We start from the raw sequence: 56,511 nt of genomic DNA on the forward strand, positions 1-56,511 counted from the left end.
CACTGGCATGATGAATTCGCTTCGCGAACCGGCTGCTCACCCCCGTAAACGGGGACAGGAGCGCTGCTTCTGCACGGCTTTCGCACTGCCGCAATGTCACGGAATGGATCCCGGCTCGCGGTCGCTATCGCTCCCTTGGCCGGGATGACGAATCGGAGGGGTTTGGGTGGCGGAGCGAGGGAGAGACTATTCCAGCACGGTCCAGACAGGCTGGTGGTCGGAGCCGTCGGCGTCGTTGTCGATCCAGCAGTCCTTCACATGCGGGGCGAGGCCCGCGGAGACGAAGCAGTAGTCGAGGCGCGAATGCTTGTCGGCTCCGGTGAGGTCCGTCCAACTGACGCTTTCTTCCGGCGGCGGTCCGGCAAGGCGCGAGGCATCGACCGGGTGGTGGGCAACGATGCGGCGGCCGAACAACGGATCGGGCGCGCCGGTCATTTCGGCATATTCCGGCTCGCCGGGGCGCATGTTGAAATCGCCCATGAGCGCGAAATCTTCCGGGCAGGGCGGCTCGGGAAAGCCGTATTCGCCGGCGCCGGTGATGGAGCCGCCTTCCTTCGGGTAGCCGAAGGCGCGCTCCTTGAGATAGCGGATCTGCGTGATGCGCTCGTCCATGTTCACATGGTCGAGGTGGACGCTGTAGAAGCGCAGTGGCCCAAGCGGCGTGACGATGAGGCCCTCGAGGGCGGCGCGCTGCAGGTTGGCCTTGTCGTAAGTGCGGCTGCGCGGCAAAAGCAGGTTGCGGCTGGACGCAATCGGCCAGCGCGACAACAGCATGTTGCCGAATTGGAAGCGGAGCGCCGGCTTGGGCGGATTGGGCGCCAGCGCGCCGAAGTCGATGTCCATCGCCGCGCCATAGACATGGTAGTGGTCTGGCAACAGCGCGGTGAGGCCGGCGACCATGTCGATGCCGCCATTGGTGGGATAGTTGCGGGTGACTTCCTGCAAGGCGATGATGTCGGCATCGGTAACGCTTGCGGCAATGCGCTCCAGCCCGACCTTGGCATCGCGGCCGACACCGAATTGCACGTTGTAAGTCACCAGCTTCATTGCGATATCTCCTGCTCACCGGCAGAATCGTTTTGTCTGCTCTCGCGCTTGCCCGCACCATAGGGTAGGGAAGGCCGGATAGCGAAGCGCAATACAGCAGAAGTGCGTAACGGAACGGCAAGTAGAGATGAAATTCCTCGATCAGGCCAAGGTCTACATACGCTCCGGCGACGGGGGCGCCGGTTCGGTGTCGTTCCGGCGCGAAAAGTTCATCGAGTTCGGCGGGCCGGATGGCGGCGACGGCGGCCGTGGCGGCGACGTGTGGGTGGAGGTCGTGGACGGCCTCAACACGCTGATCGACTATCGCTACCAGCAGCATTTCAAGGCCAAGACCGGCATACACGGCATGGGCCGCAACATGACCGGGGCCAAGGGCGCCGACGTGGTGCTGAAGGTGCCGGTGGGCACGCAGGTGATGGCCGAAGATAACGAGACGCTGATCTGCGACATGACGGTGGTTGGCCAGCGCTTCCTGCTCGCCAAGGGCGGCAATGGCGGCTTCGGCAACCAGCATTTCAAGACCTCGACCAACCAGGCGCCGCGCCGCGCCAACCCCGGCCTGCCGGGCGAGGAGATGAACATCTGGCTGCGGCTCAAGCTGATCGCGGACGCCGGGCTGGTGGGCCTGCCCAATGCCGGCAAATCGACATTCCTGGCGGCGGTGACGGCGGCCAAGCCGAAGATCGCCGACTATCCGTTCACGACGTTGCACCCTGGCCTTGGAGTGGCCCGCATCGACGCGCGCGAATTCGTCATTGCCGATATTCCGGGCCTGATCGAAGGCGCGCATGAAGGCGTCGGCATCGGCGACCGCTTTCTCGGCCATGTCGAGCGCACGCGGGTTCTGCTGCATCTGGTTTCGGCGCTGGAGGAAAGCCCTGCCAAGGCCTACAAGACCGTGCGCGCCGAGCTTGAGGCGTATGGCAACGGCCTTGACGACAAGCCGGAAATCCTGGCGCTCAGCCAAGTCGATATTCTTGATGCCGATCAGCGCAAGAAGAAGCTCGCCTCGCTGAAGCGGGCTGCGGGCAAGGCTCCGATGCTGTTGTCGGCTGCCACCGGCGAGGGGGTAGAGGCCGTGCTGCGCGCGCTGATTTCGGTGGTGGAAGATGCGCGGCAGAGCGTCTCCAGCGCCAAGGCGGTCGATGACCGATGGAAAGCCTGACGGCAATGGCGACGGGCTCGACTGCGCTTTCGCTGAAGAAATATCGCCGCATCGCGGTCAAGGTCGGCTCGGCCTTGCTGGTGGACCGCAGCAAGGGGCTGAAGCGCGACTGGCTGGCCTCGCTTGCCGACGATATCGGCGCGCTGACCGAGGGAGGCGCCGAGGTTCTGGTGGTGTCGTCGGGCGCGATTGCGCTTGGCCGCACCATATTGGGGCTTGGCCGCAAGGCGCTGAAACTGGAGGAGAGCCAGGCGGCGGCGGCGGTCGGGCAGATCGCGCTTGCCGGTGCATGGTCGGATGCGCTGGGAAGTCACGGACTGAAGTCCGGGCAGATTCTTTTGACGCTTGGCGATACCGAGGAGCGGCGGCGCTACCTCAATGCGCGCGCGACGATCTCGACGCTCTTGAAGATGAAGGCGGTGCCGGTCATCAACGAGAACGACACGGTGGCGACTTCCGAAATCCGCTACGGCGACAATGATCGGCTGGCGGCGCGTGTCGCCACCATGATGGGCGCGGACCTTCTGGTGTTGTTGTCCGACATTGACGGGCTTTATACGGCTCCGCCGGCACTGGACCCCAAGGCGACGTTCATTCCGCTGGTAGCGCGCATCACGCCCGACATCGAGGCGATGGCCGGGGCGGCGGCGTCGGAGCTTTCGCGCGGCGGCATGCGGACCAAGCTCGATGCCGGCAAGATCGCGACCGCTGCCGGGACGGCGATGATCATCACCGCCGGAACGCGGCAATCGCCGCTTATGGCGATTGAGCGCGGCGAGCGGGCGACGCTGTTCAAGCCGAGCAACCATCCGGTGAAGGGCTACAAGACGTGGATCGCGGGTCAGCTTGAGCCGGCGGGACGGCTGACCGTGGACGAGGGCGCGGTGAAGGCGCTCTTGTCGGGCAAGTCGCTGTTGCCGGCGGGCGTGAAGCTGGTGAGCGGCAACTTCGCGCGCGGCGACACGGTGGCGATCCTTTCGCCCGACAGCCGCGAGATCGCGCGCGGGCTGGTTGCATACGATGCCGCCGATGCCGTAAGGATCGCGGGATTGAAGACGGCCGAGATCGAGGCGGTGCTCGGCTACGAGGCGCGTTCGGCCATGATCCACCGCGACGACCTCGTGGTGAGCGACGTCGATGCGTAGGCGAAAGGATGAGACATGCTGAAGGCGCATGACCGATCCGGGGACGACACCATTGCCTTGATGGCCGAGATCGGCCGCAAGGCGCGCGCCGCCGCACGACCACTGGCGATTGCCAATGCCGAGCGCAAGCATGCCGCGCTGGTTGGCATGGCCGAGGCGATTGCGCGCCGCGAACAGGACATTCTCGACGCCAACGTCATCGACATGGCGAATGGCGAGGAGGCCGGCCTGTCGCCGGCGATGCTGGACCGGCTGAAGCTTTCGCCGGCGCGCATCCGCGCCATGGGCGACGGCATCCGCGCCATCGCAGACCTGCGCGATCCGGTGGGCGACGTGATCGCAGAATGGGATCGGCCGAACGGGCTGCACATCGAACGCGTGCGCACGCCGCTTGGCGTTGTCGGCGTGATCTATGAGAGCCGGCCGAACGTGACGGCGGATGCGGGCGCGCTTTGCCTCAAGGCCGGCAATCCGGTGATCCTGCGCGGCGGTTCGGATTCGCTGAATTCATCGCAGGCGATCCATGCCTGCTTGGTGGAAGGGCTGAAGGCGGCGGGTCTGCCGCAGGACGCGATCCAGCTCGTGCCGACGACCGACCGCGCCGCCGTCGGCGAGATGCTCAAGGGGCTTGCCGGCAATCTCGACGTGATCATTCCGCGCGGAGGGCGCAGCCTGGTCGAGCGCGTGCAGACGGAAGCGCGCGTGCCGGTGTTCGCGCATCTGGAAGGCATCTGCCATCTCTATATCGACAGGTCCGCCGATCTCGACATGGCGGTGAAGATTGCCGTGAACGCCAAGATGCGCCGGACGGGCATTTGCGGCGCGGCTGAGACGCTGCTGGTGGATCGGGCTGTCGCGGCCACGCACCTGAAGCCGGTGCTGGAGGCGCTGAAGGCGGCGGGCTGCGAGATACGGGCGGATGAAGAGGTGCTGGCTGCGTTCGGCGATGCGGTTCCGGCGAGCGATGCCGACTGGCGCACCGAATATCTCGACGCCATCATTTCGGTGAAGCTGGTGGACGGCATTGGCGGGGCGATCGAGCATATCGAGACGTTTTCCTCGCATCACACCGAGGCGATCGTGGCGGAGGATGCCAAGGCGGTCGAGCGCTTCTTCAACGAGATCGATTCGGCGATCCTTCTGCACAACGCCTCGACCCAGTTTGCTGATGGCGGCGAATTCGGCATGGGCGCGGAGATCGGCATCGCCACCGGCAAGATGCATGCGCGCGGGCCTGTTGGCGTCGAGCAACTGACATCGTTCAAGTATCGCGTGCGCGGCTCGGGGCAGGTGCGTCCGTGACCGATTGCCTGGGCGGAGCCTGAGGGGACGTGCCGTCGTCAGGCGCTGCCATCGCAAGGCCGTACCTGCGCATGCCGCATGTCGAGAAGGGCATGCAGGTCGGGCTGTTCGGCGGCTCGTTCAATCCGCCGCATGCCGGCCATGAGCTTGTTGCCGACATCGCGCTGAGACGGCTTTCGCTCGACCAGCTCTGGTGGATCGTGACGCCGGGCAATCCGCTCAAGAGCACGCGCGAACTGGCACCGCTTGCTGAGCGCATCCGGCTCTCGGAAAAAGTGGCGCACGATCCGCGCATCAAGGTGACGGCCTTCGAAGCGGCGTATCATGTGCGCTACACCGCCGACACGCTGGCGCTGGTGCACGCCAAGAACCCGGGCGTCGATTTCGTCTGGATCATGGGCGCGGACAGCCTGCGCGATTTCCACCATTGGGAGCGCTGGCGGCAGATCATGCTGACCTTTCCGATCGCGGTCATCGACAGGCCGGGGGCGACGCTGTCGTTTTTGTCGTCGGTGGCGGCAAAGACTTTCGATTATGCGCGTGTCGATGAACGCGATGCACCGCGGCTTGCGCGCATGAAAGCGCCGGCCTGGACGTTCGTGCATGGGCCCCGTTCGGTGCTGTCATCCACCGCGATCCGCAACGGCGCCAAGGCGTAGTTTCATCCGAGCCGTGTCGCTTTTAATGCCGCCTTTGGATCGGCGCACAGCCATGATGCGACGATGAGCAAGGACGTCAACCGACCCAGTGCCAATGACAATCCGGGGGATGTGCGGGAATCCGCACCGTTGATCGCCATTGCCAGCGTGATCCTGTCGATGTGGCTTGTCGCCATCGGCAACGGGCTGATGTTTGCCTATATCCCGGTGCGCCTCGGCGCGGAGGGCTTCGATCCGACCTGGGCCGGGCTGATCGTGACGGGGCTCTCGGCCGGCGGCCTTGCCGGCTGCATCTTTACCGGGCCGCTGGTGCGCCGCGTCGGCCATGCGCGCGCCTTCATGGTGTTGTCGGCGCTGATCGTGCTTTCCAACGCAAGCGTTGGCGCTGGCACCTATCCAGTGCTGTGGATCGGGGCGCGGGCGCTCTACGGATTTGCCATTTGCGGCCTGTTCATCGTGGCGCAGAGCTGGCTGAACGACGTCGTTGCAAATTCCATACGCGGCCGGGTGATGGCGATATTCTATGTCGCCTATACAGCCGGTCTCGGTGTCGGCTATTTCACGCTCGCCTTCATCGATCTCGAGGCTGCGGAGGCACCGCTGATCGGCATCGCCTTTACCGCGATTTCCATCCTGCCCGTTGGCTTGACAAGACTGGCGCAGCCGCCGCCACCGCTGGCTGCCTCGGTGGCCTTGAGAAAGGCGTGGCGCATCTCGCCCGTCGGGCTCGCGGCGATGCTGGCGGTTGGCGGCCTGTCGATGACGATCACAGGCTTTGCTCCGATCCACGCGACCGCCAAGGGTTACAGCCAGGCGGACGTGGCGCTCTTGCTGTCGTGCATGCCGCTCGGCACGCTGCTGCTGCAGATACCGTTCGGCTGGATCTCCGACCGCACCGACCGGCGCTACGTGCTGATCGGCGCTTCCGCATTGGCGGCGGTCAGTGGGCTCCTCGCGCTCGGTTTCGATGGCGGCGCACTTGCGTTGCTCATCGTCATCTACGTCATCTGGGACGGTGCGGCGGAATCGATCTATTCGCTGGGCAGTGCGCACGCCAACGACCGCGCCGGCAAGGACGATCTCGTTGCCTTGTCGAGTTCGCTGTTGTTTGCGTGGTCGCTGTCGGGCTTCATCGTTCCGGGCATCGTCACCGGCCTGTCGGCGGTGATCGGAACGCAAGCGTTCATCTATGTCGCCGTGGCCATTGCGGTAGCCTTCCTGGTGTTCGTGATCGGGCGCGTCGTCACGACACGGGCAGTGCCGGCGGAGGAGACCGGCAGCTTCGCGCCAATGACCGCACAGGCGCCGTTGCCGGTGGAGCTTGCCTTCCTGCCCGACGACGAGCCGCATCGACGTTGAAGCAGCAACCGGGCGATGAATAAAGCTTCCAATCGAGCGGTTGCTTTTTCGAATTCGCCAGCCTATATCGCCCTTCTTGGCTGCGCCCATCGTCTAGCGGTCAGGACGGCGCCCTCTCACGGCGCAAACCGGGGTTCGATTCCCCGTGGGCGTACCAGTTCTGTGCAAAACTGCGATTACCGGAAGCGGCAAAGCTCTTGCCGCGCCGATTGCTCGTTCACGGCTCGTCTTGTCCCCCGTGATTTGGATTACATCGTCATCCTCTCGATGCAATCGATGGCCGAACGCAAATAGATCTTGCGGGGCGTAACCTCGCCTGTGGTGAGATTAAGACGTTGGTCGAGCGCTATCAGCCGGGGTGGCCTGATGAAAATGCTGCGCGGTGCGCCGCGCGCCTTCGTGACCGAGTGCGACAAAGCCCCGGCGGCGTTTGGCCGAGCCAAGGCCATGACGGGGTCGAAACATTCGCCGCCTCGATATCCGTAGTTGCGACAAACAAAGATTTGGATGAGCCGCTCTAAATTGAGCGCCCGCCATCGATCGGCAGGCAAACGCCGGTAAGGAATGCAGAGGCAGGCGACGCCAGGAAATTGACAACGCCGGCAATGTCCGAAGCTTCGCCAAGCCGCCCAAGCGGTATGGTCGCTTCGATCTGGCGGCGGCGCGCCTGCGGATCGGCGCTGCCCAGAGTGTCCTTGGTCATTCCGGTGAGCGAGGCGACCGGCGCGACGGCGTTGACGCGCACGCCGTCGGGCGCAAGTTCGATCGCCAGCGCCCTAGTAAAGCTGATCATTGCTCCCTTGGTCGCTGCATAGACCGACTGCCCCCAGCGCGGGTGTTCGGCGGTTATGGAGGCAATGTTGACGATCGCTCCCTTGCGCTTGCGCAGCGCCGGTATGGCTTGTGTCGTCATCAGGTAGACGGATTTGAAGTTGACCGCGAGAACCAGGTCGAAATCTGCCTCGCCTATTTTCTCGACCGGAACCGGCGGATGCGTGATGCCGGCATTGTTGACCAGAACATCGATGCCGCCGGACCACTCGATTGTCGTATCGATCAGCCTTTGTGTGGAGCGCGCATCGGCCACGTCAGTGTATTGAAAGCGGGCTTTGCCACCTGCGGCCTCGATCTCTTCCGCCACGCGCTGGCCGCCGGCTTCGTTGATATCGGCCAGCATGACGGCGTCGCCTGCCGCCGCGAAACTCTTGGCGATCGCCTCGCCGAAGCCGGACGCAGCGCCCGTGACGATAATAGTGCGAGCCATGTTTCAGCGTCCCTGGAAGATCGGTTTGCGTTTCGTCATGAAGGCTTCGACGCCCTCGTCGTGATCTTTGGTCTGGAAGCTGAGCCGGACTTGCTGGCGTTCGGCATCCAGGCCGGCTGAAAGCGCCGTCTCATAGGCGGTGCGCACTGCCTGCTTCGCCAGGCGCGCTGCAACGGGTGCCTTGGCGGCGATGCGGGCGGCGATTTCGACGGCGCATTGCACGGCCTCGCCGGCCGGCACCAGATCGGACACCAGCCCCCAGCGCTCCGCAGTCACCGCGTCGATGGCTTCGCCGGTCAGGACCAGTCGCATCGCCTGAGCCTTGCTGAGGCTGCGCGGCAGACGTTGCGTGCCGCCATCGCCAGGCAACGAGCCGAGGTCGATCTCGGGTTGGGCGAAACGGGCCTTGGCTCCGGCAACCACAATATCGCACAGCATGACCAGCTCATGCCCGCCGCCGAAGGCAATGCCCTCAACCGCCGCAATCAGCGGCTTGTCGAACGCATCGATAGCCTTCCAGGCATTGAGCCGGCGCGGAGTGTAGATCGCATCGATCCCGGCAGCGGCCATTTCATGCACGTCCGCACCGGCAGAAAAGGCGCGCTCGTCACCAGTCAGCACGACCGCTCGAATTTCGTCGCTTGCAGAGCAGGCACGCAGTTCCGCCGCAAGCTCGACCAGAAGATCGCCGCTCAATGCATTCAGCCGGCTGGGCCGGTTGAGGCGGATCAGTCGCACGCCGCTCCTGGGCTCGCTCGTCTCGATCAATTCGGCTGTTGTCATTAGAATGAAAACGCTTTCATAAACTGGACCGATCTGTCACATTGAAAGTCTCAAGTCAACGATACGCTTGGATAATATACATAAAAACATATGGTTGTATGGTAGTTCCAAAAGCCACCGACTTGTTCAACATGTAAACGCTTGCAAAAATTGGAAACACAGTGACCCTTCTCGACGGCGTACGCATTGTCAGTTTCAATCATTTCCTGATGGGGCCGGTCGGCGTCCAGCACCTTGCTGACCTGGGCGCGGACGTTGTGGCGATCGAGCCGCTTGGCGGCGGTCAGCAACGGCACTGGGCGGCGGCAGGCAAGTGGATCGGCTCCGATACGCCGCTTTTTCTGGCCGGCGGCAGGAACAAGCGCAGTCTTGCGCTCGATCTCAAATCGCCTGCGGGCGCGGAGATTGCGCGGCGGCTTGTTGCCCAGGCAGATGTCGTGGTGGAGAACTACCGGCCCGGCGTCATGGATAAACTCGGTCTCGGCTACGAAGCTGTCCAAGCCCTCAATCCCAGGGTCGTCTACGCATCCGCCTCCGGATTCGGAGCCGATGGCCCTTATCGCGACCGCCCCGGCCAGGATCTCCTGATCCAGGCGATGAGCGGACTGGCCGCGATCACCGGGCGCGCTGGGCAAACAGCGCGCCCGGTGGGCGTTTCGGCGGTTGACCATCATGGGGCGGCGTTGCTGGCGCTCGGCGTTCTGGCCGCTCTTTATCGACGCGGCGTCACCGGAAAGGGCTGCCGGGTCGATGTCAGCCTGCTCAATGCGGCGATCGACCTGCAGCTTGAATCCTTCGTCACTTACCTGAACGGTCCGCGCCCGGAAGCGGGCATTGCAACGGAAGGCTCGCTGGGCGGCTGGTATTTTCCTGCACCCTACGGCATCTACCGCACTGCCGATGCGGATCTGGCGATTTCTCTCACCAGCCTCAAGGCGCTGGCCGAGGCAACCGGATCGGCGGACCTGGCAACCATCGACGATGCGGACGCGTGGACGGAGCGCAACCGCATCTGTTCTCTGCTGGAAGACGTGCTTGTCCAGCGGCCCGCTATCGAATGGGAAGCAATCTTTGCCAGGGCCGGCATCTGGCATGCACGGGTCGGAGACTACGAATCGGTGCTGGCGGACCCGCAAGTGCGCCACAACGGCTGCTTCTTCGATACACAAAGCGCCGCCGGCGAACCGATCACGTTGGTGGCTCATCCGGTCCGCTATGACGGGGCCGCGCCGGCATTGCGCCTGACGCCGCAACCGCTGGGCGCCCAGACCGCAGAAATCCTTGCCGAACTTGGTTATTCGGCGGCCGAGCGGGCGCGCTTCTTCGAAGATGGCGTTTGCAAAGGTCCGGCGTCCGCAGAGCCGCGCTGAGCCCTCGCTCTTGCAGGTTCGGGCGGGCGCCCGGTTGATTCACGCACGATGAAGGACGCCTTCAGGCGCGTGGAAGATGGGGCATCACGCCCCTCTATACGGGCCAACAGGTATTCGCCCACGCGCCGGCTTTGCTCGGCAAGCGGAAGCCGAACGGTGGTCAGCGAAGGCTGGGTGTGCTCGGCAATATCGAGATCGTCGAAGCCGATTACCGACAGCTGCCCCGGTACGTCGATGCCGAGGGTCCGGCACTCTGCCAGAGCGCCGAATGCCATCAGATCGTTGGTGCAGGCCACCGCCGTGACATGCGCGTTGCGCTCGACGAGACGACGCAGGCCCTGGCGCGCATCTGTCAGCGTCGATGGCACCTCGACGACATCCGGCTTGGGTAGGCCGTGGTCGCCAATGCAGTCCCGCGCGCCTGCAACGCGCGCTGCAAGACGCTCGTTGCCGGCAGTCTCCGCAGTCAACACGCCGATATTGGTGTGTCCGAGATTGATGAGGAAACGGGTCGCATCGTAAAATTCCTGGCGATTGTCGACGCCGATGCAGGGGTAGGAGGATTCGCCCGCATGTTGGAAGGCCGTAACGAACGGGAGTCCTGATCTTTCGAGGAGCTGCCATAGTTCGGGTGCGTGATCCTGGCCCACCAGGACCATGCCGTCGATGCCATGCTGCAGAAGCGCCCTGACTTCATGGTATTCGCGCGCCTTGTCGTATTCGGAGCTGGCAATGATCAGGTGGTAGCCGCTGCGATTGAGCGCCTGCTGCAAAATCTCCGCCGATTCGGCAAAAACCGCCGTGCGCAATGTCGGCACGATCAGGCCGATGGAGTGCGTCCGGTCCGAGGCAAGGGCTCGGGCCGCGCCATGGGCGACGTAGCTGAGTTCCTGAACGGCGCGGGCCACGCGTTCGCGAACCTCTTGCCGCACAAGTTCGGGCCGGTTGATGGCCCGCGAGGCGGTTGCTTCAGAAACTCCGGCGCGACGGGCAACGTCGGCAAGCCGCATCTTGCGCTTGGCGCTTCGGCGGGAGCGGTGGCGCTTCGGTTCGCCTTGCTGTGACTGCGTCATCGAGACTCCTTCCGCACCAGGCGAATCCAGTAACGCCCAGCGTAGCATCAAAGAAACACCATTGCCAAATGTATGAAAGCGTTTGCATTACAATATATATATGAAAAACAACTAGTTAGAAAATTCTGTGTGAAAATAGCACAGAAATCATGCAGATTTTACCCCTTTTCATACCAGACCTTCGTCGTATCCGAGCCAAAATCCATATCTGCCGCTTGACTCGCGGTTTGGCAAAAGGCTAGGTTTTCCGGCTTATCCAAGAAGTAGAGGCCGATCATCGGCGCACAATCAGGCGCGCCGTTGCTTTTCAGAAGAAAATGAAAGCGGTTTCATACAAATTGGGAGCGACACGCAACTGAGACATGTGGCTCGCACGGATTGATGGCTGTGCTGGTGGCGTGGATCGGACTTCTTGGGAGGAAATTTATGACACGAAAGTTAGGCGGGCTGCCTTTGGCCGGGAGCTTGTTGCTCGGCATGGCCGCGATCGGGGTTACCCCGGCGCAGGCGGAGGACACGCTCAAGGTCTGTTACATGAGCCATCCCGTCATCGAGGCGAATGTCGCCATGATGGAAAAGTGGGCCAAGGCAAGCGGCGTCGAGTTGGAAAAGAACCCGATGTCCTATTCGGTCTACCTGCCGAAAATGAGCCAGATGCTCAGCAGCGGCGGCGCCGACTGCGATATCTTCTGGCACAACGACGACTGGGGTCAGTTGTGGAAGCAGTGGGTCGAGCAGACTTCGGATGTCGCCGGCATGGACAAGATCCGCAAGGGTCCGATGCGCGCCTTCCCCAATGACGAAGGCCAGCCGACAGCGGTGCCGCTGGCGCATACGGTCGGGACCTTCTTCTACCGCACCGATCTGGTCGACGAAAAGGACGTGCCGAAGACCTGGGCAGACATGGTGGCGGTTGGTCACAAGCTGCAGGAAGAGGGCAAGACCAAGTGGGGTTATGTCGGCGGCATGACGCACCAGAACACCTGGTTCTCGATCTGGTGGTCGCTGTGGACGAACGGTTGCGACATCTTCAATCCGAAGTTCGAGCGCGACAACGCCGTTCTCGACAAGAGCGGCTGGGTGCCGACGCTGACGGAAGACTGCCACCGCGAGACCATCGAGTTCTGGTGGGACAATCTGCACAAGGACAAGATCAGCCCCGAGGCCATGATTTCCTATGGCCGCAACGAGGCAAACGCCATCTTCATGGCCGGCGAATCTGCCTTCACCTTTGCCGACTCCACTTTCTGGGGGCAGTTCAACGACCCTGAGAAGTCGAAGATCGCCGGCAAGGTCGGCATGGCGCTGTGGCCAATGGGACCGCGCCTCGACAACAATGTCGCCTGGGACACCATCTGGGCCTGGGGTATCCCGAAGGCCATCGATGCCAAGCAGAAGGACCTCGCCAAAAAGGCGCTCGGAGCAATGCTGCTCGACCACGAGGGCCAGATCGCGCAGTGGAAGAGCACGGGCGGACCGCCGCCAAACACCGACCTGTGGCCTGAACTGGCCGCGCAGGACCCGGTGTTCGCCAAGCTCAAGGCCGTGGTCTTCGACGTGAAGGACCAGGTCCTGTCGGCCTACTACTTCCCCAACTGGCCGGCAGTGCAAAAGGCCTATGCCGATATCTCGACCGAAGCCTTGAGTGGAAAGCGGGAAGACATACCTGCCGTGTTGGAGCGGGGCATGAAGACCTTGCACGACGCAGCCGTACAGCAGATCGCGAAGTAGCGTGATGCCGACGGTTGCCGCAGATCAACAAAGCGCGTCGCGGGGAGCAATCCCCGCGGCGCGACGCCGGAGCCGATTGATCGGCGAACGGCTCTCTTTCCAGATCGGCCTGATCCTGCCGTCCGTGCTTGTATTGTTGCTGTTCCAGGTCGTGCCGATCTTCATCGGCACGGATGCAAGTTTCCGCCGCTGGTCTCTTTACGACCCGGACAAGACCTGGGTCGGGCTCGAGCACTATCGTTATGTGCTCAGCGACACCAATTTCCTCTTCACGGTACTGCCCAACACGTTCCTGCTCATCGTCGCTTCGGTCGGCCTGTCGCTGGCACTGGGCATGGCGGTCGCGCTACTTCTGCATCGCGGTTTTGCCGCCCAGCGTCTGGTCCAGACCGTGGTGCTGCTGCCGCTTATGATTGGTCCCGTCATTGCCTCGACGATGATGCGCTGGACCTTCAACGACCAGTTCGGCGTGGTCAACGCATTCCTCGGCTGGCTGGGGCTCGGCCAGCCGGCCTGGCTTGCCGACCGCTGGTATGCGTTTGGCGTCATCGTCTTCACCGATGTCTGGATCTGGACGCCGTGGTTTGCCCTGTTGTTGCTTGCAGGGTTGAAGAGCCTTCCCAAGGAACCGTTCGAGGCGGCCGCACTCGACGCCGCGGGGCGCTGGCGCATCTTCACGCATATCACCGTGCCGATGCTGCGACCGGTCATCGGCGTCTGCGTCGTCATCCGGGCGATCGATTGCTTCCGCACCTTCGACCAGGTCTGGTTGCTGACCGGCGGCGGTCCGGCGCGCTCCACCGAAGTGTTCAGCATCTACGTGTTCATGGAAGCGTTCCAGAACCTGAATTTTGCCCGCGGCTCGGCGGCTGCCGTCATAGGCACGCTGATCATCATGGTGGCAGGGCTGGCGCTCTACGCACTCATCAACCGTTTCATGGATGTGTCCCGATGAGCCTCGCTTCCTCTGGCAGCACCTTGCCGCGACGCACCGGCCTGTTCGACATGCTGCGCCCCGGTGCGCGCGCAGCTTTCATGACGCTCGCTGTCTCAGCAGTACTTCTCCTGTTCCTGGCGCCGATCATCATCCTGGTGGTGACATCGCTGCGTCCGGGCTGGGGTGTCTACTACATCTATCGCGGCACCGAGTTCACGCTGGCCAACTATGTCGAGGTCTTCCAGCGCGGCGTGGTCATAGAAGCGTTTTTCAACTCGTTCCTGGTCGCGACGGCAGCTACGGTCCTGTCCCTCGGCGTCACCGTGACCAGTGGCTACATGCTGTCACGCTTCAAGGGCTGGCTGCCGAAAACCTGGTTCACATCGATCTATGTGTTCCGAACGGTACCCTACATTTCCTGGGTGCTACCCCTCTACGTGGTCAACGAGTCGCTTGGACTCTACGACACCTTCTTCGGCATCCTGGCGGCACACGTCGCAGTGCATGTGTGCTTCTTCTCGTGGATCATGAAAGGCTTTTTCGACGGAATCGATCCGTCGATGGAATATGCCGCGATGATCGACGGCTGCACGCGCTGGGGCGCTTTCCGCCGAGTGGCGTTGCCTGCCGCAGGTCCTGCAATCGCCGCGCTCGGCATCCTGTCCTGGCTGTGGACATGGAATGAATTCCTGTTCGCCCTCATCCTCACCGGCAACCGTACGCCGTTGCTGACCGTGACGATGGCGCAGTTCGTGACCGAACTCGGCACCGAGTGGAACCTGATGAGCGCGATGGCGGTGATGGCCATGATTCCGGCTGTCATCATTACGCTGTTCGCCCAGAAATACGTGATCCAGGGCTTGCGCATCTGAACGCGCCCCAATTCGGAGTTTTGATATGGCTGAAGTCGTTTTGCGCGACGTCTGCAAGCGCTACGGTAGCTACAACGCCGTCGAAAACGTCAACCTGACCATCCGCGACAAGGAATTTCTCGTGCTTGTCGGTCCGTCCGGCTGCGGCAAATCCACGACGCTGCGCATGATCGCAGGTCTCGAGGACATTTCCGACGGCACCATCGCCATCGGCGACCAGACGGTCAATGACCTGCCGCCGCGCGACCGCGACATTGCGATGGTGTTCCAGAACTACGCGCTCTACCAGCACATGACAGTCTACGACAATCTGGCCTTCGGCCTGCGCAATCGCAAGGTGCCCGAAGACACGATCAAGACGGAGATCGACCGCGCGGTCGACATCCTCGGCCTGCGTGACCTGCTCAAGCGAAAGCCGCGCGAATTGTCCGGCGGCCAGCAGCAGCGGGTTGCGCTCGGCCGTTGTATCGTTCGCAACGCCAAGGTTTTCCTGTTCGATGAACCGCTGTCTAATTTGGACGCGAAGCTGCGCGCGCACATGCGCCTTGAACTGAAGCGCCTGCATCGTCGCGTCGAGACCACCGCCGTTTACGTCACGCACGACCAGGTAGAGGCGATGACGCTGGGCGATCGTGTCGTTGTGATGAACAACAGCCGCATCGAGCAGGTCGGCACGCCATGGGAAATCTATTCGCGCCCGAGCACGCGCTTCGTGGCGAGCTTCATCGGCTCTCCGGCGATGAATTTTCTCGACGGCAAGGTGAAACGCAACGGGTCAGGCTACCATATCCACGCACCGGGCGGGGCAATCCATGTCCCAAATGAGAGCGCACGCGGGCTGGTCGGACACGATGGGCGCGACGTCATTGTCGGCCTGCGGCCGGAGCATATCCGCTTGCACGATTCCAAGACTGACAACGCTCTGCACGGTCGGGTCGAACTGACCGAGCAACTTGGTGCCGAGCAACTGGTCGAGGTCATTGCCGAAGGGGCGCGCATCATGGTTTCGCGCGTCGAGGCGGAGCGTGAGCTGAAGCCGGGCACTCCGGTCTATCTCACTGTAGAGCCCGGCCAACTGCGCTATTTCGACTGTGCGACAGAGCAAAGCTTGGTTTGAGCGGTCGCCGCCGTGGACGACCCTTGTTGGCGAGCGTGTCGTGGCAAGGGTGATGTCGGCCCAGTCCAGTCTCTAAAGCGCTTCCAAAAAGCCTGCGCCTGCTCTTAAACCCGGGGTGCCGCTCCAGTGCTGCCGCGCACGATGATGCGGATCGGAAGTTCCGTCTGGCGCAGATGCCGCTTCTGGGTGGCGGGAGCGAGGATATAGTTTGCGGCAAGGCTGCCCATCTCGCGGGCCGGCACCTCCAGCGTGGTCAGTTCCGGTGCGGTGAGTTCGGCAATCTCCAGATTATCGAAGCCGACGATGGACATGTCCTTCGGCACCACGATGCCTTGTTGGTGGCAATATTTGATGGCCCCGGTGGCAAGGATGTCGCTGCCGCAAAACACGGCGGTCGGTCGGTGCTGCATGTCCATCAGCGACCGCATCGCCTGCCTGCCGCTCTCGACCTTATATGCACCTTCGACTACCGGCACGGCCTCGGGATCGTGCCCCCGCGCTGCAACTTCGGCCAGAAAACCGTCGAGGCGCCCCTTCGCGCGGTCGTTGTTCGTGGTGATGCCTGCGATCATGCCGAGCCGGGTGTGGCCCAGATCCAGCAGGAAACGGGCCGCCGCCGCTCCAGCCTTTTCATTGTCGAAGCCAATGGCCGCGCCGGATTCGACAGCAGCCGAGGTATAGGTAAACACGTGGTCGACGCGCTTCTGGTTGAGCAAGGCCATTGTCTGTGCACTGTGCGTCGAACCAACCAGCACGATCGATTCAGCACCGCGCTCGACAAGCAAGCGTGCCTGCTCGAGTTCCAGGTCGAGGTCATAGTGCGACGTACTGATGATGACGGAGACACCGTTCTCCGCCAACCTCGCCTGCAGACCCTCGACCATGGTGGCGTAGATGGCATGATCCAACGTCGGGATGATCGCCCCCACCAACCGCGAGCGTGTGGAGCGCAGCGCCCGCGCTGAACCGTTCGGCACATAGCCAAGCTCCGCCGCCGCGCGCATGACCCGCTCGCGTTCGTCCTGGCCTACACGCGGATTTCCGTTGAGCACGCGCGAGGCAGTTGCCAGCGAACAATTGGCAAGACGGGCGACGTCGACCAGCTTGGCGCCACCGCCGTCCGCTCCCTGTGCCCGATCTACCAAGCAATGCTCTCCCGTTTGTGAAAACGTTTTATCATTTTTTCCTGATCTAGCACAAGCACATAGCCAATCGAAGCGAAAACTCGCTTGACTTGCAAGTTTTGATGTGAAAACGTTTTCTCAACAAGTTGCTCGGGAGGAGAATTGCGGATGCTGCTCAATGGCATCAAGGTTGTCAGTTTTTGCCATTTTCTGCAGGGTCCGGCCGCAGATCAGTATCTGGCCGACATGGGCGCGGATGTCATCAAGGTCGAGCCGCTCACCGGCGCCTACGAACGCCATTGGTCGGGTGCGGACGTCTATGTGGAAGGGGTCAGCGGCTTTTATCTTTGCGCCAACCGAAACAAGCGTTCCATCGCGATCGATCTCAAAAGCCCCGAAGGCAAGGCCGTTGCCCGGCGGCTGATAGCTTCGGCCGATGTCGTGTCTGAGAATTTCCGCCCCGGCGTGTTTTCGCGGTTGGGTTTCGATGAAGCGGCGCTGCGTGAGATCAACCCGGATCTGATCTTTGCTTCAGCCAGCGGCTACGGCTCGAGCGGGCCGATGGCGCAAAAACCCGGCCAGGACATTCTATGCCAGGCGCGCTCGGGCCTGATCAGTGCAACCGGGACGCCGGAAAACGGGCCGACGCCAGTCGGCGTTGCCGTGGTGGACCAGCATGGCGGTGCGCTGATGGCCATGGGCATCCTCGGCGCTTTGATACGCCGGTTGCGCGAAGGGCGTGGAACGCGCGTCGAATCCAGCCTCATCAACTCAGCGATAGACCTGCAGGGCGAGGCGCTGGTCAACTATTTCGCCGGCGGGATGACGCGCGAGGTTTTGAAGCGCGAACACAATCTGGCGACGTGGTTCCACGCCGCTCCCTACGGTGTCTATCCAACGCGCGATGGCCACGTCGTCATCTCGCTCTGCGAAGCAAGCGTGCTGGCCGAAGCCGTGGACAGCGACGAACTGCGCGCTGCCGCGACGGTCGACCGTTACAAGAACCGCGACGACTATGCCCGCATGCTCGACAGGGCAACCGCGGTCTTCACAACCGACGAACTCGCCCATCGGCTCGACGAACGCGGCATATGGTGGGCGCCAATCGCCTACTACGACGATCTTCTATCAGACCCGCAGCTTGCTCATATGAACGTGTTCCGGCGCATCGACGTGAGGGGCCGCACCATCCATCTCGTCAACCACCCCAACCGTTATGACGGCCAGGTGCCGGATGTTCGGGTTCTTGCACTCGAGATCGGCGAGCATACCCGCGAAATCATGGGCGAACTCGGCTACTCGAGCGCCGAAACCGAAGGCCTCATCGAAGCGGGTGCCGTAACTGCCTCGCGCGCCGAACAGACCAAAGTGACGGAGCCGTCATGACCTTGAGAGAGCCTCCTCCGCGCGCAAGCGAAAAGGCGCTGCCTTCAGACGCAGGTCTGGGCGAACGTGGCGTCGCCCTTGTTACGGGCGGGCGCCGCGGCATTGGCCGGGCGATCTGTCGCGAACTGGCCGCCAATGGCTTCGACGTGGCCGTCGTCGACATTGTCGATGACGACAATGGCCGCGAAACCGTCGAAATGGTCAAGCGGGCGGGGCGCAAGACGTTTTTTCGCCAGTGCGATATCTCCGATACCGGCTCCTACTCGGCCCTGCTCGATCAGGTTGAAGGGGAACTCGGTGCGATCAGTTGCCTCGTCAACAATGCCGGCATCCAGGTTCCGGTGCGCGGCGATCTGCTCGATGTGTCGGAAGAGATGTTCGACCACCTGATCAACATCAATTTGCGCGGAACCTTCTTCCTGACACAGGCCGTGGCGCGCCGAATGGTGGCGCAGACTGCGCCGGTTGCCGAACGCTCCATCATCACCATTACCTCCGCCAATGCAGGCCTCGTTTCGCCGGAAAAGGGGCCCTACTGCGTGTCAAAGGCCGGACTTTCGATGGCTTCGCAGCAGTTTGCATTGCGGCTCGCCGCCGAAGGTATTCGGGTCCACGAAATTCGTCCCGGCCTGATCCGCACCAGCATGACGGCAGATGTTTACGAGCGCTATTCGCCGCTGGTGGCGGCGGGCGACATCTGCCCCATGCGCCGTTGGGGTGAGCCGGAAGACATCGCCCGCGGCATAGCCACGCTTGCGACGGGCGCGATGCCGTTCAGCACCGGCGATATCTACAACATTGGCGGAGGGATGCAGATCCATCAGCTTTGACCGCTTGAAGGGCATTTCGCGCACTGGTTGAGAAAACGATTTCTCAACTTAATGAAAGAGGATCGGAATTCATGCTTCTGGAAGCAATCTCGAAGGGGTCCCACACCTTCGATCCGACGATGATCCTGCAGATGGCCGGCATCGCCAAGTCATTCCCGGGCGTGCGGGCGCTGGATGGCGTCAGTTTCTCGGTGCGGCGCGGCGAAGTGCATGCGCTGGTGGGCGAGAACGGCGCCGGCAAGTCCACGCTGATGAAAATCCTGTCCGGCGCCTATCAGGCCGACCAGGGCGTGATCACCTTCGACGGCAAGGCGGTCGCCTTTCCCACCCCTTCGCAAATGATCGGCCTTGGCATCGCGGTCATCTACCAGGAATTCGCACAGGCGCCGCATCTGACGGTTGCGGAAAACATCTTCCTGCACCGCTTGCCCCGAACCCGCCTGGGGCTCGTCGACTGGAAGAAGGCGGCGGCAGAGGCCAAGCGCTACATGGATCGCCTCGGCTTTTCGGTCGACCCGCTGGCGCGCATCGATCGCCTCAGCGTAGCCCAGAGGCAGATGGTCGAGATCGCGCGTGCGCTTTCGCGCAATGCCCGGCTGATCGTGCTTGACGAACCTTCGGCAGTTCTCGGCGACAACGAATTGCAGAAGCTTTTTTCCACCATCCGCAGCCTGCAGAAGGAAGGCGTGTCCTTCATCTACATTTCGCACCGGCTGAAAGAGGTGTTCGACATCAGCCAGACGGTCACCGTGCTTAGGGACGGCAAGGTGGTGAATTCCACCCCAACGCGCGAGATGACGACCGACGACCTAATCCGCTCAATGGTCGGACGCTCGATCGGCGACTACTTCCCCCCACGCAACCCCAAGTTCGGCAGTGACGTGCTGAAGATCAGCGGCATCAATCGCGGCAAGGTGTTGAAGGATATTTCGCTGAACCTGCGCGGCGGCGAGATCGTCGGCATCTGCGGCCTCGCCGGAGCCGGGCGCTCCGAACTGCTGCGCGCCATCATCGGCGCCGACGCAATCGACAGCGGCCGCATCGAATTGCGCGGCAAGGCGCTGACTATCGACACCCCGCGCAAGGCGATTGCGCTCGGCATCGGCTTTGCACCGGAAGACCGCAAGACGGACGGCCTGTTCCTCTCGCAGTCGGTGAGCTTCAACATAACCATCTCGCGCCTGCGCGACGTGCTGAGCGGCTTCTGGCTGAACCTCTCCCATGAGCGCAAGACGGCCCAGGATTTTGCCGCCAAGCTGCGGGTCAAGACGCCTAACGTCGATGCACGCGTCGGCAACCTGTCCGGCGGCAACCAGCAGAAATGCGTCATCGCCAAGCAACTCAACGCCAAGTGCGACGTGCTTCTGGTCGATGAACCAACGCGCGGTGTCGATGTCGGAGCAAAGCGCGAAATCTATGAATTGCTGGTCGATCTCACCGAGCGCAGCGGTCTCGCCATCCTCATGGTCTCGTCCGACCTGCCGGAGGTCATCGGCATGTGCGACCGCATCCTCGTCATGTGCGAGGGCCGCATCACGGCCGAACTCGCCAAGGCCGATGCGACCGAGGAAGAAATCATGAACCACGCCACGGTTCACTGAGGAGGAGTGATGCGCCAGCCCATTTCCTTCATTGCCCTTGACGTCGACCGCACGACGCTGACCGACGACTATCGGTTGCTGCCGGCAGTGATCGAGGCCGTTGCGCGGGCGGTGGAGGCGGATGTCCAGGTGGTCGCGGCGACGGCGCGTGCGCCAAACGCGCTGCGCGGCATTGCCGCCTCGCTCGGCCTCAAAGGCCCGAGCGTGTGCCTCAACGGCGCCTGGACCGGCACGATCCTGCCCGGCGAAGCGATGATGGAACACGGCGCGCCGATGAACTTCGCCAGGACCAAGGCACTGATCTCGCAGGCCGAGGCTGTCGGCCTCAATCCCTGCTGGTTCACGGAGACGGATTGGCACGCGCTGTCGCACGGCCACCTTGTCGAGCGAGAGGCACATGCCACTCAAACCAATCCGGTCCTGGCGTCATCGCTCGATGAACTGGCTCAGCCAATATTCAAGGTGCTTTGTCTCGAGACCGCAGGCACTGGTGATGCACTTGAGAAGCTGGCCGACAATTTTGCCGGCGATTTCAATTTCGTGCGCTCCGACAGGCATCTGGTCGAGATCACGTCTAGCGGCGTTTCCAAGCAGGGTGCGGTCGCGGCTCTTACCAAGCGCCTCGGCGTCGACCGGGAAAACGTCGCGGCAATCGGCGATTCGGAAAACGACCTCGACCTGATCCGCTGGGCGGGTTTCGGCATTGCCATGGGCAACGGCTCGGAAGCCGTGAAACGCGCCGCAGACTGGGTCACCTGGTCGAACGCCCATGCCGGCGCAGCCTTCGCCATAGACACAATCATCGCCGCCAACCGGGCGGCCGCCTGTTCTCCAGAGGTCTGACAATGAGCGACATCAGCACAATGGAATCGCGGTCGAACATGCAGAAACTCTCGGCGTCGATCTTCAAGGCCTCCGGGCTCCTGTGGGTATTCCTCGGCCTTTGCGTGGTCGCCGCGCTATTGTCGCCGGCCTTCCTCAACCCAGCCAACCTGATGAACGTTTTCCGTCAGGTAGCACTCTACGGCATCGTCAGCGTCGGCATGACCTTCGTCATCCTGACCAAGGGCATCGACCTGTCGGTCGGGTCGATCCTCGGCGTCTGCGCGGTTTCGACGGCTCTCCTGCTCAGCGGCGGCTGGTCGCCCTGGCTCGCAGTCGTCATTGCGCTGCTGATCGGCACCGGCCTTGGCGCGATCAACGGCATCGGCGTTGCCATCGGGCGCGTGCCGCCTTTCATCATGACGCTTGGCATGATGGTGATGGCGCGCGGCCTTGCGCTGACGCTTGCCAACGGCCAACCCATCGGGCTGAAAGACGCAGCGGCCAATTTCGCCTGGCTCGGTCGTGGCGCCATGCTGGGCATTCCGGTGCCGGTCTGGATCTTCGCCGTCGTGGCGGCCATCGCCATCTTCGTGCTGCGCTACACCCCGTTCGGACGCCAGATCTACGCCGTCGGTTCCAACGAGGAAGCCGCCCATCTATCCGGCATCAGCGTCAATCTCATCAACTTCTACGTTTATGTCATCAGCGGCTTTCTCGCCGCGCTGACGGCGCTGATTTTCGTGTCCCGTCTCACCGTCGGCGAGCCTACTGCGGGCACCGGCATCGAGCTTGAAGCCATCGCAATCACCGTCATCGGCGGTACCAGCCTGTTCGGTGGCGAGGGCGGCATCTTCGGCACCATCATTGGCGCGGCAATCCTCGCCGTGCTCGCCAACATCATGAATCTGGTCGGCATTTCGCCGTTCACGCAACAGATCGTCAAGGGAGCCATCATCGTGGGAGCCGTGCTCTACGAGATGCAGCGCAAGCGCAAATGATCACCTTGACCCACCAACTTCGCCTTCGCGAAGACCGCCGCAGGACAGTGCGGAAGACGCTGGAAACAGAGCCAACACCCAAGGGAGGACTATCCATGTCATTAAAACAAAACCTGAAGAAGGCCGGTATCGCTCTTGCCGGAGCCGCTGCGATGGTGGCCATGTCGGGCGCGTCGTTCGCCGCCGACAAGATCCTGATCGGCTTCAGCCAGGGCACGCTCAACCATCCTTGGCGCGTGGCCATGGTCGAAGGCAACAAGAAGTACGCCGAAGAGCACTACAAGGACGTCGAGCTGGTCGTGACCGACGGCCAGAATGACTCGGCCAAGCAGGTTGCCGATGTCGAGAGCCTGATCGCGCGCGGCGTCAAGGTGCTGATGATCAGCCCGCTGACATCGGATGCCCTGACGCCTGTCGTGCAGCAGGCCCTCGACGCGGGCATCAAGGTGGTCACCATGGACCGCAAGGTCAATGTCCCGGTAACGGTACATGTCGGCGCGCTCAACCTGCCGATCGGCGAATCTGCAGGCAAGTTCCTGGTCAAGGCGCTCGACAACAAGGGCAAGGTTATCGAGCTGCAGGGCACCGGCGGCGCTTCGGCGACCGTGGACCGTCATGACGGCTTCATGAAGGGCATCGAAGGGTCCGGGCTGGAAGTCGTCGCTTCCCAGAACTGCGATTATCTGCGCGAGAATGCGGTGAAGTTCATGGAAGACCAGTTGCAGCGCTTTGGCCCCGGCGAAATCCAGGCCGTCTATGCACACAATGACGAGATGGCGCTGGGCGCCATCCAGGCGCTCGAGGCCGCCAACCGCCTCGGCGAAGTGAAGGTTGTCGGCGTCGATGGCCAGAACAACGCTTTCGAAGCGATTGCCGCCGGCAAGCTCGCCGCCACCTTCACCTACCCCTATGTCGCGCCTGAAGGCATCGAGATCGCCTACAAGCTCGCAAAGGGTGAGAAGGTCGACGCCGAAGTCATCCTTCCCGGCAAGCAGATCGACGCGACCAACATCAAGGAAATGCTCGGCACCGGCTTCTGAGCAACCTCGACCATGCCGCGCGGCCCCATTGGCCGCGCGGTTTTCATTCGATCATTTTATAAGGAGAACTCTCGTGGCCCAGGCCAAGCATTTTGATCCGAAAGGCGTGATCCCGGCAGTATTGATGCCGTTCGACGCCGATCTTGCCGTGGACGAGCGCGCCTACCGCGATCATCTTGCCGACGTGGCCTCGGTCGAGGGGATTGCCGCAATCACTATCAACGGCCACGCCGCCGAGGTGCATGCGCTGACGCTGGATGAACAGCACCAGGCGATCGTCACCACCAAGGATGTGCTGCAGGAACGCGTGCCGACCGTCGTCGGCATCTTTACCAATTCAAGCCTCGAAGCCGCCCGCATGGCTGCGGACGCCGAACGCGAAGGCGCCAACGCACTTCTGGTGTTTCCGCCGGACGTACTGGTGCTTGGCGGCCATCTGCGGCCCGAGATGATCTATGAGCACCTGCGCCGCATCACCGACGCCTCAAGCCTGCCGATCATCCTGTTCCAGTTCCCGCTCGGCTCCAATCTCGCCTATCCGCTGCCGACATTGCTTGAACTCTGCCAACGCTTCCCGACGATCAAGGCGATCAAGGACATGTGCGGCGACGGCAATCTGCACGAACGCCAGATCCGCGAACTGAAGGCGCTGGACCGCCCGGTCAAGACGCTCACCACGCACAGTTCCTGGCTGCTCGGCTCGCTGGCGCTCGGCTGCGATGGCCTTTTGTCGGGCGCCGGCAGCGTCATTGCCGACCTGCAGGTTGCGCTCTTCCGTGCAGTGCAGGCCGGCGACCTCAACGCGGCCAAGGCGATCAACGACCGCATCTACCCGACGGTGCGTGCCTTCTACGACCATCCACTGGTCGACATGCACAACCGCATGAAGGAACTGCTGGTCATCCTCGGCAAGATGAAGTCTGCCCATGTGCGACCGCCACTGGTGAAGCCTACCGCAGCCGAGATCGAGAAGATCGGGCGGCTTGCCGCGCAAGCGGGCCTGACGCCAGCCTCGGTCTACAGATACGCAGCCTGATCGGGAGGATCGAATGGCTGATTTCTATCTCAAGGTCGGCGACGAAGTCAGCCTCGATCGCGAGGTCACCGAGCAGGCCGTCAATACCTTTGCCGATCTCAGTGGCGACCACTCGCCCAACCATGTCGATGAAGGCGAGATGGCCGGTTCGACCTACAAGGGGCGCATCGCTCACGGCGCGATGTTGGTCGCGTATATGTCGGCCTGCTCGACCGAGATCGTCGAGCGGGTGCCGAACGTGCGGGCGACCGAGACGCCGGTTTCGCTGGGCTATGACGGCATACGCTATATCAAGCCCGTCTATATCGGCGACCGGCTGAGGCTCCGCTACGCCGTCAAGGAAGTGGATGCCGAACGGCGGCGGACACGCTCGGGCATCACCATCACCAACCAGGACGGCGACCTGGTCTGTGTCGGCGAACATATCCTGAAATGGGTGTCATGACGCCAGCCGCAGCGAACACCTATGACTATGTCATTGTCGGCGGTGGCTCGGCCGGTTGCGCGCTGGCCAGCCGGCTGAGCGAAGACCCCGAGCGCCGCGTGCTTCTGCTCGAAGCCGGCCCCGCCGACCGCAGCCCCTACATCCATTTGCCTGTCTGCTACTACAAGACCACCAAGGGGCCGCTGACCTGGGGCTTCGAGCTTGCCGCACAACAGCGCCAGGAAGGAATCACGCCGGCCTATGCACAGGCGCGCGTGCTGGGCGGCGGCAGCTCCATCAACGCGCAGGTCTATATCCGTGGCAGCGCCGAGGACTATGACGGCTGGGTCGACGTGGGATGCCCCGGCTGGTCCTACCGTGAGGTGCTGCCCTATTTCAAACGCTCGGAGGCCAACGAGCGGCTGGCCGGCGCATATCACGGAACCGACGGGCCGCTCGGCGTTTCCGACCAGCGCCACACGCACCCTCTCTCCAAGGTGTTCGTGCAGGCCTGCCAGGAATACGGCATGCCCTACAATGCCGATTTCAACGGCGCCGCCCAAAGCGGCTGCGGCCTCTATCAGGTGACGAACCGTAACGGCCGCCGTTGCAGCGCCGCCGTCGGCTATCTCGGCAAGGCACGAAGCCGCAAGAACCTGACGGTGCGCACCGGCGTGCTTGTCCGCCGCATTGTCTTGAGGAACGGCCGCGCTGTCGGCGTCGAATATGGCGAAAACGGCCGCCTGATCGAAGCGAACGCCGACGCCCAGGTCATCGTGACAGCCGGCGCGATCAATTCGCCCAAGCTTCTCATGCTCTCCGGCATCGGGCCGGCGGCGCACCTGGCCAGCCATGGCATCGACGTGAAGGTCGATCTGCCCGGTGTCGGCCAGAACCTGCACGACCATCTCGATGTCTTCCTGATGTATAACTTGAAAGGCATTACCAGCTACGACGCCTATCGTAAGCCACACCGCCAGCTTTGGGCAGGCATTCAATACGCCGCCTTCCGCAACGGACCGGTCAGCGCAACGGTGGTCGAAGGCGGTGCATTCTGGGCTACAAGCAAGCGGCTTGCCCAGCCAGACCTGCAATTCCATTTCCTTGCCGGCACAGGTATCGAGGCGGTGACCGATGGTCATTCCTCCGGCAATGGCTGCACGCTGAACGCCTATTTCCTGCACCCGCGCTCACGCGGGTCGGTGACCTTGAAAAGCGCTGATCCCAGCGTCGCACCGAGCATCGATCCGAATTTTCTCGCCGAACGCTATGATCTCGACCGCACTGTGGAATCGCTGGAAATCGGCGAGGAGATCATGGCCCAACCGACAATGGCAAAGTACATCGCCAACCGGTTCATGCCCGGCCCAGAAATATCGACGCGCGCCGGCTACGAGGCTTACGTGAGGCGCGAAGCGCGCTCAGGCTATCATCCGGTCGGCACCTGCAAGATGGGGCTGGACGAGATGGCGGTTGTCGATCCGCAACTGAGGGTTCATGGTATCGACGGCCTGATGGTGGCCGACTCCTCGATCATGCCGCGCCTTGTCTCGGGCAATACAAATGCGCCGTCGATCATGATCGGCGAGCGGGCCTCTGATTTTCTGCGCGGCAACCGGATCGAGACAAGCAAAGGACAGGCCGCATGACGGTTGCCAAGGCTCCCGCACCGGTGTCGCAACTGGTCATCGCCGAGCGCCCTCGTCCAGGCGTCGTCGTGCTGACGCTCAACCGCCCGGAAAAACTCAACGCCCTGTCGAAGGAATTGCTCGGCCAGCTTCTCGACCGGCTGCTCGAGGCGGAAGCTGATCAATCCGTTGGCTGCGTGGTGCTGACCGGCGCAGGGCGAGCCTTCGCGGCGGGCGCGGATATCAGCGATATGCTGGCGCGCGGCGTCGCTTCCTACGCCGACCCGGAACGGCTATCGGTCTGGAAGGGCATCGAAGCGTTCAGGAAGCCGCTCATTGCCGCCGTCAACGGCTATGCGATGGGCGGCGGGCTGGAACTGGCGCTGCTGTGCGACATCATCATTGCCAGCGATACGGCCAAGTTCGCCACGCCCGAAATCCGCATCGGCTCGTTTCCGGGCGACGGCGGCACGCAGCGCCTGCCGCGCCTCGTCGGGCAATCCTTCGCCATGCAGATGGTGCTGACGGGGATGATGGTCGATGCGACCCTTGCCGAGCGCAAGGGGTTGATCAGCGAGGTGGTTTCCCCCGAAGCCCTGATAGACCGGGCGCTCGAAATCGCGGGCGAAATCGCCACCATGTCGGTCGCCGTCACGCCTTTTGCCAAGCGCGCGGTGCGTGCCGCCGCCGACCTCCCGCTCAAAGAGGGGCTGGAGTTCGAGCACCGCCTGACCGTGGAAGCCTTCGATACCGAGGATCGCGTCGAGGGGCTGCGCGCCTTTGCAGAGAAACGCAAACCCGACTTCAAGGGACGCTGACATGGCAAGCCGGCAGACAAGCGCCTGGGACTACATCATCGTCGGGGCCGGTTCGGCAGGTTGCGTGCTGGCCAACCGTCTGAGCGAGGATCCGTCGGTGCGCGTCCTTTTGCTTGAAGCAGGCAGCCGCGACTGGAATCCGATGATCCACATCCCCGGCGGGCTCGGCAAGCTGTTCGGTCCAGGCGTCAACTGGCGTTTCCACACCGTGCCGCAGAAGAACCTCGACAATCGCGAGATCTGGTATCCGCAGGGCAAGACGCTTGGCGGCTCGAGTTCGATCAACGCCATGATCTACATTCGCTGCCAGAAAGAGGACTACGACCACTGGGCCGAACTCGGCAACACCGGTTGGGGCTACGAGGACATCCTGCCTTATTTCCGCAAGTCCGAGGACAATGACCGGCTGGCCGACCGCTATCATGGCGAGGGCGGGCCGCTGTGGGTGTCGGATCAGATTTCGCCGCACCCGATCAGTCGCGCCTTTGTGCGCGCCGTGCAGCAATATGGCCTGCCCTATAATGCCGACTTCAACGGCGAGACACCTTATGGCGCCGGACTTTATCAGGTGACCTGCCGCCATGGCCGCCGCCGCTCAGCCGCCGTCTCCTACCTGCATCCGGTGAAGTCGCGCCGCAACCTGACGGTGACGACAGGCGCACGCGTGGTGCGCATTGTTGTCGAAGATGGGCGTGCCGTTGGCGTGGAGCTTGCAGAGGGTCGCACGCTTCGCGTTGAACGAGCAGAGCGCGAGGTGCTGGTGGCGAGCGGCGCGATCAACTCGCCGCGCCTGCTGATGCTGTCCGGCATTGGGCCTGCCGACGAGTTGAAGGCGCTTGGCATCAAACCGGTACATGATCTTGCGGGCGTCGGCAGGAACCTTCAGGATCATCTGTGCACCAACGTGCATGTCGGGACCAGGGAGCGCATCAGCTACGACGGCCACGACAAGTTTCCGCGCTCGATCCCGCATGGCCTCCAGTGGCTGCTCTATCGCAATGGGCCGGCCGCCTCGGTCATTGTCGAGGGCGGCGGCTTCTTCAAGAGCGATGGCGCGACCCGACCGGACCTGCAGATCCACGTCGCGCCGGGCACGGTGGTGCGCGGCGGCCAGACCACGATCCCCGGCCATGGCTTCACCGTCAATTCGACCTTCCTTCGGCCTGAAGCCCGAGGAACCGTGCGCCTGCGCTCGGGCGTTCCCGCCGACGAGCCGCTGATCGACCCGAACTACCTAGGCGAGGCGAAGGACCGCGCCATGGCGGTTAAGTCGGTTCGGATCATCCGCGAGGTGCTGTCGCAAAGCGCCATTTCCCACCTCATCGACACGGAGCGGCTACCGGGACCCGGAGCCCAGTCGGATGAGGAGATCATGGCCTATGCGCGCCAGTACGCCTGCTGCGATTACCACCCGGTCGGCACCTGCAAGATGGGCGTGGACGAAGCCGCTGTCGTCGATCCCAACTTGAAGGTGCGCGGCATCGAACGGCTTCGCGTTATCGATGCTTCGGTCATGCCGAAACTCCCCAGCGGCAACACCAACGGCCCGACCATGGCGCTGGCCGAAAAGGGCGCAGACCTCGTCAAGGCCGGCCTATAATTGCAACAACCAGCCGTTCCGATTGAGCGGCCCCAAAGCCCAGGAGCACATACGATGGACGCGAAAAGCCCCACTCTTTCATTGCCGGCCGAGCCGCGTGAATTCGGCTTTCATGTCGGCGGCCGCTGGATCGCGACCGGCAGCCGCCAGACCATGGAGCGGCTCAGCCCCGGCCACGACGTGCCGGTAACACGCATCACGCTGTGCACGCGCAAGGACCTCGACGAGGCGGTTGCGGTGGCGCGCAAGACCTTCAACAGCCGCGTCTGGTCCGGCATCTCCGGCGCGGACCGGGCAACCGTGCTGCTCAAGGCGGCGGCTGGCATTCGTGCCCGCGCCGAGGAGCTCGCCTATTGGGAGACGCTTGAGACCGGCAAACCGATCTCGCAGTCGCGCGCCGAGGTCGAAGGTGCGGCCGGCATCTACGAATACGGCGCCGGCGCGGCTCGATGCCTGCACGGCGACAGCTTCAACAATCTCGGCGACAAGCTGTTCGGCATCGTCACCCGCGAGCCCGTCGGTGTCGTAGGCCTGATCACGCCTTGGAACTTCCCCTTCTTCATCCTGGCCGAGCGCATCCCCTTCATGCTGGCGGCAGGCTGCACCATCGTCGCCAAGCCATCGGAAATGACCTCATCGACCACGCTGATCATGGCCGAAATCCTGACCGAGGCGGGGCTTCCCGATGGCGTCTTCAACGTCGTCACGGGCACCGGGCAGGAGATCGGCCAGGCGATAACCGAGCACATGGGCATCGACCAGGTGTCTTTCACCGGCTCGACCGCTGTTGGCCGGCATGCGTTGCTGGCTTCGGCTAGCAACTTCAAGAAGGTCGGGCTTGAACTCGGCGGCAAGAGCCCGCAGGTCGTCTTCGCCGACGCCAATCTGGACGACGCCGCCGACGGCGTCGTGTTCGGCATCTGCCACAACGCCGGCCAGTGCTGCGTCAGCGGCAGCAGGCTTATCGTCGAGAAGTCGGTTGCCGCTGAGTTCGAAAAGCTGCTGGTCGAGAAATTCTCGCGGGTGCGCATCGGCGATCCGCTCGACCCTCGTACGCAACTTGGCGCCATTGTGTCTGCCGCCCACAACGACAAGATCCTCGGCTATATCCGCAAAGGGGGCGAGGAAGGCGCGCGTCTTGCCTGCGGCGGCGAGTCGGTGGCCAGTAAGGCCGGTCGCTTCATCCATCCGACGCTGCTTGCCGATGTCACCAACGACATGGTGGTGGCGCGTGAGGAGATTTTCGGGCCGGTGCTGGCGATGATTACGTTCGAGACACAGGAACAGGCTATCGAGCTTGCCAACGACAACGCCTACGGCCTCGCCGCCAGCGTCTGGAGTTCCAACCTGGACAAGGCGCTTGGCACCATCCGGCGCATCCAGGCCGGGCGCACATGGATCAACACGACGATTACCGGTGGTCCCGAAATGCCGATCGGTGGCTTCAAGCAGTCAGGCATTGGCCGCGACACCGGCATGTACGGCGTCGAGGAGTACATGGAAGTCAAATCGATCCACATCGCACTTGGCGGCCGCGATCACTGGGTTTCGTGAAACCGTTGCAACACCTGCATCGCGTTGTGCGCTCTGGGGCGCGCTGGCCGCGCGACGCCCGGTCGATGAAGCCTGCCGTGTCGTCTGCGGCAGTGTTCTCGGGTTACAGGGTGGCTGCAAGAAATTGGCGGATGACTGAGCCACATGCCTGTCTGATACGGCAGGCGGGCGACCCGCTGCCGCACCGCTTCGTCGACCGGCATTGGTCCAGATGGTTATCCGAGCGCATCCACTTCCAAATACGGAAGTGATGTCTTCCATCGGAACCAATGAAAGGGCTGTCCATTTCTTCTCCAGCCAATTCCGGCACGAGGAGATATTTCATGAAAACCCTGGCTGAAATCTTCGAGCACACCCTCAAGGACGTGTATTACGCCGAGAACGCCATGACCAAGGCGTTGCCCAAGGTGGCAAAGGCGGCGACCGACACCAAGCTGAAGCAGGCGGCCGAAGATCATCTCGCCGAGACCAAGGACCAGATCAAGAAACTGGAGCAAGTGTTCAAATCGATCGGCAAGAAGGCGTCCGGTGAAAAATGCGATGCCATCGAGGGGCTGATCAAGGAAGCCGACGGTCTTATGGAGGAGGCGTCCGGAACGGCGCTCAATGCGGGTCTGCTGGCAGCCTGCCAGGCGGTGGAGCACTACGAGATTTCGCGCTACGGGTCGCTTCGCGAATGGGCGAAGGATCTCGGGCATGATGAAGCCCACAAGCTGCTCAGCGAAATTCTCGACCAGGAAAAGGCGACCAACAACAAGCTGACGAACCTGGCCGTTACGTCGATCAATCGGACGTCGCCCGCGGCCAAGGCGGCCTAAGCCCCTCTATACAGGTTCGCCCTTTGGGGAGATACGCACCGGATGTTCGCGAGTGCAACCGGCGGGCGTCGGGGGGCTTGTGCAATAGGAGGCCCACCGGTTGCTGCGAACACGATACATTTCGCGGGACGAAAGCTGCTGCGATTCGGTTACCGAAAGGTAAGGGACCTGTCGGTGCAGACGCGGGAAAGGGTTCGAAAAGCCGCAAAACGGGCCTTGCAAAACGGTTGCGGCTACGACTTTTTCTTTGCCAGATAGGCTTTGCAGGCCGGCGACAGTTCGTCCATGTGCTGCCTGAGACAGGGCTCGGCAACAGCTGCGTTACGCGTGCCGCATAGTCGTCTGCCGTCACCGGTGCATGGGGTGTTGTACTGAGCAAAGGCGCTGTCGGCGGCGAGAAGCGCCATCGTTGCGAGGAATGAAATCTGAAGCAACCGATCCTTGCGCATGAATGCCTCCGAGTTGCTGAAGGCTGCAATTCTTTAGCTTTGGGCGGCCGGGTTCAATTCCACAATAAGGACTATGAGGAGCGGTTGCAGCGAACTCTACGAACTCAGCGCACGGTTGAGTTTCTTGGCTTCATGCGCTTCTCTATCCCGAAACCGATTCCCAAATGCCGCCAACAAAAAGCCCCGCGCGAGCGGGGCTTTGCATCTCGTCTGCGACGCAGATCAGAACCTGTAGTTGAAGCCAATCTTGAGCGCGTGGACATCAAAATCGTCGTCATAAGTTCTGAATTCGGTACCACCGGGGTTCAGCAATGTCAGGTTCGGAGAGAACCGGTAGAACTGATACTCGCCCTTGACCGTCCATTTGTCGTTGAGCGCGTATTCGACGCCAGCGCCCAAGGTCCAACCCGCTACCGACTCCTTGCCGGTTGCGTTGTTGAAGCCGCCAAGCGCGATATCCGTGATGCCGAGACGCGTGAAGCCGACACCGCCCTTGGCATAGAACAGCGCGTTGTCGACGGCATAGCCCAGACGGCCGGTGATGCTGCCGAGATAGTCCATCTCAGACTGGGTGGTTGCGATAGGCACGACGCCACCGGGGAAACCGAAAATATCGTCGTTGCCATCTGCGTTGGAAAAGGCGAGGTCGCCTTCGATACCTGCGACGACGGAACCAAACTGCCAGTTGTACCCGACCTGGCCACCAAGCATGACACCGTCTGCATTCAGGTTGGCCGTTTCGATGCGGACGCCGCCTGCCGTGTAGACGCCGTCGCCGTCACCCCAGGAGTAACCGGCATGAAGGCCGGCATAGGCTCCCGACCAGTTGTAGGTCGAAGCGACGGGAAGTTCCGCTGCGGGATCGGCTGCGAGTGCCGCGCCCGTTGCCCCAAGAATAACTGCAAGCGCAATGGCAATCCGCATGAAAACCCCCTCAATCAAATTTGTGTTCGTCTGGTAACAGAAAATGTGTGCTTTTGGTAACGGAGTTTCACACTTTGGGCTGTAGCAGAAAAGGCACAGGTCACAGCCAAGTAGGTCACAGCCAAGTACAGGCCGGCCGTCCAGACTGCGAATGTAGTCAGGCGGCGAGCGCCACGCCTCAGCCGTAGATTGCCGCAGGTCCGACCTGGTGCCCGCGTTTGCCGAGTTCCGCCTTGATGACCTGGAGGGCGCGGCTAACGCGCGATCCCCGGACCGAGACGTCCTTGTAGTCGAGGCGCAAAATCGCCTTGCGGGTCAGTGAGACGAGCTCACTAGCTGGCATTACGGGAGCGAGGTTCGCGGCTTCTTCGATCTGTGCATAGAAGCTGTCGATGTTGTGCGGCATTGGGTCTATCCTTAGCGACCTCCCAATAACCTCCCAGGCCATACATATAGTGTTGGCGTGTCAGACATAAGACCGCCGCGGTCGATTTTTGCCGAAAAGTGGAATTATTTTCCCACCAGTTATTTTTGGGGGATGTTGAAACGTTGTGGGAAGAGAATATCTGGCCGGCACGCCGCCAGAAGGCTGATCGAACATCAATACCTGTTTACGGCACAAACCGGGATTGGACCCACCTATACGGTTTCGCTAGCTTGCGGCATGACTGACTTATCCGAGGCGACGCGGCGCGCCCTTCTTCACCAGCACGGCAATTTCGCCCTTGCCTATTCGACGGCTTTCCAGCCGGGACTGTCCTATTTCGGGGATGGCGACGGTTTCCTGGTTTACAGGATGGTGGGACGCACGGCCTTCGTGCTGGCCAATCCGCTGGCGGACCCGGCCCGCTGCCGCACGCTGATCGAAGAGTTCGTGGCGGAAAAGAAGGATGTCTGTTTCGCCCAGGCATCGAAGGCCACCGCCGAGATACTTTCCGAGCTTGGTTTCTCCGTCAATGATATGGGGCCGGAAACCTCGCTCGATCTGGCGAGCTACGATTTTCGCGGGCCTTCGAAGCGCAACTTCCGCACCGCCGTCAAGCGCTTCGAGGCAGGCGGTTATACGGTGAGCGAAAGCACGGCCGCGGCGCTCGATCCGAAGGAACTGCGGGCGGTCTCGGACGGGTGGAGGCGCACGCGCACGACGAAGCGCCACGAACTTGCTTTCCTGGTGCGGCCCGTCGTGCTCGCCGATGAAGAGGATGTGCGCAAGTTCTTCATCTTCGATCCGTCCGGAAAGCCGGTCGCGCTCGCATTCTTCGACCCGGTCTATGAAAACGGCGTCGTCACCGGCTACCTGTCGGCCACGCGACGCAGACTGCCTGGGACCGAGCCGCTTGCCGGATATTACATGCTTCATGCGGCGATCGAAAAATTCAAGGCGGAGGGTCTGCGGACCCTGCATCTGGGGCTGTCGCCCTTCCATGCAATCCATGACAAGGATTTCAACAAGAACTGGCTGGTGCGCCGCAGCTTCCGGTTCGTCTATACGAACGCGCTGACCAATCGCCTGATCTATCCGTTCCAGAGCCTTGCCAAGCACAAGGACAGTTATGGCGGAACGAGAAAGCAAACCTATTTTGCCATCAACACGCTGCCCAGCCTGCCGCGCCTGCTGAAACTTCTATGGGTCTGCCGGATCATCTAGGGCCAAGGCCCCAAACGTGTTTCGTTCAATTGAATTTCCAGTTGAGCCGGACAAGAACGTTGCTGGAATTGTAGCCGATATTGGCCGTGCCCGGCACGCCGCCGAGATCGATCGCATAAGAGGGGCGGTCCGTCGTGAAATAGCGATATTCAACGCCAAGCTCGGCCCGCTCGCCCAAGGGAATGGCGATGCCGGCGATGGCCTGGACGGCTGCGCGGGTGTCACTGATGTCGAGGGAGGGCGCGCCTGACGGCGTCACCTTGGCCGAGAGGAAGGCAACGCCGGCCCCGAGCCCGACATAGGGAATGAAGCGTGTGTCGTTGTGGAAGCGGTAGTAGCCATTGGCCATCAGGGAGATGGCGTCGTAGTGCCCCTCCAGCGGAATTGTGCCGACGAATATCTCTTCGCGATCGAATTGGCCGCGCCGGCCTGACAATTCAGCTTCAGCCGCGAACGAGCCCCAATCATAGCCGACTGCAGCGCCGACCGCGCCGCCGGCGTCGAAAAACATCTTTGCCGGCAGGACTGAAAAGCCGGTGAGCGAGGGGTCGGATGAGCCGATCTGGAAATCGTTGTCGTGCAGGATGTTGATGCCGCCGAAGACACTGGCATATGGGCCGTTGTCTTGCGCCACGGCCAAGCCAGGCGCTGCCACAAGCGTGACTATGGAAGCCGCGAGCGCGCGGGAAAGTGCATGCATGGATCATCCCTTTCGGTTTCAAGGCAAGGCCTGCAAGGCGAGGCACCCGAATCACGCACTTTCCAACAACAACTTTTGGTAGCCAAACAAAGGGCATGTGCAACTAACATATATTAGTTCACGCTTGATTCCTTCGCTGCTCCGGAACCGCAGTCCGACAGAAGCGTTTTGCTCGACTTCGAAATGGGAGCGAGCAATGGTCACGTTCAGGGAAATGAAGGTTCAGGATATTGTCGATGACGATGCCCTGACAGCGGAGCAGAAGATCGAGAAGCTGCGCAACATCGAGTCCGAGGCCCGCGCGCTGCAATGTGCGGCATCAGAGAGCGCCATGGCCGACGACGACGGCTGGCAAGAGGATTTGCGGCTGGTGAGATTTGCCCTGGACAAGCTCGGCGCGGAAGAGCCGAAAAAAGGCGCGGCCACGCTTTGACTCGGATGCCAGCTTGGGACGCGATGCCGGACTGGAACGCGGATGCCCTACTGGCAGACGACGCGGACGCGCTGGCCGGACTGTTGCGCCGTTCCGCAGGCAACTGTCGTTTCGTTTGCCGGAGCGCTCGTCGGCGCCCTGCTTTTTGGAAACTGGCGCGGCTTGGCCACCACCGGAAAGACATTGGCGCCGCTTGCTACAGGCGGCGTCTGGGTGGCGGACGGACCCTTGTCCCACATGCGGCGGGCGTCGATCTGCTTTGGGATGATGACGGTGCCGTCCGACGTGCGCGAGCAACCGCCGCCTGCGAGCAGCAGGCCGGATGAAAGGCAGATCAGAATTCGCGCCGTGACAGTCATTTGCCGCACTGATAGCGCGCCGGGTGGCAGGCTGGCAATCGGGGGATTTCAGTAAGCCGACGGCGACGTTTTTGGCGCAATCGGCGGCCATATAGGTTCGCCGGCGTTAAGGTTAGCGGATCATTAAGTGTTATCATCCAAATTCCGGGTGCGGACGAGGGGGCTTGTCCGAAACCGATTTGCTTTTGGACTGGATTGCGATGGAGACCGCGGGGGAGGCCGGCGCCGGGGGCGCTGAAAGAGAGCTTCTTGCAGGCGAGGTTGCGGCCAAGGCTTCTGCCGCGCATTCCGCGCAAGCCCTGCATGAAATGGCTGACCTCGCCGGGGACTGGTTTTGGGAAACCGACGCCGATCTTCGCTTTTCCTGGCTTTCGGAAAACTACCGCGATGTGACCGGCATCGATCCCGCCGATGTGATCGGCCATTTCCGCTTCGATTTCATGGAACAGGTGCAACAGGGCGGGCAAAAGGCCGTCGCCCACCTGCAGGACTTGCAGGCGCACCTCTCATTTCGCGACTTCGTCTATGAGTTGAAAGGCGGCTCGCCGAAGTGCCGCTGGATTTCGACGAGCGGGTTTCCCTGTTTCGACGTGACGGGGCGCTTCATCGGCTACCGGGGTGCCGGCCGCAATGTGACGGCAACGGTGGAAGCGGTTGCCGATCTTGCCGTCGCACCGCAGGTGGGGCGCAAGGATATCCGGCAGATCCTGGCCGCACTCAACGTGATGAGCGATGCGCTGTGCCTCTATGACGAGCACGGCGCGCTGGTGCTGCACAATGCGGCGACGCTTTCGATGTATGCCGGCATTGCCGATGTCATCAAGCCTGGCGTCACCTTGCCGGAGATGATCGAGGTCGGGCTGTCGCGCGGCTTGTGGGATACGGAAGGGCTCGACCCGCAAGCCTGGCGCGACGCCATTCTCGAGCGGCACCGCGTCGGCTGCGGCGCGTCGGTGACCATACGCTTCGCCGATGGGCGGGTGATCATCCACCGCGAAATGCGCACCGACAACGGCGGCATCATTTCCGTCTGCACCGACGTCACGGAACTGGAAAGCCACAAGATCGAGGTGACGAACGCCGGGGAACGCAGCCGGGAATTGCTCTACGATCTTGAGCGGACCATCGATTCGCTCGAACTTGCCATCGTCATCGTCGATGGGCGTTTGAACGTCGAACTGATCAACAAGGCATTCTACGACATCTGGAAAGTGACGCCGCAGCAGGTTCGCGCGGGCAATCCGTTCCGCTCGCTGATCGACATCAATCGCCACAACGGCATCTACGATGTCGCCGATGCGGATTGGGAAGACTACGTGGCCTCCCGGCTGGAGGAAATCTGCGCCGGCGATGTTGCGCCGCGCGAGTTCAAGCGGGCCGACGGATGCACGATGATCTATTCGGTTACCGCGCTTTCCGGCGGCAAGCGGCTGATCTCGTATTACGACGTCACCGAACTCAAAGAACGCGAACGGGCGCTGGGCATCAGCATGCGCCAGATCGACCTGTTCCGGCACATGATGGATGAGTTGCCGATCGCGGCTTTCACCAAGAACCAGGACCTGACGCTCGAGTTCGTCAACAAGGCCTGGTGCGCGCTGACCGGGATTTCCAAGGAAGAGGCGACCGGACGCACCGATACCGACATATTCGGCGCGGAGTATTCGCGCGTCTATACGGTTGACGACACCGAGGTCATTCGCACCGGCCAGGTCAAGGAAATCGAGGAGCCGATCAGGCACCGCAACGGCACGGTGCGGCAGTTGATGACCCGCAAGAACCGGCTGACGACCATAGACGGGGCGGTGCATCTGCTTGGAACGAGCACCGACATCACGGACCTGAAGGAACGTGAGGCCGAACTGCAGGACGCGCGCCATCGCGCTGTTCTCGCCGACCGGGCAAAATCCGAATTCCTTGCCAATATGAGCCATGAAATCCGCACGCCGATGAACGGCGTGCTCGGCATGGCCGAACTTCTGGCCAAGTCCGACCTCGACCCGAAGCAGCGGACATTCACCGACATCATCGTGAAGTCGGGCAACGCGCTCCTGACCATCATCAACGATATCCTCGATTTCTCGAAGATCGATGCCGGCCAGCTTGTGCTCGACCCCGCGCCTTTCAACCTGTCGGAAGCGATCGAGGATGCCGCGGCGCTGGTTTCGACCCGCGCCAAGGAAAAGGACATCGAACTGATCGTGCGCGTCGAGCCCGGTCTGGATGGGCATTTCGTCGGTGACGTCGGGCGTATCCGCCAGATCGTCCTCAACCTACTGGGCAACGCCGTGAAGTTCACCGACAAGGGGCATGTGCTGGTCGACGTCTCCGGTGAGGATGCCGCAAACGGCACGACGCTGCATGTCTCGGTGACCGATACCGGCATCGGCATTCCGCAAGACAAGCTTGCGCTCATTTTCGAAAAGTTCAGCCAAGTCGATGCGTCTTCGACGCGCCGGCACGAGGGCACCGGCCTTGGCCTTGCCATTTCGTCGCGGCTTGTCGGATTGATGGAAGGCCAGATCGGCGTCGAGAGCGAGGAGGGCAAGGGCTCCACGTTCTGGTTTGCGGTGACACTGCCGAGAGTGAAGCGCACGGTTGCGCGCCGCGGCCTGCCCATCGACGTGACTGGCGCACGTATTCTCGTCATCGACGACAATGCGGTGAACAGGTCGATCCTGACCGAGCAGATGGTTTCGTGGGCATTCGATTCCTGCGCGGCTGCGAGCGGGCAGGAGGGCCTCCAGGTGCTTTCCGCTGCCGTTGCGCATGGGCTTTCGGTAGATTGCATCATTCTCGACTACCAGATGCCCGGCATGAACGGGGCAGAGGTGGCGCGGATCATCCGCACGACGCCGGAACTTGCCGATACGCCGATCGTTCTCCTGACTTCGGTCGACCAGTCTCTTGCCGATACGAACTATCGCGACATCGGCATCGATGCCCACCTGACCAAGCCGACACGGGCTTCCTCGCTTTTGGAGACGCTGGTTGCGACGATCCAGCGCCACAGGGCGGCCAGGAGCGGCGATTATGTTGCCCTGCATGCGACCGGCGACGAACTGCCGCCCGTTGCCAAGGTGCAGCCACCGGTCGAGCGCGCATCTTTGCTTGCTCCGCCGACGCGCCCGCGCATGATGCAAGGCATTCACGGCAATCTGGACATACTGGTTGCGGAAGACAACGAGGTGAACCAGCTGGTGTTCACCCAGATCCTGTCGGAGACGGGCTACAGTTTCGAGATCGTGGCCAATGGTCGTCTGGTGGTCGATGCCTATGACCGGCTCAATCCGCGCATGATCCTGATGGATGTCTCGATGCCGGAGATGAACGGACACGAAGCGACCGGCAAGATCCGCGAACTGGAAGCGGCGCGCGGGACGCATGTGCCGATCGTGGGGGTGACAGCGCACGCATTGAAGGGCGACCGCGAGCGGTGCCTCGAGGCGGGCATGGACGACTATCTGCCCAAGCCGATCAGCCCGAAGGCGCTGATGGCCAAGGTCGATCGCTGGATCGGGATCGCTGCCGACATGGATCGCACCGCCTGACTGGTGAGGGTGCCTTCAGTTGTCTGTGACAATTCATATTTTTTGAAGCTTTGCCGGTGCGGCGCGTGGACGGGGCACGGCTTCAGGCCAAGTGGCTGATTCCAGAAATCAAACCGCCTGCATGGGCGGATTGCGAAACGGCTATCGATGTTCGCAAGCCGGCGCAACGTTTACCGGACCGACACGAAACTGTCATGCGACTGTTATAAACGGGCGGTATGGCCTCACCGGGCGCAGAAGGAAAGCGCCAAGAGACCTTATCATCCGAACAGGAGCAGGCCATATGAAACGATACCTTTTGACGGCGTCCGCTGCGGCGCTCGTGCTGGCCGGGACGGCTGGCTTCGCCTCGGCGCGCGACCAGATCCAGGTCGCCGGTTCGTCCACCGTGCTGCCTTACGCCAAGATCGTTGCCGAGCAGTTCGGCGAGACCTTCACCAACTTCAAGACCCCGGTGGTTGAATCGGGCGGAAGCGGCGCCGGCATCAAGGAATTCTGCAAGGGCGTCGGTGAAAACACCATCGACATCGCCAACTCCTCGCGCCCGATCAAGAAGGACGAAGTGCAGTCCTGCATCGACGCCGGCGTCAAGGAAATCCAGGAAGTGAAGATCGGCTATGACGGCATTGTCTTCGCCACCGACATCAACGGTCCGGATTGGGCGCTGACGCCGGAAGACGTCTACAAGGCTCTGGCCGCGAAGATCGCCGTCGACGGCAAGCTGGTCGACAATCCGAACACCAAGTGGAACCAGGTCAACCCGAACCTGCCCGACTGGGATATCGCCGCCTACATTCCGGGCGAGAAGCACGGCACGCGTGAAGTGTTCGAGGAAAAGCTCCTCATCGCCGGCTGCAAGAAGCTCGGCGGCGTCGAGGCCGGCACGGCTTCGGGCCTTGACGAGAAGGGCGCGGAAGCTGCCTGCAAGGCAGTGCGCAAGGACGGCAAGGCGGTCGATATCGACGGCGACTACACCGAGACGCTGGCACGCATCGACAGCAACAAGACCGGCGTCGGCGTGTTCGGCCTCGCCTTCTACGAAAACAACGCCGACAAGCTGAAGGTCGCTACCGTTGGCGGCGTCACGCCTTCGGTCGAGACCATCGCCAAGGGCGAGTATCCGGTTTCGCGTCCGCTGTTCTTCTACGTGAAGAAGGCGCATCTGGGCGTCGTTCCGGGCCTCAAGGAATATGTCGACTTCTTCCTCGACGACCAGATGGTCGGCCCCGAGAGCCCGCTTGCCGAGTACGGCCTGGTTGCCGCGCCGGACGCCGAGCGCGCTGCCCAGCGCGAAGCCTTCGACGCCGGAAAGACGATGTAATCAATACTGATGCCGGGGCGCGGTCAGCTGCGCTCCGGCATTCGCCGTCTCTTGTGAGACGACGGTCATCCGATCCCGGAACGGACCCATGTCATCATTCATCGTGTTTGCCATAGTTCTTGCCATCGGGCTTGCCGCGTTTGTCGTCGGCAGGCAGCGCGCGGTGGCGCAGAACGACGGTAGGGTGAAGCCGCATTCCCGTGCGCACTACCACGGCTGGTGGGCGTTCCTGCTGGCTGTCCTGCCTGCCGTGCTCATGCTTCTGGCGTGGGACGTCGGTTCGTCCGCCTATCTTGGCCGACAGGTCCATGCGGCACTGCCTGCACAGGCCGAGGACGGCTCGCCGGTCAACAAACAGATCTCGGCAGGGCTGGTGAACAGCCTGGCAAGGGGGCTTCGCCGCCTCGATGCCGATACGCAGGCAGCGTTGCCCGCAAGCTTTGCCGAATTGCAGCCCTTGCTTGCCCAAAAGGGCGTCGCGCTGGCGACCGATACCAAGGACTACATGATCCCGATTGCGAAAGAGGCGAATGCCTCGCAGGATCGGCTCGGCCTGATCGGCGGGGTGCTTGCAATCGTGATTGCCGCAGCAGGCGCGCTTTACGCGGTCGGCGGCGTCAAGCCGCGAGGCCGTGCCCGCAACAATGTCGAAAAGCTGATGCTGTGGGGGCTGCTTGGCGCCTCGACCATCGCCATCCTGACCACCATCGGCATCGTCTTGTCGATGCTGTTCCAGACCATCCAGTTCTTCGGTTCGGTGTCGCCGATGAACTTCTTCTTCGGCACCGTGTGGGATCCGCGTTTTGCCGCTGCCGGCTCTGGCGGCAGCGAAGGCCAGTTCGGCCTCATCCCGCTGCTTGCCGGCACGCTCTACATCGCCCTGGTGGCGCTTCTGGTGGCTGTGCCGGTCGGGCTGATGTCGGCCGTCTACATGGCCGAATACGCATCCTCAAAGGTCCGCTCGGTGGTGAAGCCGGCGCTTGAACTGCTCGCCGGCATCCCGACCATCGTCTACGGCATCTTCGCGCTGGTGACGCTCGGGCCGTGGCTGCGCGACCTCAGCGCGGCGCTGACCGGCGGCGCGCCGTTCATCCAGGGCCAGAGCATTTTCGTTGCCGGCCTCGTCATGGGCATCATGCTGATCCCGGTCGTGTCGTCGCTATCCGACGACATCATCACCGCCGTGCCGCGCGCGCTGCGTGACGGTTCGCTCGGGCTTGGCGCGACGCGCTCCGAAACCATCAAGCGCGTGGTACTGCCGGCCGCTTTGCCGGGCATTGTCGGCGCGGTGCTTTTGACCGCCTCGCGCGCCATCGGCGAAACCATGATCGTGGTTCTGGCCGCGGGCGTCGCCGCCAACCTGACGCTCAATCCATTCGAGGCGATGACCACGATTACCGTCAAGATCGTCAACCAGTTGACCGGCGACCTCGAGTTCAACTCGCCGCAGACGCTGGTCGCCTTTGCGCTCGGCATCACGCTGTTCGGGCTGACGCTGATCATGAACATCGTGGCGCTCGCCATCGTGCGGAAATACCGGGAGCAATACGAATGACCGACGTTTCCTTCGATACGATGCCGGTGGCGACAGCGCCCGCGCGGCGCGACATCGGGCTGAAAGCGCGCTACCGCGCCGAGCGCCGGTTCCGCATCTACGGCGTTCTGGCGATTTCGGTTGGCCTGATCTTCCTCGCGATCATGCTGGCTTCGATTGTGCAGAAGGGCCACACCGCGTTCTGGCAGACGACAGTGACCTTGCCGATCAGCTTCGACGAAAAGGTCATCGATCCGCAGGGCGAGCGCGCCACCGATCCGAACGTGCTGATCAAGGCGAACTATCCGAAGCTTGCCGAGAATGCGCTGGTTGCCAAGCTTGGCATCAATCCGGACGACAAGGCTGCGGTGCGCAAGCTTAAGGGCTTCCTTTCCGACGGCGCGCGGGTGCAGTTGCGCGACATCGTGGCCGCCGATCCTTCGGTGATCGGCACCACGCGCGACGTTGAGGTGCTTGCCTCGGCCAACCTGGACTCCGCCTTCAAGGGCCAGATCGACCTCAGCGTCGACCAGGCGCGGCGCAAGGTCTCGGACCAGCAGGTCGCGTGGATGAACCAACTCAAGGCCGAAGGCGTCATGGCCGAACATTTCAACACCGGCCTGTTTGCCTTCGGGGCTTCCAGCAGGCCGGAAACGTCCGGCATGGGCGTTGCCATCATCGGCTCGTTCTACATGATGGCGATCGTGCTTCTGCTGGCGCTGCCGATTGGCGTTGCCGCGTCGATCTACCTCGAAGAATTCGCCAAGAAGAACCGCTTCACCGACCTGATCGAGGTCAACATCAACAACCTGGCGGCCGTGCCGTCGATCGTGTTCGGCCTGCTCGGCCTTGCGGTGTTCGTGAACTTCCTCGGCATGCCGCGCTCGGCTTCCATCGTCGGCGGCCTGGTGCTGACGCTGATGACGCTGCCGACAATCATCATTGCGACGCGCGCGGCGCTTGCCGCCGTACCGCCTTCGATCCGTGCCGCGGCTCTCGGCCTCGGCGCTTCGCGCATGCAGATGGTGTTCCACCACATCCTGCCGCTGGCCGCACCCGGCATCCTGACCGGCACCATCATCGGGCTGGCGCGCGCGCTAGGTGAAACCGCACCGCTGCTCCTGATCGGCATGGTGGCCTTCGTGGCCGACTATCCGGCGACGCCATTCGACCCGGCGACGGCGCTGCCGGTGCAGATCTACATGTGGGCGAACGAAGCCGAACGCGCCTTCGTCGAGCGCATGTCGGGCGCAATCATCATCCTTCTCATTTTCCTGATGGCCATGAACATCACGGCAATCGTGCTGCGCCGGCGTTTCGAGCGGCGCTGGTAGCAAAGGGGCGAACAATGAATATCATGACCGAAAAAACCCTTGAAAGCGCGGTGGACGCCAAGATGAGCAGCCAATCCAACGAAGCGATCAAGATGCGCGGCGACAAGGTCGGCGTGTTCTACGGCGACAAGCAGGCGCTGTTCGACGTCGATCTTCTGGTGCGGCAGAACCAGGTGACGGCGCTTATCGGGCCGTCTGGTTGCGGCAAATCCACCTTCCTGCGTTGCCTCAACCGCATGAACGACACCATCGACAGCGCCCGCGTGGTCGGCAAGATCACGCTCGACGGCGAGGATGTCTACGACAAGGCGATCGACGTGGTGGAATTGCGCGCCCGCGTCGGCATGGTGTTCCAGAAGCCAAATCCGTTCCCGAAATCGATCTACGAAAACGTGGCCTATGGCCCGCGCATCCACGGCCTTGCCCGCAACAAGACCGATCTCGACGGCATCGTCGAAACGAGCCTGAAGCGCGCCGGCCTGTTCAACGAGGTCAAGGACCGCCTGCATGAGCCGGGCACCGGGCTTTCCGGCGGTCAGCAGCAGCGCCTGTGCATCGCGCGCGCCATTGCGGTGTCGCCCGAAGTGATCCTGATGGACGAGCCTTGCTCGGCGCTCGACCCGATCGCCACCGCGAGGGTGGAAGAACTGATCGACGAACTGCGCCAGAACTACACCATCGTCATCGTGACCCACTCCATGCAGCAGGCGGCGCGCGTGTCGCAGCGCACGGCGATGTTCCATCTCGGCTATCTGGTCGAGGAGGGCGCGACCGAGAAGATGTTCACCAACCCCGACGACAAGCGCACGCAGGACTATATCACCGGCCGCTTCGGCTGAGCCGTTATCTGCGAAACGCCAAGAGATTTGAGGACAGCATCATGGGTGAGCACACCGTTGCGTCATTTGACGAAGACCTCAACGAGGTCAGCAGACTGGTTCGCGACATGGGCGATCTTGCCGGCTCGATGGTGAGCGGGGCGACGCGCGCGCTGCTCACCTCCGACAATGCGCTGGCCCAGCGCGTTGTCTCCGAGGACGCGGTGATGGACACGCGCCAGCGCGAACTGGACGACCGCGCGATCACGCTGATCGCCAAGCGCCAGCCGATGGCGCAGGACCTGCGCGCGGTGGTCGGCGCCATCCGTATGGCAGGCGACCTGGAAAGGATCGGAGATCTGGCCAAGAACATCGCCAAGCGCGTCAGCGCGGTCGGGCAATCGGCCGCGCCGCGCGAACTCGCCCATTCCATCGAGACCATGGCAGGACTTGTGCTTGACCAGGTGCAGGGCGTCATCGAGCGCCACGCGGCCCGCGACGCCGCAGGGCTGGTGAAGCTGCGCGACGAGGACGAACGCATCGATGTCAAGTATACGTCGGTGTTTCGCGAACTTCTCACCTACATGATGGAGGACCCGCGCAACATCACGCCCTGCACGCATCTGTTGTTTTGCGCCAAGAACCTTGAGCGCATCGGCGATCATGTGACCAATATCGCGGAAAACGCCTACTATGTGCTGACCGGCGAGCAGTTGCCGGTGCATCGTCCTAAGCAGGACGAGACGGCAATGTCCGCCGCCTGACGCGCAAGACGGGAAGACGAACAAGATGATTGCACCGCGCATCATGGTGGTCGAAGACGAGGAGCCGCTGGGCGTCCTGCTTCGCTACAATCTGGAATCGGAAGGCTATCAGGTCGAAGTGATCCCGCGCGGCGACGAAGCCGAGATCAGGCTTCAGGAGAATGTGCCCGACCTTCTGGTGCTCGACTGGATGGTGCCTGCGGTTTCCGGTATCGAATTGTGCCGCCGCCTGCGCATGCGCCCGGAGACCGAGCGCTTGCCGATCATCATGCTGACGGCGCGCGGTGAGGAGAGCGACCGCGTGCGCGGGCTTTCCACGGGTGCCGACGACTATCTGGTCAAGCCGTTCTCGACGCCCGAATTCATGGCGCGGGTGAAGGCGCTGTTGCGGCGGGCCAAGCCCGAAGTGCTGTCCTCCGTTCTGAAGGTCGGCGACATCGTGCTCGACCGCGAGTCGCACCGAGTCTACCGCAAGAAAAGCGAGATCAAGCTTGGGCCGACCGAGTTCCGCCTGCTCGAATTCATGATGCGTCATCCGGGGCGGGTGTTCTCGCGCGGGCAGTTGCTCGACAATGTCTGGGGCGAGACCATCTATATCGACGAGCGCACCGTGGACGTGCATGTCGGGCGGCTGCGCAAGGCGGTCAACAACGGCCGCATGCCGGACGTCATCAGGACCATTCGCGGCTCCGGCTACGCGATACAGGAAGAGTAGGGCAGTTAAAGGAAAGTCGGCCGAGCGCTCACGCCATTTCGTGCCCGGCGGCGAGTTCCATCTGGGCCGGGTTGCCGGCGGCGAAAATCTCGTTATCGACGAAGGTCAGCGCGCGCATGGCGCAGCCGCCGCGTAGCAGCGCAAGCTCGTCCGGTTCGGTGTCGAAGGATATCGAGGTCGAGTGGTGGCCGCCCGCCGTGCGGGCGATGGCTTCGCGCAGCGCCGGTTCGATGAGGTCGAAGGCCGCAGCACTTGCCCCGACCATTGCGACCGGGGCCGGATCAATCAGCGCAAACAGGCTGCCGAGGCCGAAGCCGAGTGCCTCGCCGGCCTTGCGATAGGCTTCCCGTTCCGGCCCGTCATGATCCCTAGCCGCGTCCGCCAAGGCGCGCATGTCGGCCTCGCCGATGTCGTCCACCGGTTCGGCGTTCTCGTCCATGCGCCGCGCATTGCGCCAGATGGCGTAGTTGCCGGCATAGGCTTCGATGCAGCCGCGCCGCCCGCAACGGCAAAGCGCGCCGTCCGGACGGTGGATCATGTGGCCGAACTCGCCGCCGGACGAATGCGTGCCGGTAAAGAGTTCGCCCTTCAGCACCAGCCCCATGCCGATGCCGTGCGACAACAGGATGGCGATGAAGTCGTTGCGGTAGCGTTCCGGGTCGCGCCAGCGCAGCGCCACCGCCATCATGTTGCAGTCATTCTCGACCGTGACGGGCACGGAGAACTCGCGTTCCAGTATGTCGGCAAAGGCGATGTCGGTGTGCGGCGTGATCGGCGACCAGAGCATGGCGCGGGCGGGCGCATCGGTGATGCCCTGTATGGCCAAAACGATGCGCAGGACGCGACGGCCGTCGCGCCTTGGATCGTCGAGCTTGCGCCGGACGATTGCCACGCATTCGCTGATGAGCTGTTCGCGCGGCATGGCGCGGGTGTCGAGCCGATGCTGTTCTTCGGCGACGATTTCGCCGGCATAGTCAAGCAAGGTGGCGGCGAGGAAATTGAGCGACAGAACGACCGTCATCACCACGGCAGCCTTCGGCTCAAGCGTCAGCGCCACTTGCGGCCGGCCACGCTTGAGGGCAAGCTGTTCGTGGCGGGCCTCGGCCAGAATGCCTTCGGCAATCAGGTCGGACGAGATGGCCGATATGGTGGAGTGGCTGAGGCCGGTGACCGCGGCGATTTCGGTGCGCGAGGTCTGGCCATTGCGCCGCACGGCCGAGATGACCATGGCGCGGTTGCGCCGTCGCAAATCGTCGTGGCGGATTCCAACCGTCATGTCGCGTTGTCCTCCCTCCGGCCGCGCGCCGTGCATAACAGCACAGTGATAGTGTCAGAAGCTCCAAGGGATGTCATTATTTAATTCGAGTTCCGAAAAAAATCATTTGCGGCTGCGGAATCCCAGTTGACAGAGATGCGGTGTTGCGGCACACTTTTTTCGAGGCTCGAAAAAAAGAGCTTCCGCACCAGCATCGGGTCAGATTAGTCGCGCCTGTGTGGCGCAGGGAGGAAATCATGAGGAAATTTACGGCCGCCATCCTGGCGGGTGCCGCTATGTCGCTGACGCTTGTCGCGACCGCCGAGGCAAAGGACAAGGTCATCGGCGTCTCCTGGTCGAACTTCCAGGAAGAGCGTTGGAAGACCGACGAGGCTGCCATGAAGGCGGCAATCGAGGCTGCCGGCGACAAGTACATCTCCGCCGACGCGCAGTCGTCCGCGGCCAAGCAGCTTACCGACGTCGAAAGCCTGATCAGCCAGGGCGCCAATGCGCTGATCATTCTGGCGCAGGACGCTTCGGCCATCGGCCCGGCAGTGCAGAAGGCGCTGGACGAGAGCATTCCGGTCGTCGGCTATGACCGCCTGATCGAGAACAAGGACGTCTTCTACCTCACCTTCGACAACAAGGAAGTCGGCCGCATGCAGGCCCGCGAAGTGTTCAAGGTGAAGCCGGAAGGCAACTACGTCTTCATCAAGGGCTCGGGTGCCGATCCGAACGCCGACTTCCTGTTCGCAGGTTCGATGGAAGTGCTCAAGGAAGCCATCGACAGCGGCAAGATCAAGAATGTCGGCGAGGCCTATACCGATGGCTGGCTGCCGGCCAACGCCCAGAAGAACATGGAGCAGTTCCTGACCGCCAACGACAACAAGGTCGATGCGGTTGTGGCGGCCAATGACGGCACCGCCGGCGGCGTTGTCGCAGCTCTGACGGCGCAGGGTCTTGCAGGCAGCGTTCCGGTCTCGGGCCAGGACGGCGACCATGCCGCCCTGAATCGCGTGGCGCTGGGCACCCAGACCGTTTCGGTGTGGAAGGATGCACGTGAGCTCGGCAAGAACGCCGCCGAGATCGCTTCGCAGCTTGCCGACGGCAAGGCCATGACCGACATCGCCAATGTGCAGGACTTCACCACGCCTGGCGGCAACACCGTCAAGTCGGTGTTCCTGACCCCGATCGCGATCACCAAGGACAATCTCAACGTCGTCATCGACGCCGGCTGGATTTCCAAGGATGCGGTTTGCGCCGGCGTCGCCGCTGGTGCGGTTGCGGCCTGCAACTAAGTTCGCCTGACGGCAAACACGATGCGCCGCGGCCCAAAAGCCGCGGCGTTTTCAAAAGCCGCAGGTGCAATTGCCCAGTTCACTACGGAACGCCGCAATTGACGGCGAGGGCACGCGATGAGGCCACATCTTTCAACGCGCTTTCCGCTTCCGGCGACGCCGGAAAGACAATAGCATGAGCTTGCTGCGCCGATGCGTCGGACCGAACTGGACGCAGCGAATATCGATCCGATGCAAGACGGCCAGATGGGCAACACGCCGATTGGTTGGATGCTTGTCTGCAGACATCAGCAAGCCGGTGGGAGGAAATCATGAGTGACGCGACCTCTGCAACGACGGTCGACCGGGCGCGCGAGGCCGAACTCGGCCCCGTCGCCCGCTTCCTGAAAGCGACAGAACTCGACACCCGCATGCTGGGCATGGTCGCGGCGCTGATCCTGATCTGGATCGTGCTGCACTTCCTGTCCGGCGGGCTGTTCCTGACACCGCGCAACCTGTGGAACCTCTCGGTCCAGACCTCGTCGGTCGCGATCATGGCGACCGGCATGGTGCTGGTCATCGTCATGCGCAACATCGACCTGTCGGTGGGTTCGCTTGAAGGCGTCATCGGCATGATCATGGGCGTGCTGCAAGCCCAGATACTCATTCGTGTAGTGGGCTTTCCAGCCGGCGACCCGTGGATTTGGATCATCGCGCTTGCCTGCGGCGTAGCCTTCGGCCTGCTGATCGGGGCGTTCCAGGGCTTCATCATCGCCTATCTGGAAGTGCCGTCCTTTATCGTCACGCTCGGCGGCCTTTTGGTCTGGCGCGGCGCGGCATGGTGGGTGACCAGCGGCCAGACGGTCGCGCCGCTCGATGCAACGTTCCAGCTCATGGGCGGCGGTCCAAACGGTTCCATCGGCGCGACGTGGAGCTGGATCATCGGCATTGTCGCCTGTCTGGCGGTCATCTTCATGCTGCTCAATGGGCGCACACAGCGCAAGCGTTTCCGCTTCCCGCTGCGGCCGGTATGGGCCGAGGTATTTCTCGGCGCCGTTGCCTGCGCTGTCATCCTGGGCGCCATACAGGTCGCCAATTCCTATCCGTGGCCGGTCGGCATCGTGAAGCGCTATGCGGAAGCGAACGGCATAACCATTCCCGAAGGCGGGTTGTTCATCGCTCACGGTATCGCCATTCCCGTTTTGATGGCGGTGGCGGTCGGCATCGTCATGACGTTTGTCACAAACAGGACGCGCTTCGGGCGCTACGTCTTCGCCATCGGCGGTAACCCTGAGGCGGCTAACCTTGCCGGCATCAACACCCGCTGGGTGACGATGAAGGTGTTCATGATCATGGGCGCGCTGGTGGCGATCAGCGCGGCGATCTCATCAGCTCGCCTCAACGCTTCCACCAATGCGCTCGGCACGCTGGACGAACTTCTGGTCATCGCGGCGGCGGTCATTGGCGGCACGTCGCTTGCCGGCGGCGCGGGCACCGTTGTCGGCGCGATGCTGGGCGCGCTTTTGATGCAGTCGCTGCAGTCCGGCATGGTGCTGCTCGGCGTCGATTCACCATTGCAGAGCATCGTCGTCGGTGCGGTGCTGGTCGTCGCGGTGTGGCTCGACACCGTCTATCGCAAGCGGGTTTAGGGAGGAATTGACCATGGCTACAGCTCAAGCTGCCAACGCAACTCCGCTGGTCGACCTGCGCAACATCTCCATCGCTTTCGGCGGCATCCGTGCCGTCGACGACGCCTCGGTCGACCTCTATCCGGGCGAGGTCGTGGCCCTGCTCGGCCACAACGGTGCCGGCAAATCGACGCTGATCAAGATCCTGTCGGGCGCTTACAAGCGCGACGCGGGCCAGATACTGGTCAATGGCGAGGAGGCCTCGATCTCAAACCCGCGCGACGCCAAGAAATACGGCATCGAGACGATCTACCAGACGCTGGCGCTGGCCGATAATGTCGATGCCGCCGCTAATCTTTTCCTCGGGCGCGAACTGATGACGCGCTGGAACACGCTGGACGACGTGGCGATGGAAGCGGAGGCCCGTAAGGTGATGGGCCGGCTCAATCCGCGCTTCCAGCGTTTCAAGGAGCCGGTGATCAAACTCTCCGGCGGCCAACGGCAATCTGTGGCGATCGCGCGCGCCATCCTGTTCAACGCGCGCATCCTGATCATGGACGAGCCGACGGCCGCCCTTGGTCCGCAGGAGACGGCGCAGGTGGGCGAACTGGTCAAGCAACTCAAGGCCGACGGCATCGGCATCTTCCTGATCAGCCATGACATCCACGATGTCTTCGATCTTGCCGACAGGGTGTGCGTGATGAAGAACGGCCAGGTGGTCGGCACCGCCAAGACGACAGATGTGACCAAGGACGAGGTGCTTGGCATGATCATCCTCGGCAAATGTCCGGCCGGAGCCATACCCGGGCCGGGGGCGCTGAAGATCGCGGCCTGACTGCCGGGCTGAAGGGCGATTCAAGAGTGAAGGGCCGGCACCGCCGGCCCATTCATCTCCCGCATTCATTTCCAATGCGAAGACGCGGCCAAGCCGCGCCTTGTGTTGACGCGTGGACTTGCTAAGAAGTGCAGGGGGCTAGCCACGGATCGCATCATCTGTTGAAGAAACTTTTCCCGATTCTGACGTTTCTGGCCGTGGCGCTGATCAGCCTGATTATGGCGGGCTTTGCCTATTTCGCCACCCAGGAAGCCTCCCGCATCAAGTTCCAGGCGACGGTAGACGACGCGGTCAATCGCATCGAAAGCCGCATCGACCTGCACCTTTCGCTGCTACGCTCCACACAGGCGCTGTTCGATGCGCGCAATGGTCAGGTCACGCGCAACGAGTTCAGGGCCTATTTCGACGCGCTCGATGTTGACGGGAATTTTGCCGGCTTGCGCGGCATCGGCTTCTTGAAGCTGGTCCGCACGGGAGACGAGGCAGTCGCCGAACGTGCAATCAAGCAGGAGTACGGCATAGATCGCGCCATCTATCCGGCGACGACGCAGCAATGGCGCACGCCAATCGTGTTGTTCGAGCCCTTGGAAGACAGCAATCTTTCCAGCGTTGGCTACGACATGTTCACCGAAGACGCGCGCCGCGCGGCAATCGAAGCTGCCATGGCGGACGACGAGCAACATGCAAGCGGACGCGTTCTTCTGGGCCAGCAGACGGGCGCGGAACAAACCTTCCCCGGCTTCCTGGTGTTCGTGCGGCTCAATGTCGACACTGCGCCCGATGCCGTCGATGCGGCAACGTCTTCGACTGCGGGGTTCCTCTATGCGGCGTTCCGGGCCGGCGACCTGTTCAGGGTGGCGTTGCGGCGGATGCCGCTGTTGCCGGTCAATGTCGAAATCTACGACCAGGCGGCAAATTCCGACAACCTGTTGTTCCGCTCCGAGACCCCTCCGGTCGAAGGCATCGGAAACCAGCTTGTCGATAGCCGCAAGATAACGGTGGCGGGCCGCCAGTGGGTTCTGGAGTTCCGCCCGACAAGCGCGTTTTCGCCGCCTTCATCGCGGGCCATTCCGATCATGCTCGGCCTGTTCGGATTGTTGCTGGCGGGAGCAATCGCACTGGTGGCTCGCTACCAGGAACGGGCTTACGACGCGGTGGCGCAGCTTCACGAGACGACTGAGAAAAGCCTGCTCGAAAAGGACCTGATGCTTCAGGAGATGAAGCATCGCATCAAGAACCTGATCACGCGCGTGCTGGCGATTGCACGCCAGACGGCTTCGGGCGCGACCGACGTCAAGGAGTTTTCCGATTCGTTTGCAGCAAGGCTTCAGGCGATGGCCGCATCGCAGGACATGCTGACGCGTTCGCGCTGGCAGAAAGCCGATCTCGGCGACCTGCTGCGCATCGAGCTGGGTCAAGTGTTCGGCAAGGACCTTCCGGAAGATCTGCTTTCGGGTCCCCAAGTGCTGCTTGACGAGACGGCGACGCAGGCGCTTGGCCTGACCTTCCACGAACTGGCGACCAATGCGCTGAAATATGGCGAGGCCGGCAGCGCGGTCGGGGCACTCAAGGTGGATTGGAAGACGGAACGGCTCGATCGGGCGCGGGTGCTTGTTCTCAACTGGCGCGAATCCGGCCAGACCAATCTCGAAGCACCGACGCGGACCGGATTCGGCACCAAGCTCATCGACATGAACATCACGCGCGAACTCAACGGCACCATCGAGCGCAGGTTCAAGCCGAACGGCTTGCAGGTAGAGATCAGAATCCCCCTGAAATAGCCCGTCTCAACGAAAAGAGGCCGGGTTTCCCCGGCCTCCGAATTCTCGACTGACTGTGCGATCAGTTGCAGCGCGCGGTATAGATACGGCGGGTATTGGGATCGCGATACTGGCAGTAGCCGTTGCGCAAGTTGCGCACCAGAAGGCCGGAACCCGCACCCACGGCTGCACCGATCAGGGCACCCCTGCCACCACCGGCAATGCCGCCAATGACAGCACCGGCCGCTGTGCCGACACCTACGTCCTGCTCGGTTGTGGTGCAGCCGCTCAGGGCTACGAGTGCAGCCACGACGACGATTATCTTGCGCATGTAGTCACTCCTCTCGCTTTTGATGTCTCTCGCTTCACAGCGATCCCCTGCCATCTAGCACGAGCGCGCCGATTCTGCGTTACGGTTTTCATTCTTGGCTAAGATAGTCTTTTTCGGGGCGATGGCTGTTGGAGGCAACGACCGTCGAGGTTTCGACCGAGGCATCGAGCTTGCCTTCAGGGCTGACCGACCAGACAAGTTCCGCATAATCTTCTTCCAGCGCCGGATCGAGATTGATGCAGGTGCCCATGACGCGCTTCGCCTCGCCGGACATTTCGCGAAGCGAGAGCGCGCGTGTGGCAGCGCAATCCTCAGCGGTTTCAAACACGGTAACCGGCGCCGGCAATTCCCGACACTGGGAAAGATCACCGGAGCAGCCTACGATCAACAACAATGCAGCGATGTGTTCCATTGCGGTTTCCTCTTGGCAATGGAAACGCGCGGAAGCGATCATGGTTCCGGGTTGCCGGCCAGATCGCTATTCCGTTTCGAAATTGCCGTGCGGAACGGTCAGGCGATATTCCAACTGGCCATCGACCATGTCGAGAGAGGCTTGTCCGTTCAGGGAAAGCGGCACGACGCGCTCGAGGGTGACGCGGCCGAAATGGCGCAACGCGGGAAGCTCGCCCCCGGATTCAAAGGGCTCGCTCCACAGCAGCCGAAGCGCCTGCGCCTCGCCCGACGTGGTCAATTCGGAGGCGACGCTGACCATGCCGCCCGGCCGTGACAGGGCACCGTGGCTGAGCGAATTGACGACCAGTTCGTGCATTGCCAAACCAATATGCAGGGCGGCGTTGGGATTGAGATAGGGGTTGGAGCCTTCGAACTGCAGGATGGTCTGATTGCCATTGGTGTAGCGGCCGACCTGGCCATAGATCAGCTCGCGCAGTTGAGCGCCGCGCCAATTGGACGAGGTGACGAGGTCCTGCGAAGAGGCGAGCGATTGCAGCCGGCCCTGGAAGCGGGTGAGGAAGTCGGCGATGTTTTCAGAATAGCGCCCGGTCTGGCTGGCGATGCTCTGGATGATGGCGAGCAGGTTCTTCGAGCGATGGCTGACCTCGCGCAGCAAGGCGCGCAGGCTTTGCTCGCGCCGCTTGCGTTCGGTGGTTTCGACCTTGGTGGTCATGACACCGCGCACGCTGCCATCCTTGGCGATATCGGGATCGACCCAAACCTCGAACCAGCGCATGCCGTCTTCCCCCGGCGCACTGATCTCGAACCGGTCGGGCTGACCGGATGCGATCGCGCTGCGCCTTGCGGCAATGATGCGATCGGTCTGGGATGGGGGGAGGATGGTGTCGCCGTGGCCGCCTGCCACCGCCCAGGGCGCCGGCATATTTCGCGCCCAGACAGTGCGCAGGTCGTGGTCTTGGTAGAGAACTGAAACGCCGGCGTTTCGCAAGGCATGGAGCAGTGCCCGGCCGAGCTGCGAGTCATCCTTCAGGGCAGGGTCGATGACCTCGCTGTCGAGCTTTCCGGCGGGTTCCTTGTTGCGGCCTGCAGCCATCTTGAATGCCCCTACGCCCCTTTTGAGTACCCCTTCAAGAACGTTCCGCCGGACAGTACCCTTTTCAGGGTTGCTGCCCGGCGGCGGCTGGAAACCGTTTGAGGGGGGCGGTTTCCAGTTTCCCGTCGAAAGGTTTTATCCGGCGCTGTCATGCCCGCCTGAAAATACCGGCCAGCAAGGAAATCACCAGGAATGCCAGGAAGATGAAGAACAGGATCTTGGCAATGCCGGCGGATGCTCCCGCGATGCCGCCAAAGCCAAGGGCACCGGCTATGATCGCCACGACAAGAAACACCAGCGTCCAGTAAAGCATTGTTCGAACTCCTTCATTTCAGTACGGGCATTTCCGTGCAGGCATTTACTTGCAGGCATTTACTTGCAGGAAAAACGACAGCCGGCTGCATTGGTTCCGCCGCCGGCCAAAAATCAAATCAGGCGGCTGCCTTGGCCTGACGGTCGAAGAACAGCGCCTGGCTGATCAATGCCTTGACCATGTCCGGGCTGAACGGCTTCGTGACCAGAAACGCCGGCTCGGGACGCTCGCCGGTCAAAAGGCGCTCTGGGAAGGCGGTGATGAAGATCACCGGCACCGATGTCGAGGACAGGATCTCGTTGACGGCATCGATGCCGGACGAGCCGTCGGCCAGCTGAATGTCGGCCAGCACCATCTTGGGCCGTGACTTGGCAAACATCGCGACTGCCTCGGTATGTGTGCGTGCGGTGCCGACGACGCGGTGGCCAAGGCTTTCCACCATCTCTTCGATGTCCATGGCGATCAGCGGCTCGTCCTCGATGATGAGGATGTCTGTTGCCACCTGCCGGGAAATTTCGCTGCTTGCCTGTGAGAGCAGGGTGGAGAACTCGGCTTCGTCGACGTCAAGGATCTCGGCTGCTTCGTCTTCGTCGAAGCCTTCGACGGCGACGAGAAGGAAGGCCTGGCGTTGACGCGGCGCCAGTGCATTGAGATTTGCCGCCGCCCGTTGTTCCCAGTCCGTCAGCGACTGTTCCTGCGGAATGCGGATCGCGACGGAGGTGAACATCTTGGCGAATATCTTGTAGAGCGCAATGCGGTCGGTTGAGGCACGCGGAAAAATGCTGATGTCGGCGATGATGGCTTCCAGCATGGCCGCGACGAGGGCGTCGCCGCTTTCCTGCGAGCCGGAGACGGCGCGCGAGAACCGGCGCAGATAGGGAAGATGCGGTGCTATTGTAGCAGACAGACTCACAGTTACGTCTCCCTCAAATGACGTGTTTGCATGACCAGACAGGCTATAGTGTTGCAAGCCCCGATCGCAGAAACTCGCCGGCGAATGAAAAGTTCCCTCAAAAATTTTCGCGAGCGCTGGAACCAATCTGAATCCACGGCGTTTGCAACGGAATCTGAGCTTAGAGGGGCGCCGCTTTGCCTCTTGTTGCGTGTGGAAAGCGGTAGGGAATGGGGCAGAAGGCATTATGAAAGATCAAAACAGAAACAGCGCCGCCGGTGCAGGCAGGCGCCAAGCCGGTGCAAGCGACCCACTCGGTGCGAATTCTGAAATTGGCCGCAAACTCAAGCAATACTACAACGACTTGGTCTCCGACGAGGTGCCGGATCGGTTCAGTGAGTTGCTCAGCCAACTGGAGCAGACTGAATCCGCACTGAAGAAGGACTGACGCATGGCCGTATCAGCGGGCTTCAAGAGCGATCTGCTCGGGTCCATCCCGAGCTTGCGCGCGTTTGCCGTGTCTCTGTCGCAGAATGCGGACAAGGCCGACGATCTCGTGCAGGAAACCCTGGTCAAGGCCTGGGACAAGCATGAAAGCTTCCAGCCGGGCACCAATCTCAAAGCATGGCTGTTCACCATCCTGCGCAACGAATTCTA

At 62.3% G+C, this 56,511-nt stretch carries 54 protein-coding genes and 1 tRNA gene (1 of these 55 only partly in view); 39 read left to right on the top strand and 16 right to left on the bottom strand.

The features are described from left to right. Positions 1-186: 186 nt before the first annotated feature. Positions 187-1,047 (bottom strand): endonuclease/exonuclease/phosphatase family protein, encoded by an 861-nt coding sequence (locus ACODTY_RS09270; RefSeq protein WP_488994005.1) that lies wholly within the window; start codon positions 1,045-1,047, stop codon positions 187-189. Between the two features lie 127 nt (positions 1,048-1,174). On the opposite strand from ACODTY_RS09270, the gene obgE reads away from it, so the two are divergent. The 6 genes from obgE (at position 1,175) to ACODTY_RS09300 (ending at position 6,834) form a co-directional block, all read left to right on the top strand. Next, positions 1,175-2,212 carry a GTPase ObgE gene (obgE, locus tag ACODTY_RS09275; RefSeq protein ID WP_488994006.1) on the top strand — a complete coding sequence of 346 codons (1,038 nt, stop codon included), beginning with the start codon at positions 1,175-1,177 and terminating at the stop codon, positions 2,210-2,212. After that, entirely contained in the window at positions 2,200-3,357 is a 1,158-nt protein-coding gene (gene proB, locus ACODTY_RS09280) for a glutamate 5-kinase (RefSeq protein ID WP_488994007.1), read from the top strand. The genes obgE and proB overlap by 13 nt, the downstream gene beginning before the upstream one ends. A 15-nt stretch (positions 3,358-3,372) precedes the next feature. Then, the gene (locus ACODTY_RS09285; protein ID WP_488994008.1) at positions 3,373-4,659 is read left to right on the top strand and encodes a glutamate-5-semialdehyde dehydrogenase; all 1,287 of its coding nucleotides are present in this window, start codon (positions 3,373-3,375) and stop codon (positions 4,657-4,659) included. A 71-nt stretch (positions 4,660-4,730) separates the two neighbouring features. Then, positions 4,731-5,318, top strand: coding sequence for a nicotinate-nucleotide adenylyltransferase (locus ACODTY_RS09290; RefSeq protein ID WP_488994122.1), 588 nt, complete (start codon positions 4,731-4,733; stop codon positions 5,316-5,318). Between the two features lie 63 nt (positions 5,319-5,381). Further along, positions 5,382-6,677, top strand: a complete 1,296-nt coding sequence (locus ACODTY_RS09295; protein WP_488994009.1) for an MFS transporter — start codon at positions 5,382-5,384, stop codon at positions 6,675-6,677. An 82-nt stretch (positions 6,678-6,759) separates the two neighbouring features. Then, positions 6,760-6,834, top strand: a tRNA-Glu gene (locus tag ACODTY_RS09300). Positions 6,835-7,194: 360 nt separating this feature from the next. On the opposite strand, the gene ACODTY_RS09305 is transcribed toward ACODTY_RS09300, so the two are convergent. Next, on the bottom strand, positions 7,195-7,941 hold the full coding sequence (locus ACODTY_RS09305; protein WP_488994010.1) for an SDR family oxidoreductase: 747 nt from the start codon (positions 7,939-7,941) through the stop codon (positions 7,195-7,197). Between the two features lie 3 nt (positions 7,942-7,944). Continuing rightward, positions 7,945-8,724, bottom strand: coding sequence for an enoyl-CoA hydratase-related protein (locus tag ACODTY_RS09310; protein ID WP_488994011.1), 780 nt, complete (start codon positions 8,722-8,724; stop codon positions 7,945-7,947). 161 nt (positions 8,725-8,885) lie between these two features. Here ACODTY_RS09310 and ACODTY_RS09315 point away from each other — a divergent pair, with 161 nt between their 5' ends. Next, the gene (locus ACODTY_RS09315; protein WP_488994012.1) at positions 8,886-10,094 is read left to right on the top strand and encodes a CaiB/BaiF CoA transferase family protein; all 1,209 of its coding nucleotides are present in this window, start codon (positions 8,886-8,888) and stop codon (positions 10,092-10,094) included. Here ACODTY_RS09315 and ACODTY_RS09320 read toward each other — a convergent pair. Beyond that, on the bottom strand, positions 10,019-11,167 hold the full coding sequence (locus tag ACODTY_RS09320) for a LacI family DNA-binding transcriptional regulator (protein ID WP_488994013.1): 1,149 nt from the start codon (positions 11,165-11,167) through the stop codon (positions 10,019-10,021). The genes ACODTY_RS09315 and ACODTY_RS09320 overlap by 76 nt on opposite strands. A gap of 426 nt (positions 11,168-11,593) precedes the next feature. Between ACODTY_RS09320 and ACODTY_RS09325 the strand changes: the two genes are divergently transcribed. The 4 genes from ACODTY_RS09325 (at position 11,594) to ACODTY_RS09340 (ending at position 15,824) form a co-directional block, all read left to right on the top strand. Then, positions 11,594-12,898, top strand: a complete 1,305-nt coding sequence (locus ACODTY_RS09325; protein ID WP_488994014.1) for an ABC transporter substrate-binding protein — start codon at positions 11,594-11,596, stop codon at positions 12,896-12,898. Between the two features lie 76 nt (positions 12,899-12,974). Then, positions 12,975-13,853 carry a carbohydrate ABC transporter permease gene (locus tag ACODTY_RS09330; RefSeq protein ID WP_488994015.1) on the top strand — a complete coding sequence of 293 codons (879 nt, stop codon included), beginning with the start codon at positions 12,975-12,977 and terminating at the stop codon, positions 13,851-13,853. Then, positions 13,850-14,707: a carbohydrate ABC transporter permease gene (locus tag ACODTY_RS09335; protein ID WP_488994016.1), complete on the top strand. Its 858-nt coding sequence runs from the start codon at positions 13,850-13,852 to the stop codon at positions 14,705-14,707. Before ACODTY_RS09330 ends, ACODTY_RS09335 begins: the two co-directional genes overlap by 4 nt. A gap of 25 nt (positions 14,708-14,732) precedes the next feature. Beyond that, positions 14,733-15,824 (top strand): ABC transporter ATP-binding protein, encoded by a 1,092-nt coding sequence (locus ACODTY_RS09340; RefSeq protein ID WP_488994017.1) that lies wholly within the window; start codon positions 14,733-14,735, stop codon positions 15,822-15,824. A 104-nt stretch (positions 15,825-15,928) separates the two neighbouring features. Here ACODTY_RS09340 and ACODTY_RS09345 read toward each other — a convergent pair whose 3' ends face one another. Beyond that, positions 15,929-16,969 carry a LacI family DNA-binding transcriptional regulator gene (locus ACODTY_RS09345; protein WP_488994018.1) on the bottom strand — a complete coding sequence of 347 codons (1,041 nt, stop codon included), beginning with the start codon at positions 16,967-16,969 and terminating at the stop codon, positions 15,929-15,931. A gap of 147 nt (positions 16,970-17,116) precedes the next feature. Here ACODTY_RS09345 and ACODTY_RS09350 point away from each other — a divergent pair, with 147 nt between their 5' ends. The 13 genes from ACODTY_RS09350 to ACODTY_RS09410 all read left to right on the top strand — a co-directional run bounded on the left by ACODTY_RS09350 (position 17,117) and on the right by ACODTY_RS09410 (position 31,506). Next, on the top strand, positions 17,117-18,334 hold the full coding sequence (locus ACODTY_RS09350) for a CaiB/BaiF CoA transferase family protein (RefSeq protein WP_488994019.1): 1,218 nt from the start codon (positions 17,117-17,119) through the stop codon (positions 18,332-18,334). Continuing rightward, entirely contained in the window at positions 18,331-19,164 is an 834-nt protein-coding gene (locus tag ACODTY_RS09355; protein WP_488994020.1) for a 3-ketoacyl-ACP reductase, read from the top strand. The genes ACODTY_RS09350 and ACODTY_RS09355 overlap by 4 nt, the downstream gene beginning before the upstream one ends. A gap of 71 nt (positions 19,165-19,235) precedes the next feature. After that, a complete protein-coding gene (locus ACODTY_RS09360; RefSeq protein ID WP_488994021.1) occupies positions 19,236-20,765 on the top strand; it encodes a sugar ABC transporter ATP-binding protein in 1,530 nt (509 codons plus the stop codon). Between the two features lie 9 nt (positions 20,766-20,774). Beyond that, positions 20,775-21,608 carry a Cof-type HAD-IIB family hydrolase gene (locus ACODTY_RS09365; protein ID WP_488994022.1) on the top strand — a complete coding sequence of 278 codons (834 nt, stop codon included), beginning with the start codon at positions 20,775-20,777 and terminating at the stop codon, positions 21,606-21,608. A 2-nt stretch (positions 21,609-21,610) separates the two neighbouring features. After that, positions 21,611-22,588: an ABC transporter permease gene (locus tag ACODTY_RS09370; RefSeq protein ID WP_488994023.1), complete on the top strand. Its 978-nt coding sequence runs from the start codon at positions 21,611-21,613 to the stop codon at positions 22,586-22,588. Positions 22,589-22,683: 95 nt separating this feature from the next. Next, entirely contained in the window at positions 22,684-23,628 is a 945-nt protein-coding gene (locus tag ACODTY_RS09375) for a substrate-binding domain-containing protein (protein WP_488994024.1), read from the top strand. A gap of 73 nt (positions 23,629-23,701) precedes the next feature. Continuing rightward, complete coding sequence (locus tag ACODTY_RS09380; protein ID WP_488994025.1) at positions 23,702-24,664, top strand: dihydrodipicolinate synthase family protein; 963 nt, start codon at positions 23,702-23,704, stop codon at positions 24,662-24,664. Positions 24,665-24,677: 13 nt separating this feature from the next. Then, positions 24,678-25,109: a MaoC family dehydratase gene (locus tag ACODTY_RS09385; RefSeq protein ID WP_488994026.1), complete on the top strand. Its 432-nt coding sequence runs from the start codon at positions 24,678-24,680 to the stop codon at positions 25,107-25,109. After that, positions 25,106-26,737 (top strand): GMC family oxidoreductase, encoded by a 1,632-nt coding sequence (locus ACODTY_RS09390; RefSeq protein WP_488994027.1) that lies wholly within the window; start codon positions 25,106-25,108, stop codon positions 26,735-26,737. The genes ACODTY_RS09385 and ACODTY_RS09390 overlap by 4 nt, the downstream gene beginning before the upstream one ends. Continuing rightward, positions 26,734-27,534 carry an enoyl-CoA hydratase-related protein gene (locus ACODTY_RS09395; protein ID WP_488994028.1) on the top strand — a complete coding sequence of 267 codons (801 nt, stop codon included), beginning with the start codon at positions 26,734-26,736 and terminating at the stop codon, positions 27,532-27,534. Before ACODTY_RS09390 ends, ACODTY_RS09395 begins: the two co-directional genes overlap by 4 nt. A gap of 1 nt (position 27,535) precedes the next feature. Continuing rightward, positions 27,536-29,134 carry a GMC family oxidoreductase gene (locus ACODTY_RS09400; RefSeq protein WP_488994029.1) on the top strand — a complete coding sequence of 533 codons (1,599 nt, stop codon included), beginning with the start codon at positions 27,536-27,538 and terminating at the stop codon, positions 29,132-29,134. Positions 29,135-29,188: 54 nt separating this feature from the next. Then, entirely contained in the window at positions 29,189-30,688 is a 1,500-nt protein-coding gene (locus tag ACODTY_RS09405; protein ID WP_488994030.1) for an aldehyde dehydrogenase family protein, read from the top strand. Between the two features lie 323 nt (positions 30,689-31,011). Beyond that, entirely contained in the window at positions 31,012-31,506 is a 495-nt protein-coding gene (locus tag ACODTY_RS09410; protein WP_488994031.1) for a YciE/YciF ferroxidase family protein, read from the top strand. Positions 31,507-31,739: 233 nt separating this feature from the next. Here the strand turns inward: ACODTY_RS09410 and ACODTY_RS09415 are convergent, their stop codons facing one another. From ACODTY_RS09415 to ACODTY_RS09425, 3 genes are all read right to left on the bottom strand, one after another. Beyond that, positions 31,740-31,955, bottom strand: coding sequence for a hypothetical protein (locus ACODTY_RS09415; protein ID WP_488994032.1), 216 nt, complete (start codon positions 31,953-31,955; stop codon positions 31,740-31,742). A gap of 222 nt (positions 31,956-32,177) precedes the next feature. Continuing rightward, the gene (locus tag ACODTY_RS09420) at positions 32,178-32,879 is read right to left on the bottom strand and encodes an outer membrane protein (RefSeq protein ID WP_488994033.1); all 702 of its coding nucleotides are present in this window, start codon (positions 32,877-32,879) and stop codon (positions 32,178-32,180) included. 178 nt (positions 32,880-33,057) lie between these two features. Further along, entirely contained in the window at positions 33,058-33,285 is a 228-nt protein-coding gene (locus ACODTY_RS09425) for a hypothetical protein (RefSeq protein WP_488994034.1), read from the bottom strand. A gap of 258 nt (positions 33,286-33,543) precedes the next feature. Here ACODTY_RS09425 and ACODTY_RS09430 point away from each other — a divergent pair, with 258 nt between their 5' ends. Then, on the top strand, positions 33,544-34,527 hold the full coding sequence (locus ACODTY_RS09430) for a GNAT family N-acetyltransferase (RefSeq protein ID WP_488994035.1): 984 nt from the start codon (positions 33,544-33,546) through the stop codon (positions 34,525-34,527). A 25-nt stretch (positions 34,528-34,552) separates the two neighbouring features. On the opposite strand, the gene ACODTY_RS09435 is transcribed toward ACODTY_RS09430, so the two are convergent. Then, the gene (locus tag ACODTY_RS09435; protein ID WP_488994036.1) at positions 34,553-35,227 is read right to left on the bottom strand and encodes an outer membrane protein; all 675 of its coding nucleotides are present in this window, start codon (positions 35,225-35,227) and stop codon (positions 34,553-34,555) included. A 196-nt stretch (positions 35,228-35,423) separates the two neighbouring features. On the opposite strand from ACODTY_RS09435, the gene ACODTY_RS09440 reads away from it, so the two are divergent. Then, a complete protein-coding gene (locus ACODTY_RS09440; RefSeq protein WP_488994037.1) occupies positions 35,424-35,660 on the top strand; it encodes a hypothetical protein in 237 nt (78 codons plus the stop codon). Positions 35,661-35,707: 47 nt separating this feature from the next. On the opposite strand, the gene ACODTY_RS09445 is transcribed toward ACODTY_RS09440, so the two are convergent. Further along, on the bottom strand, positions 35,708-36,028 hold the full coding sequence (locus tag ACODTY_RS09445) for a hypothetical protein (RefSeq protein ID WP_488994038.1): 321 nt from the start codon (positions 36,026-36,028) through the stop codon (positions 35,708-35,710). A gap of 155 nt (positions 36,029-36,183) precedes the next feature. Between ACODTY_RS09445 and ACODTY_RS09450 the strand changes: the two genes are divergently transcribed. The 7 genes from ACODTY_RS09450 (at position 36,184) to phoB (ending at position 46,056) form a co-directional block, all read left to right on the top strand. Next, positions 36,184-39,570 (top strand): response regulator, encoded by a 3,387-nt coding sequence (locus ACODTY_RS09450; protein WP_488994039.1) that lies wholly within the window; start codon positions 36,184-36,186, stop codon positions 39,568-39,570. Positions 39,571-39,853: 283 nt separating this feature from the next. After that, positions 39,854-40,891 carry a PstS family phosphate ABC transporter substrate-binding protein gene (locus tag ACODTY_RS09455; RefSeq protein ID WP_488994040.1) on the top strand — a complete coding sequence of 346 codons (1,038 nt, stop codon included), beginning with the start codon at positions 39,854-39,856 and terminating at the stop codon, positions 40,889-40,891. Positions 40,892-40,979: 88 nt separating this feature from the next. Continuing rightward, positions 40,980-42,446: a phosphate ABC transporter permease subunit PstC gene (gene pstC / locus ACODTY_RS09460; protein WP_488994041.1), complete on the top strand. Its 1,467-nt coding sequence runs from the start codon at positions 40,980-40,982 to the stop codon at positions 42,444-42,446. Then, positions 42,443-43,759: a phosphate ABC transporter permease PstA gene (gene pstA, locus ACODTY_RS09465; protein WP_488994042.1), complete on the top strand. Its 1,317-nt coding sequence runs from the start codon at positions 42,443-42,445 to the stop codon at positions 43,757-43,759. Before pstC ends, pstA begins: the two co-directional genes overlap by 4 nt. 14 nt (positions 43,760-43,773) lie before the next feature. Beyond that, positions 43,774-44,598 carry a phosphate ABC transporter ATP-binding protein PstB gene (pstB, locus tag ACODTY_RS09470; RefSeq protein WP_488994043.1) on the top strand — a complete coding sequence of 275 codons (825 nt, stop codon included), beginning with the start codon at positions 43,774-43,776 and terminating at the stop codon, positions 44,596-44,598. 41 nt (positions 44,599-44,639) lie between these two features. After that, positions 44,640-45,341, top strand: a complete 702-nt coding sequence (phoU, locus tag ACODTY_RS09475) for a phosphate signaling complex protein PhoU (RefSeq protein WP_488994044.1) — start codon at positions 44,640-44,642, stop codon at positions 45,339-45,341. A 25-nt stretch (positions 45,342-45,366) separates the two neighbouring features. Then, complete coding sequence (gene phoB / locus ACODTY_RS09480; RefSeq protein WP_488994045.1) at positions 45,367-46,056, top strand: phosphate regulon transcriptional regulator PhoB; 690 nt, start codon at positions 45,367-45,369, stop codon at positions 46,054-46,056. Positions 46,057-46,084: 28 nt separating this feature from the next. Here the strand turns inward: phoB and ACODTY_RS09485 are convergent, their stop codons facing one another. After that, positions 46,085-47,332, bottom strand: coding sequence for an ROK family transcriptional regulator (locus tag ACODTY_RS09485; protein ID WP_488994046.1), 1,248 nt, complete (start codon positions 47,330-47,332; stop codon positions 46,085-46,087). A 236-nt stretch (positions 47,333-47,568) separates the two neighbouring features. Between ACODTY_RS09485 and xylF the strand changes: the two genes are divergently transcribed. From xylF to ACODTY_RS09505, 4 genes are all read left to right on the top strand, one after another. Then, positions 47,569-48,609, top strand: coding sequence for a D-xylose ABC transporter substrate-binding protein (gene xylF / locus ACODTY_RS09490; protein WP_488994047.1), 1,041 nt, complete (start codon positions 47,569-47,571; stop codon positions 48,607-48,609). A 311-nt stretch (positions 48,610-48,920) separates the two neighbouring features. Beyond that, positions 48,921-50,237: a sugar ABC transporter permease gene (locus tag ACODTY_RS09495; protein ID WP_488994048.1), complete on the top strand. Its 1,317-nt coding sequence runs from the start codon at positions 48,921-48,923 to the stop codon at positions 50,235-50,237. A 13-nt stretch (positions 50,238-50,250) separates the two neighbouring features. Continuing rightward, entirely contained in the window at positions 50,251-51,051 is an 801-nt protein-coding gene (locus ACODTY_RS09500; RefSeq protein WP_488994049.1) for an ATP-binding cassette domain-containing protein, read from the top strand. A 161-nt stretch (positions 51,052-51,212) separates the two neighbouring features. Continuing rightward, entirely contained in the window at positions 51,213-52,832 is a 1,620-nt protein-coding gene (locus tag ACODTY_RS09505; protein ID WP_488994050.1) for a CHASE domain-containing protein, read from the top strand. 61 nt (positions 52,833-52,893) lie between these two features. On the opposite strand, the gene ACODTY_RS09510 is transcribed toward ACODTY_RS09505, so the two are convergent. The 5 genes from ACODTY_RS09510 to ACODTY_RS09530 form a co-directional block, all read right to left on the bottom strand. Beyond that, complete coding sequence (locus ACODTY_RS09510) at positions 52,894-53,142, bottom strand: YMGG-like glycine zipper-containing protein (RefSeq protein ID WP_488994051.1); 249 nt, start codon at positions 53,140-53,142, stop codon at positions 52,894-52,896. An 88-nt stretch (positions 53,143-53,230) separates the two neighbouring features. After that, positions 53,231-53,554 (bottom strand): hypothetical protein, encoded by a 324-nt coding sequence (locus tag ACODTY_RS09515; RefSeq protein WP_488994052.1) that lies wholly within the window; start codon positions 53,552-53,554, stop codon positions 53,231-53,233. A 66-nt stretch (positions 53,555-53,620) separates the two neighbouring features. After that, positions 53,621-54,649: a sensor histidine kinase gene (locus ACODTY_RS09520; protein ID WP_488994053.1), complete on the bottom strand. Its 1,029-nt coding sequence runs from the start codon at positions 54,647-54,649 to the stop codon at positions 53,621-53,623. Between the two features lie 148 nt (positions 54,650-54,797). Continuing rightward, positions 54,798-54,962: a DUF1328 domain-containing protein gene (locus ACODTY_RS09525; protein WP_082550044.1), complete on the bottom strand. Its 165-nt coding sequence runs from the start codon at positions 54,960-54,962 to the stop codon at positions 54,798-54,800. A 118-nt stretch (positions 54,963-55,080) separates the two neighbouring features. Continuing rightward, positions 55,081-55,875 (bottom strand): response regulator, encoded by a 795-nt coding sequence (locus ACODTY_RS09530; RefSeq protein WP_488994054.1) that lies wholly within the window; start codon positions 55,873-55,875, stop codon positions 55,081-55,083. A 226-nt stretch (positions 55,876-56,101) separates the two neighbouring features. On the opposite strand from ACODTY_RS09530, the gene ACODTY_RS09535 reads away from it, so the two are divergent. Together ACODTY_RS09535 and ACODTY_RS09540 are read left to right on the top strand one after the other, a co-directional pair. Then, positions 56,102-56,302 carry a NepR family anti-sigma factor gene (locus ACODTY_RS09535; protein ID WP_488994055.1) on the top strand — a complete coding sequence of 67 codons (201 nt, stop codon included), beginning with the start codon at positions 56,102-56,104 and terminating at the stop codon, positions 56,300-56,302. Between the two features lie 3 nt (positions 56,303-56,305). Continuing rightward, on the top strand, positions 56,306-56,511 hold the 5' end (the start) of the coding sequence (locus ACODTY_RS09540; protein ID WP_488994056.1) for a sigma-70 family RNA polymerase sigma factor. The gene runs 343 nt beyond the window's last position; the window shows 206 of its 549 coding nt (coding positions 1-206); the start codon lies at positions 56,306-56,308; its stop codon lies beyond the right edge, outside the window.

The organism is Mesorhizobium sp. FG116 (genome assembly GCF_057809835.1).

What these genes read in the sequence shown, in the direction of transcription:
- ACODTY_RS09270 (WP_488994005.1), bottom strand. Translation starts at nt 1,047, where the DNA reads ATGAAGCTGGTGACTTACAACGTGCAATTCGGTGTCGGCCGCGATGCC.
- obgE (WP_488994006.1), top strand. Translation starts at nt 1,175, where the DNA reads ATGAAATTCCTCGATCAGGCCAAGGTCTACATACGCTCCGGCGACGGG.
- proB (WP_488994007.1), top strand. Translation starts at nt 2,200, where the DNA reads ATGGAAAGCCTGACGGCAATGGCGACGGGCTCGACTGCGCTTTCGCTG.
- ACODTY_RS09285 (WP_488994008.1), top strand. Translation starts at nt 3,373, where the DNA reads ATGCTGAAGGCGCATGACCGATCCGGGGACGACACCATTGCCTTGATG.
- ACODTY_RS09290 (WP_488994122.1), top strand. Translation starts at nt 4,731, where the DNA reads ATGCCGCATGTCGAGAAGGGCATGCAGGTCGGGCTGTTCGGCGGCTCG.
- ACODTY_RS09295 (WP_488994009.1), top strand. Translation starts at nt 5,382, where the DNA reads ATGAGCAAGGACGTCAACCGACCCAGTGCCAATGACAATCCGGGGGAT.
- ACODTY_RS09305 (WP_488994010.1), bottom strand. Translation starts at nt 7,941, where the DNA reads ATGGCTCGCACTATTATCGTCACGGGCGCTGCGTCCGGCTTCGGCGAG.
- ACODTY_RS09310 (WP_488994011.1), bottom strand. Translation starts at nt 8,724, where the DNA reads ATGACAACAGCCGAATTGATCGAGACGAGCGAGCCCAGGAGCGGCGTG.
- ACODTY_RS09320 (WP_488994013.1), bottom strand. Translation starts at nt 11,167, where the DNA reads ATGACGCAGTCACAGCAAGGCGAACCGAAGCGCCACCGCTCCCGCCGA.
- ACODTY_RS09325 (WP_488994014.1), top strand. Translation starts at nt 11,594, where the DNA reads ATGACACGAAAGTTAGGCGGGCTGCCTTTGGCCGGGAGCTTGTTGCTC.
- ACODTY_RS09335 (WP_488994016.1), top strand. Translation starts at nt 13,850, where the DNA reads ATGAGCCTCGCTTCCTCTGGCAGCACCTTGCCGCGACGCACCGGCCTG.
- ACODTY_RS09340 (WP_488994017.1), top strand. Translation starts at nt 14,733, where the DNA reads ATGGCTGAAGTCGTTTTGCGCGACGTCTGCAAGCGCTACGGTAGCTAC.
- ACODTY_RS09350 (WP_488994019.1), top strand. Translation starts at nt 17,117, where the DNA reads ATGCTGCTCAATGGCATCAAGGTTGTCAGTTTTTGCCATTTTCTGCAG.
- ACODTY_RS09355 (WP_488994020.1), top strand. Translation starts at nt 18,331, where the DNA reads ATGACCTTGAGAGAGCCTCCTCCGCGCGCAAGCGAAAAGGCGCTGCCT.
- ACODTY_RS09360 (WP_488994021.1), top strand. Translation starts at nt 19,236, where the DNA reads ATGCTTCTGGAAGCAATCTCGAAGGGGTCCCACACCTTCGATCCGACG.
- ACODTY_RS09365 (WP_488994022.1), top strand. Translation starts at nt 20,775, where the DNA reads ATGCGCCAGCCCATTTCCTTCATTGCCCTTGACGTCGACCGCACGACG.
- ACODTY_RS09370 (WP_488994023.1), top strand. Translation starts at nt 21,611, where the DNA reads ATGAGCGACATCAGCACAATGGAATCGCGGTCGAACATGCAGAAACTC.
- ACODTY_RS09375 (WP_488994024.1), top strand. Translation starts at nt 22,684, where the DNA reads ATGTCATTAAAACAAAACCTGAAGAAGGCCGGTATCGCTCTTGCCGGA.
- ACODTY_RS09385 (WP_488994026.1), top strand. Translation starts at nt 24,678, where the DNA reads ATGGCTGATTTCTATCTCAAGGTCGGCGACGAAGTCAGCCTCGATCGC.
- ACODTY_RS09390 (WP_488994027.1), top strand. Translation starts at nt 25,106, where the DNA reads ATGACGCCAGCCGCAGCGAACACCTATGACTATGTCATTGTCGGCGGT.
- ACODTY_RS09395 (WP_488994028.1), top strand. Translation starts at nt 26,734, where the DNA reads ATGACGGTTGCCAAGGCTCCCGCACCGGTGTCGCAACTGGTCATCGCC.
- ACODTY_RS09400 (WP_488994029.1), top strand. Translation starts at nt 27,536, where the DNA reads ATGGCAAGCCGGCAGACAAGCGCCTGGGACTACATCATCGTCGGGGCC.
- ACODTY_RS09405 (WP_488994030.1), top strand. Translation starts at nt 29,189, where the DNA reads ATGGACGCGAAAAGCCCCACTCTTTCATTGCCGGCCGAGCCGCGTGAA.
- ACODTY_RS09410 (WP_488994031.1), top strand. Translation starts at nt 31,012, where the DNA reads ATGAAAACCCTGGCTGAAATCTTCGAGCACACCCTCAAGGACGTGTAT.
- ACODTY_RS09415 (WP_488994032.1), bottom strand. Translation starts at nt 31,955, where the DNA reads ATGCGCAAGGATCGGTTGCTTCAGATTTCATTCCTCGCAACGATGGCG.
- ACODTY_RS09420 (WP_488994033.1), bottom strand. Translation starts at nt 32,879, where the DNA reads ATGCGGATTGCCATTGCGCTTGCAGTTATTCTTGGGGCAACGGGCGCG.
- ACODTY_RS09425 (WP_488994034.1), bottom strand. Translation starts at nt 33,285, where the DNA reads ATGCCGCACAACATCGACAGCTTCTATGCACAGATCGAAGAAGCCGCG.
- ACODTY_RS09430 (WP_488994035.1), top strand. Translation starts at nt 33,544, where the DNA reads ATGACTGACTTATCCGAGGCGACGCGGCGCGCCCTTCTTCACCAGCAC.
- ACODTY_RS09435 (WP_488994036.1), bottom strand. Translation starts at nt 35,227, where the DNA reads ATGCATGCACTTTCCCGCGCGCTCGCGGCTTCCATAGTCACGCTTGTG.
- ACODTY_RS09440 (WP_488994037.1), top strand. Translation starts at nt 35,424, where the DNA reads ATGGTCACGTTCAGGGAAATGAAGGTTCAGGATATTGTCGATGACGAT.
- ACODTY_RS09455 (WP_488994040.1), top strand. Translation starts at nt 39,854, where the DNA reads ATGAAACGATACCTTTTGACGGCGTCCGCTGCGGCGCTCGTGCTGGCC.
- pstC (WP_488994041.1), top strand. Translation starts at nt 40,980, where the DNA reads ATGTCATCATTCATCGTGTTTGCCATAGTTCTTGCCATCGGGCTTGCC.
- pstA (WP_488994042.1), top strand. Translation starts at nt 42,443, where the DNA reads ATGACCGACGTTTCCTTCGATACGATGCCGGTGGCGACAGCGCCCGCG.
- pstB (WP_488994043.1), top strand. Translation starts at nt 43,774, where the DNA reads ATGAATATCATGACCGAAAAAACCCTTGAAAGCGCGGTGGACGCCAAG.
- phoU (WP_488994044.1), top strand. Translation starts at nt 44,640, where the DNA reads ATGGGTGAGCACACCGTTGCGTCATTTGACGAAGACCTCAACGAGGTC.
- phoB (WP_488994045.1), top strand. Translation starts at nt 45,367, where the DNA reads ATGATTGCACCGCGCATCATGGTGGTCGAAGACGAGGAGCCGCTGGGC.
- ACODTY_RS09485 (WP_488994046.1), bottom strand. Translation starts at nt 47,332, where the DNA reads ATGACGGTTGGAATCCGCCACGACGATTTGCGACGGCGCAACCGCGCC.
- xylF (WP_488994047.1), top strand. Translation starts at nt 47,569, where the DNA reads ATGAGGAAATTTACGGCCGCCATCCTGGCGGGTGCCGCTATGTCGCTG.
- ACODTY_RS09495 (WP_488994048.1), top strand. Translation starts at nt 48,921, where the DNA reads ATGAGTGACGCGACCTCTGCAACGACGGTCGACCGGGCGCGCGAGGCC.
- ACODTY_RS09500 (WP_488994049.1), top strand. Translation starts at nt 50,251, where the DNA reads ATGGCTACAGCTCAAGCTGCCAACGCAACTCCGCTGGTCGACCTGCGC.
- ACODTY_RS09510 (WP_488994051.1), bottom strand. Translation starts at nt 53,142, where the DNA reads ATGCGCAAGATAATCGTCGTCGTGGCTGCACTCGTAGCCCTGAGCGGC.
- ACODTY_RS09515 (WP_488994052.1), bottom strand. Translation starts at nt 53,554, where the DNA reads ATGGAACACATCGCTGCATTGTTGTTGATCGTAGGCTGCTCCGGTGAT.
- ACODTY_RS09520 (WP_488994053.1), bottom strand. Translation starts at nt 54,649, where the DNA reads ATGGCTGCAGGCCGCAACAAGGAACCCGCCGGAAAGCTCGACAGCGAG.
- ACODTY_RS09525 (WP_082550044.1), bottom strand. Translation starts at nt 54,962, where the DNA reads ATGCTTTACTGGACGCTGGTGTTTCTTGTCGTGGCGATCATAGCCGGT.
- ACODTY_RS09535 (WP_488994055.1), top strand. Translation starts at nt 56,102, where the DNA reads ATGAAAGATCAAAACAGAAACAGCGCCGCCGGTGCAGGCAGGCGCCAA.